This window comes from Psychrobacter sp. 1U2 (assembly GCF_051847575.1).
Map to the genome: position 1 here is coordinate 1 of NZ_JBPYDC010000024.1, position 41,829 is coordinate 41,829.

Below are 41,829 nucleotides of genomic sequence, written 5' to 3' on the forward strand. Positions count from 1 at the left end.
CTGGGCATCACTTAGGGTTAATCTAGTCATAACACTATGATTATCAATTATTCTATATATGTCAACACACCCTAGTATTGGGTGCTACTTTTGGTAAGCTGATAGCGATGTATTGATCGGTAATACGGCGCGCCAAGCTATCGTAGAGCCAGTCGCGAATCTGATCGCCTTGTTGATCGTCAGTGCTGACCGATGCTTCATTATACTGATAGCTACGCTCCACTTGGATAGAGTTGGTCAAAGTTACCGGCTGCCCATTTTGATAAGTGTCATAGGTCACATCAGCGGAGAGTACCAAACGTATTTCCGTCAAAACGCCTACTAGTTCATAGCGCCTAAAGCGTAGGTTATCTACTTTTATTAGCGCAATTTTCTCAGCATCGATGCTATTTGCTTTGCTATTGGCTGCGTTTTCGATCATCGTCATACCATCAACGACGTCTACTCCTAAGGTCTCTAAGCGGCTAGTCAATGGTAGCTTCAATGGGAAGGAGAGGCGATTATCTTCAATCACCACCGCTGTTTTTTCGACTTCAAAATCTAAGGGCGCATCAAACCCGCGCAAATGAAAGCCGCAGCCAGTAAGGTGAGTCGCTGCCGCCACTACCGTCATCATAGGTAGCGCTGCTAGTAAAGAAGTAGCTAGTTTTTTACCAAGGCTTTTGCTTTTAGCAGGCGTACCCGAGCTGATCTTAAGTGTTGACTGCATTTTTCGCTGTTGATACGCCATAACCTTTATCCTTAATCGCTATAAAAAAGCCTAAAACGTCACCGGTAGATAAAAAACAATAAATCAGCCAACAACGACAATGTTAACTAATTTATTAGGGACAACGATCTCTTTTTTGATCTCACCGGTAAGAAACTTAGCGACGCTGTCAATGCCACGTGCCTGAGCTTTTAGCTGTTCAGGATCGCTATTAGGTGCGACGTCCATTTTACCGCGCACTTTACCATTGACCTGTACCACCATAGTGATCAGGTCTTGCACCAAGGCGCTCGCATCCATAGCAGGATAGCTCATCGTCAGCGTATCAACGCCCAATTGCTCAAGCAAATACTCGCCAGCATGCGGCGCATAGACTGACAGCATAATCAGCAAGTCTATCAAAGCTTCGTGCTGCACTTGCAAGTCTTGCTCGCCATTAGCTTTAAAGCTTGTGAGCTCATTGGCAAGCTCCATAAGACTTGATACTGGCGTATTCAATGCCAAACGCTCACCTAAGTCTTTATCTATTTTGCCAACCGTTTCATGAGTCTTACGGCGTAAATTTTTGGCCTCGAGGCTTAGATTATCCGTACTTAGAGGCTGATTGTTTAAAGTGGCGAGCGCTAAGTTTGCCGCGCTTAAGGCTTTGATATGATCATGAGCCAGACGCCAGACTTTTTTGACAAAGTTATAAGGGCCTTTGAGCGCGTCATCAGACCATTCAAGGGTTTGATCGGCGGGGGCCGTGAATAGTGTATATAAACGTACGGTATCCGCGCCGTACTGATCGATAGTGGTTTGCGGGTCGACACCGTTATTCTTCGACTTTGACATTTTTTCGATTTTGCCAATAGTGACAGGCTTACCGTCAGCTTTTAAGATAGCTTTAATCGGTTGACCACGCTCGTTATAGTCGATATCGACATCATCGGCAAAATAATAAGTGGTGCTACCATCGCTATTGATACGATTAAAAGTCCCTGCTAATACCATGCCTTGAGTCATCAAGTTTTTAAAGGGTTCATCACCTGAGACCAAATTCTCATCACGCATCAATTTGTGGAAAAAACGCGCGTAAAGCAGATGCATCACTGCATGCTCAACGCCGCCGACGTATTGATCAACGGGTAGCCACTTATTAGCGGCTGATTTATTGACCATGTGCTGGTTGTCATTTGGACTGGCAAAGCGCGCGTAGTACCAGCTTGATTCGACAAAAGTATCAAAGGTATCCGTTTCGCGCTCCGCTGGATTACCACATTTAGGGCAGCTGGTATTAACAAACTCAGGCATATTTTTGAGTGGGTTACCGCGACCATCAGGCACGACCTCGGTTGGCAGTACTACTGGTAAGTCTTGCTCTTCTACCGGCACCGTACCGCAGTGCTCACAGTTGACCATTGGAATTGGGCAGCCCCAATAACGCTGACGCGAAACGCCCCAATCACGCAGACGGAACTGGATTTTTTTATTGGCAAGACCCTTTGGCTCAAGCTTCTCGAGCATCGCCGCAAAAGACTGCTCAAAGTCCATACCATCAAACTCGCCTGAGTTGACCAAGGTGTTGCGCTCGGTATAGGCCAGATTAACCTCAGAATCTTCGGCTTCGGCCTCAGCAATTGCCGCATCAAAATAACCAGCAGGGACGTTGATGACTTGTTTGATCGGCAAGTCATATTTAGTCGCAAATTCATAATCACGCTCATCGTGGGCCGGTACTGCCATTACTGCGCCTGAGCCATAGCTCATAAGTACATAGTTAGCGACCCAAACCGGCAGCTTTTCACCGGTAAGCGGATGGGTGACTGTGAGGCCAGTATCCATACCGATCTTCTCGGCTTTGGCAAGATCGGCTTCGGCAACTGAGCCTTTTTTGCAGAGCGCATTGAACTGGGCAATGACTTCATCATTTTCAGCAGCATATTTCGCTAACGGATGCTCAGCGGCAACGGCGACATAAGTGACGCCCATCAAGGTATCAGGACGGGTGGTAAACACATCCAAGGTACTATCTTGCCCTTCAAGCTCGTAAGGAAAATGTACTTCCATGCCGGCACTACGCCCGATCCAATTGCGTTGCATCGTCAGTACTTCTGAGGGCCAATGACCCTCTAGCTGATCCAAATCATCGAGCAATTCATCGGCATATTCGGTAATATTGAAGTAGTACATTGGAATATCGCGCTTCTCAACGAGCGCGCCACTGCGCCAGCCTTTACCATCGATGACTTGTTCGTTGGCAAGGACGGTATTATCCACCGGATCCCAGTTCACTGTCGCAAGTTTTTTATAGACTAAACCTTTTTTGTATAGCTGCAAAAATAGCCACTGCTCCCACTGGTAATACTCAGGGCTACAAGTGGCAAACTCGCGCGACCAATCGATCGACAAGCCTAATAGTTTCAGCTGGGCGCGCATATTATCGATATTCTCAAATGTCCACTTGGCAGGCGGGGTTTGATTGGCAATCGCCGCATTTTCTGCGGGCAGCCCAAACCCATCCCAGCCCATAGGCTGCATGACTTCAAAGCCTTTGAGACGATAATAACGGCTCAGCACATCTGAGATGGTATAGTTACGTACGTGGCCCATATGTAGCTTACCGCTAGGATAAGGGAACATCGATAGCATATAACGGCTGGGTTTGTCGCTTGGCTCATTGCTGACTTCAAAGCGCTTATCTGTTGCCCATTTGGTTTGTTGCTGCGTTTCGATCAACTGTGGCTGATAGAGAGTATTATCGGCGGCTGGAGTAGCAGTATTATTAGGATTAGAGTGGTCAGAGGTCACAGCGTGGTTCATAATTGGCTCGAAGTTAGAGATTTTTATTTAAGTTCTGAAAATAAATAATTAGTAAAATTAGATACGCTAGAATAGCGCAAATTGGGAAAAAATGCGATGGGCTAGGGTAATAATAGAGCAGTATTAATGGACTAAGATTTTAATTTTTAAGCGAATACCATATAAGGAATAACGATGAGTATCACTATCTACGGCATAAAATCATGCAGCACGATGAAAAAGGCTTTTATTAAACTGGATGACTTAAACATCGACTACACTTTTCATGACTATAAAAAACAGGGCATCGATAAAGATAGCTTGCAGCGCTGGGTCGATGAATTAAGCATCGACAAGGTGCTGAATAAACGTGGAACGACTTGGCGAAAATTGATCGATGAGCAAAAAGAGGCTGCTGACGCTGACGTTAATAAAGCTATCGATCTATTGGTGGAAAATACCAGTATGATTAAGCGTCCTATCGTTGAAGGCGTTTATAATAAGCAGCCCATTTTGCTTTGCGGTTTTGACGCTGATAAATTTGACAAAGCCTTTGGCTACAGCGCTCACAGCTAATTGCAGACACTATAAAGGTAGGCGCTATAAAGGTAGGCGCTATAAAGGTAGGCGCTATAAATAATGTCTTAGCATAATAAGCTTCAATAAAACCTGACTTCAATAAAAAGACTAGTAAAATCTAAGGTCAGGTTTTATTACCCCTACGATAAACCAAATCACACTAAACAGCCAAATGATGAGGACATAAAGTCTAATTTGCTCTGCAGTCCAGTCTAGTGCAAACCACTCAACAAGAACAAAGGATTTCCAGCCTTCTATCCATTTGGCGCCGCCATAACCTATTATCCACCAACAATACAGACTCTCAATAATAAAAAGCATACACCACAGTGTTAATGACATAGCCACGCTCGCATTTATTACTAAAACTAACTCAAGGCCGAATCGACTTCACGGCTGATGAGCGTACCGACACCTTCATTGGTGAAAATCTCGAGAAGCGTCGCATGCGGTACGCGGCCATCGACGATAACCGCGCTTTTGACCCCGCTGCGCACCGCATCTAGAGCGCACTGGATCTTCGGAATCATACCGCCTGAAATCGTGCCATCTTCTATCATGGCATCTACCTTTTTCGGCGTCAGGCCAGTGACGACTTTACCGTCACGGCCTAATACGCCTTTGATATTGGTGAGTAGCATCAGCTTCTCAGCTTGTAAGAATTCGGCCACTTTACCCGCGACCAAATCAGCATTGATGTTATAAGTATCACCATTGTCATCGACACCAAGCGGCGCGATAACGGGAATGAAGTTGGAGGAGATGAGCATATTAATCACGTCTTTATTGACGCTGACCACATCACCGACATAACCCAAATCTACCGGCGTCTCAACACCCTTATCATCAGTCTTTTGCATGAGCATTTTTTTGGCTTGAATAAGGTTAGCATCTTTACCGGTTAGACCAATCGCGCGGCCACCATGTTTATTAATCAGGCTGACGATCGACTTATTAACGCCGCCGCCAAGCACCATCTCGACGATATCCATCGTGCTTTTATCAGTGACACGCATGCCATCGATGCGCTCTGACTTACGTCCCAGCTCTTTGAGTAAAGTGTCGACTTGCGGGCCGCCGCCGTGTACGACGACTGGATGTAAGCCGACCGTCTTTAGCAGCACAATGTCACGGGCAAAAGAGCTTTCAAGCTCAGGATCGGTCATCGCATTACCCCCGTATTTGACGACGATGAGCTTGTCAACGAAGCGCTGAATATAAGGTAGTGCTGTGGTTAATACTTCGGCAGTGGTTTTGGCATCATTAAAATTAAGGGACATAAAAACTCCTAAAAGGTAGCTCAAGCGATAGTCAGTTTAAAATAAGTCAGCTTAAATTATAAATCAAGCCTCCAAGTAGCACGGTATCGTTTTATAGTGCTCTAGCGATAGCCGTTCATTCCGGCCCGATAGCCGCAACTTGCTGAGCCAAGTGGCTATCAAATAGCTCGCACAAAGCGACGAAACGCGCTTGTACTTCCTGCAGATCCTTAATGCTATCGCCAGCAAAACGTACGGTGAGGCTATGACTGGTGTTCGACTCACGCAGCACGCCAAAACCATTAGCAAAATCTAGGCGTACGCCATCTATCAGTGATATCTGAGTATCCTCCGGTATCAGCTGCTGTGCTTGCTCTATGCTGATATTATAGAGATGACTGATAGGAAGATGGGTCTCAGTATTGGTACTAGAGCTATCGTTAAAACAGCTACAAAGTACTGAGTTTTTAGAAAAATCTATAGGACTTAGCTTAGTGCCATCTACCTTGGTGCTAGCACGATGCGCACTCGCAAAATCTTGTAAATAGCAGCAGTAAGCTATCAGATGCTCTAACACGGAAGTCTCACAAGCTTGTGTCTTAGGCAACGGCAGGTAGTGGTCAGCGGTGCTCACTAAGGTAGGTAGGTTCTGGGTGATATCTGTCAGAGCATAAGGCGGCAATACCGAGCGCAGCGCGCCCCACAAGTCAGTGGTCAGCATGATTTTATCCGTTTGCGCGGCAGTAGGGACAGCGGTAAAAGCTAGCCAGTGTAATAAGCGCAGTCCGGCGTACATCGCGTCATCATAAACGATGAAATAGCCATCATTAAAGATAAAGTGCCCCGATAACTCACCGGCAAAGATAGCCTGCTTCTGATCGGTTTGTAATTGCTGGCGTAATAGGCTACTGCCTGTTCTAGTCATAATCGGCTGAGCGCCTAGAGCGGTGAGTAACTGTGCTAAATGATGAGAGCATTTGACATCGAATAATACGGGCGGCGCAGTCCAAGCGTGATTATTATCACGAGCTTTATCGTCATCAGTGGTATCTTGCCTTAATTGTCGCTCAGTAATCGCTACTTGCGCTAATAAGTACAATAAATGGTCGGGGGTGACGACTTTGCCGCTATTATCGACAATCATTAACCTGTCGCCATCGCCATCGAAAGCTAATCCCATGTCCGCTGAGTTTATAATTACAGTTTGCTGTAACTCTGCGAGGCGATTAGGCTCTGTCGGATCAGGATTGCCAGTAGGAAAACTACCATCAGGCCGATCATTAAGCATAATGACTCGCTGACAAAAGCGCTCAAATAAAGGCTTGGCAATATTGCTGGTCGCGCCGCTGAGACAGTCAATAACTAAGGTCAAATCTAGCTTGTTTTCTAGGTTCAAAGCAGGTTGAGAGACGTTACGCAGTAATAAGCTATCCTTGCTACGCTTGTGATTCGAGACTCGCTTATCAGCTGGGTGAATAGCGCTTATCACTTGCACCATCGCTTCGATATAAGTGTTCGCAATAGTGTCAGCGGGCAAGTCGGTAGTTGATATTTCATCTTGATGATGGCTATCAATCATAGCGTCAAGTTTATGATTAGCGATTTGCTGATAGAGCGCTTGAATCTCTGAGTGACTAGGCGAGGCGTTATGGACTAGCCATTTAATCCCTAAGGTCTCTTTTGCAGAATGACTGGCGGTGACCATGATGCCATGACCATCATATTGCTGCGCCCAAAATGCGGCCATAGGCGTAGTGACTAAGCCTAGATGAATAACCTTTAGGCCGCTGGCTTGTAGAGTATTCGCTACCGTTTGTGCTATGCAGTCGCTACCGTGGCGTACATCATAGCCAATGATTACGGTAGGGCTGGACTGTGTCTGATTTTGAGTGTGGCTGTTGGCGTTATGGCACTGAGTAGTATAAAGCTGAGCAAAAGCTTGCGCCAATGCCTGCACAAAACCTTGCGTAAAATAGCACTGCGTGCCACGAATATCATAAGCACGAAATAAGGCTTTTTGGGCAGCAAAAGGCGATAGGTTTTGCATCTTTTTACTCCCGTAGCCTTATTGTGATACTTATAATTATGTGTAGTAATGCTGCTTATTTATCAACTGCTTATTTATCAACAGTACTGATGATTATTGACGACCTGAATGACCAAAGCCGCCAGCACCGCGCGCACTTTGATCACTGAACTCTGTGACGATATTGAACTCTGGGCGTGCAACGGGTACCACAATATATTGCGCCATCCGCTCACCGGGGCTTAGCACAAAATCCTCATGACTACGATTCCAAACGCTCACCTTCAGCTCGCCTTGGTAATCGGCATCTATCAATCCTACTAAATTACCAAGCACAATACCATGCTTATGTCCCAAACCGGAACGCGGCAAAATCATGCCAGCAAAATTAGGATCGGCAATATAGACTGCCAAGCCGGTACCGACCAAATGAGTCTCGCCTGCTTTTATGGTCAAAGGCTCGTCAATACAAGCGCGCAAATCGATACCGGCTGAGCCGTCAGTCGCTCGCGTAGGTAGCGCAAAGGCTGGGTCATCAATAATTTTTGAATTTAATACTTTCACTTGCACAGTTTGCATAATTTGTCCTAATTCTCGTATCCATTAAAAAGGTTGTTTTTAAGTTTATGTTTGAGTGTTTATAATGATTAGTGGAGTGCTATTAACCGTTAGAGCTTAATGATTAGAACTTAGTCATTAAAAGTCATTAAAGCGAGCCTAGAGAATTAGAATACTAGCTAGTCCCAAGAACGACATAAAACCGACGATATCAGTGACCGTGGTCAAAATAACCGAAGCGGAGAGGGCGGGGTCGATATTCATACGCTTCAGTATTAACGGAATACTGATACCGGAGACGTTGGCAGCGGTCATATTGATAGCGATAGCACAGCCAATCACGGCACTGATTTTGATATCTTCAAACCATAACTGCGCAATAAAGCCCATGATGACGGCCCAAATGATACCGTTTATTGCACCGACCCACAGCTCTTTATTAAGGAGCCAAACGCGGTTGGAGCCCCCGATTTGACCCATCGCCATGCCGCGAATCACCACCGTCAAAGTCTGTGAGCCAGCAATACCGCCCATGCTGGCAACGACTGGCATCAAAATCGCAAGCGCTACTACTTTTGCTAATACCGCTTCGAATTGGCCGATAACCGCCGCGGCCAAAAGCGCGGTACATAAGTTAATCCCAAGCCAAATACTACGGCTTTTTGCGCTATCTAAAATAGGCGCAAACAGTTCGTCATCTTGACTCACGCCCGCAAGATTACGCATGGTACTATCGACATCATCTTGAATGATCTCCATGATGTCTTCGCCGTTTAGTTGACCGACAAGCTCGCCAAACTCGTTAATCACCGGCGCAAAGCGAATATCTTCTGAGCGAAAAATAGCGGCGGCATCGGTAATATCTAAGCGGTCATTAATGGTAATAGCGTTATCAATAAAGTCTACTACTAACGCCTGTTGGTCATGTTTAATCAAATCAACTAAGCTCAACAGTCCTAATAACTGCTGGCTTTGATCAACAACTAACAGCTCTTGGCTTTGATCATCAAGTAAGTCCTGTTCACCGCGTAGCCAAGCTTGTACGTCTGCTAGACTAATATCATCGCGCACCTGAATAATGTCAGGATCCATATAACTGCCCACTTCCCAATCGGCATAAGTATCTAGTTTATTGACTTGAATGCGAACGTCTTCGTCCAAGGTCGCCATAACCGACGTGCGCACGGTATCAGTAACGGTTTCTAAAATCTCGGAGATATCTTGCGCATCGAGATCTTGGGTGAATAGCGATATCTCTTTAGAGGAGATGTTCTCCATCAAGGGCTGACGAGTATCGAACTCGAGCTCGGCTAACACTTCCCCTTTGAGATCTTCTGGTACCTGCGCCCAAATCGGGTACCGATCTTGCAGAGGGAAGGATTCTAGCAAGTTAGCAATTTCGTACTCTGACTGCTTGGCTAAAAATTCAGCAATCTCTACAGACGACTCTTTCGCGACCAAATCTTGCAAATAAAGTAGCTTGTACTCTGCGCTATATTCTAGTGGATTATAGTCTGCCGGCAGGGTCGTTGCGCGTTCAGAGTTGGGCGTAGGGGCAGACATAAAAGTTCCAAAAGTGATAAAAAGTTAAAAAAACTAATAATACTAAATAACCGCTAACGGTTTCCTAGCAGCGCCCGAATATTAGCCAAATATTCGTCAGCGACGGCAGCGGGATCTTTGGTGGCTTTTTTCTTTTTGGCTTTAGCAGGCCAGTCGATATGATCTTCAGGTAGCTCCTCTAAAAATCGCGACTCAGAGGTGACGCGCATCTGACCGCCAGCGCGGCGCTGTGTGGCTAGTGTCAAAGTCAGCTCGCGCCGTGCACGGGTAATCCCCACATACATCAAGCGCCGCTCTTCCTCTACCGTCTCGCTCATTATCGAGTTACGATGCGGCAGCATCTCTTCTTCTAGGCCCATGATATAGACGTAGTTAAACTCGAGGCCTTTGGCTGCATGCAACGTCATCAGGTTCACTTTATTGGTATTCTCTTCTTCTTGCTGCTGCTCGAGCATATCGAGCAAGACTAGTTTGCGAATAATGGTATCGATAGTGCGGTCTTCGTCGTCTTCAGCGCGATTGATCAAGGACTGAATACTGGTATAGAGCATCTCGATATTATCTAGACGGTTTTTTTCTTGTTGCGGGGTTTTCGCCTCCGAGCGCACCACATCGACATAACCGGTCTCGTCAATCATTTGCCGAACGATAGGCACCGGATCAGGATGCTGATCAAGCTCACGGGTATAATGCTCGATAAAGTCGCCAAACTCTTTTAGTGTGCCATAAGCTTTGCTCGGCAAGACATGCGTCAGCCCGCCGTGGGTACAAGAGGCGAGTAGTGAGATACTATGCTCCTGCGCAAATAAACCCAGCTTTTCTAAAGTGGCTGGACCCATACCGCGCTTAGGCGTGTTAATAATGCGCAAAAACGCGCTGTCATCTTCAGGGTTTAAGATAAGACGCAAATAACCCATGATATCTTTGATTTCACTACGCGCAAAAAAGGACTGACCGCCTGAGAGCTTATAAGGAATCTGTAATTGACGTAAGTTAGCTTCTAACATCCGCGCTTGAAAGTTACTGCGATACAGCACCGCGTAATCTTCCCACTCATTGCCAAAGCGTAGTTTATGGGTGGCGATTTCTTTAGCCACGCGCTCGGCTTCATCATCGTCATTGCGGCAGTTAATAATGCGAATCTTCTCGCCTTGACCTTTATCTGACCACAGCTTTTTCTCAAATAAATGCTCATTATTAGTAATGACCGCGTTAGCCGAAGTCAAAATGCGACTGGTTGAGCGATAATTTTGCTCGAGCATGACGATTTTGAGTTTCGGAAAATCTTCTTTGAGTAGCGCCATATTTTCAGGTTTTGCGCCGCGCCAAGCGTAGATAGACTGGTCATCATCGCCCACTACCGTAAAGCGACCTTGCGGCCCAACGAGATATTTAATCATTTCATACTGCGCGGTATTGGTATCTTGATACTCATCGACTAATAAGTAGCGAATACGGTTTTGCCACTTATCACGGAGCTCGCGATTTTCACGCAGTATCTTCGTCGGCAGTACAATCAAATCGTCAAAATCAACGGCGTTATAAGCACGCAAATTACGCTCATAAAGCGCATATAACGTAGCAAAAATCATATCTTCTGGATCATCAAGCGTTTCCATCGCTTGCTCAGGTTCGACCAGATCATTTTTCCAATCGGAGATCATTTTGATGGCTTTACCCACTAGCTCACGACTCTCAGCGCCTGATAAATTATCGCGCATCATCAGCTCCATGAGCAAGCGCTTGCTGTCATCGCTATCCATGATCGAGAAGTTACCTTTTAGCGGGGTATGAATCAGCTCATAACGTAGAAACTGCAGACCAAATTGGTGAAAGGTTGAGACAGTCAGCCCGCGGGTTTTTTCGCTAGGCAGTAGTTTACTGACCCGCGCTTTCATCTCGCGCGCCGCTTTATTGGTAAAGGTCACGGCGGTAATACGCTCGGCGGGCATGTTACATTCTTCGATAAGATAAGCAATCTTACGAGTAATCACTGAGGTTTTACCTGAGCCTGCGCCTGCCAATACCAGTAGCGGCCCTGAGACATAGAGCATGGCTTCTTGTTGTCGAGGATTGAGTTGACTCATAGATTACCTTTTGGACAGAGGTTACGAACGCAAGATAGAAGGGGTTCACTAATTTTAGTAATAAAATTCGGCAGATAGCCAAATGAGTGCTATCAAAATTAGGTGAGCTATTATAAAGCAAAAGCGCTTACTTTTGGGAGGAGGTGATGAAAGAAGCGTTTATATAACAGTCTTTTTATATTCTATTTATTCATAATATCTTGTTATATGAAATGGCTAAAAGTGGTATTTTGAAAGTATTTGCGCGACTGACTGTAACGAAAACCTGAAAAACACTTAAAGAAAAGCGCTAACCGAATAGAGTCAGTTAGCGCTACTTTTGTTTTGTTAGTTTTAATATAGACTTAATATTAAGCGTTATTCAATTGGCGAGCAGCCTCTAACGCAAAATAGGTCAAGATGCCATCAGCACCGGCGCGGCGAAAGCCAATCAAAGATTCTAAGATTACCGCATCAGTCAGCCAGCCGTTTTGAATCGCCGCCATATGCATGGCGTATTCGCCTGAGACTTGATAAGCAAAGGTCGGTACGCCAAAGGTGTTTTTGACTTCACGGATCAGATCAAGATAGGGCTGACCGGGTTTAATCATTACCATATCCGCGCCTTCATTAATATCCATCGCTACTTCGTGCAAAGCCTCAGCGCGGTTCCCAAAATCCATCTGGTATTGTTTTTTGTGGCCGCCTTTTAAGTTACCGGCACTACCGACTGCATCACGAAACGGACCATAGTAGGCAGAAGCGTACTTAGCCGAGTAGGCCATGATAGCGGTATTAACAAAACCTTCCGCTTCAAACGCATCGCGCATTGCTTTGATACGACCATCCATCATATCGCTTGGCGAGATGATATCTGCGCCGGCGCGCGCATGGACTAAAGCCTGTTTGACCAGTACTTCTACCGTCTCGTCGTTGACCACATAACCGCTGTCGTCGAGTAGACCGTCTTGACCATGTGAGGTATAAGGGTCGAGCGCCACATCAGTCATCACTACCATCTCTGGTAGTGCGTCTTTGAGCGCTTTTACTGCACGCGCGCTCAGTCCGTTCTCATCATAGGCTGACTTACCATCAGGGGTTTTTAGTGAGTTATCGATGACGGGAAAGATATCAATAGTTGTCACACCCTCTGCTAGTAATTCCTTTGCATAATTAATCAACAAATCGATTGATAAGCGCTCAACCCCCGGCATACTAGCGACCGCTTCGCGCTGATTACTGCCTTCTAAAACGAAGACTGGGGCAATAAAGTGCTTGGGGTGTAGCTCTACTTCACGAATCATCGCACGCACATTATCGTTATAACGCAAGCGGCGCAGGCGAGTCTCAGGGAATTGACGATTAAAAGTATAAGTCATTAGTTTTCCTTATTTTATTTTGGTTCAGTCTATATTATCAAACATGACATATGGTTAAAGGTAGCACATAACAACAAAAAGCCCTACCAAGATGGTAGAGCCAATTGTAGTAAAATGAATAATTCAGCTGCTTTTATTCAAGACCTTGTGGGGTCGCTTTAGTCTCTAAGGCTCTATAGTCTCAGTGACCGGAACTTGCTCTACAGGCGTCTCTTGAATCAATACCCCAACCGCTGCATCTGCATCATTGTCGTTATCGATATCGACAATCGCAGTCGGCTCAAACTCAGCAGTTGCAGGCGTTTGCGCTTGTTTGATAGCGACTGCTTCTGGTACTGTCGCCACTTGTGCTGAGCTCGCCGCATCGATAGCATAAGCCGCTTGCGACTCAGCATCTTTGGTCAATACAGTACCAATTTGTGCCAAATTAGTATATTGCGGAACTGGAATAGCGACAGGGGTATCGAGATTTGCACCGCCACCAAGCGCTTGATACAGCTCGATTTGACTGATGAGCTTTTGTAGTTCTAAATCTAGAATACCTTGTTGAGTGGAGAACAAGGAGCGCTGAGCATCGAGGACATCTAGATAGTTTGAGATACCGGCTTTAAAACGCGCATCAGCGATTTCATAAGTCTGATCGAAGTTATCTTGCAGACGATACTGCGCCGCAAGCTGCTCGCCTAGAGTTGCGCGAGTAGCGAGAACATCGGACACCTCACGGAACGCTGTTTGAATCGAGCGCTCGTAGCTGGCAAGCGTTTGTTCACGTTCAACTTTTGCCACGTCGTAGTTAGCATCCAAGCGCCCAGCATCAAAGATAGGAACACTAATATTAGGACCAAATGACCAGCCAAACGCATCACTATCGAATAAGTCGCTCAAGCCATCACTACGGACACCAACACTACTAGCCAAGCTTATGGTTGGGAAATAAGCGGCGCGGGCAACAGCGATATTTGCACCAGCTGCCTTTAGATCGTACTCCGCCTGCAAGACGTCAGGACGATAACGTAGCAGCTCACTAGGCAGACCGGCACTAAACACTTCATGATTAGTAATATTGCTAACCGCAGGTGCCGGAATAAGCTCAGTGGGTACTGGCGAGCCTATCAAAAACTGTAGCGCATTTCTTGAGGTCAAAATGCTGCTTTGAGCACGTAGTACCGCAAGCTTGGCATTCTCTAAAGCTGCTGCAGATTGCAGAGAGGGCAGTTTGGGATCGATACCCGCCTCAAAGCGTTTATCCGCGATGAATAAAGATCTCTCACGGCTCTCCACCGTTGCCTCTGCTAATTTGAGCTGTGCCAAGCTATAGCTTAGATTGGCGTAGCTCTGCGCAATATTACTAATTAAACTGATTTGAATAGAGTCTTTGGCAGCTGTCGTTGACAAAAATCTTTGTAACGCCTGATCTTTTAGGCTATCAATACGGCCCCAAAAATCAAGCTCATAACTAGCAAGGCCAAGATTAACGCTATAGCTATCCGTCGTCTGTCTACCACCAGTACTACCAAAAGGCGTGTCAACACGCGGGGAGGATTGACTTTGGCGTGAGTAGTCTGCTTGACCATTGATAGTCGGCAAATCATTAATATCAGTAATACGATACTGCGCTCGCGCTTTTTCGATAGCTAAACGAGCACTCTCAAAATCTTTATTATTGGTAAGGCCTAAGGCAATCAAACCTTTTAGACGCTCATCGCTATAAAAATCTTGCCAGCGTTGACCGGCGATACTAGGCTGTTCAGAGGTGCTGATAGTTTCAGCACCAAAAGCGCCATAAGCCTGCTCAATCGGCAAGTTAGGCTCAGCAAGAACTGGTCTCGTATCTGCTTTAGGGATAGTGTTACAAGCTGCCATACTCAGCGCCAGCACGCTCAATCCAAGCAGGCGCGATGATTTACCAGTAGCTAGCAAATTTTTAAAGCTTATCGCTTTTACAGCTGAGTTAGAGGTTAAGAATTGAGAACTCATTGTGTATTATCTCCAAGGCTTATAGGCTGATAACTCGTAGAAGGAGTTAATGGTTGCTTATCTTCTCTTGGGGCAGGCGGAGTAGGATCATCGTCCCCTCCATTATTACCGCTGCCACCATTTGGATGATTGTTATCATCACCTTTACCATTATGAGCTTCATTGCCTTTGTAAGGGAACATGCTGCGTACCCAAACGTAGAAGATAGGAATGAAGAAGATACCTAAGAAGGTTGCGGTGATAACGCCGCCCACTACACTAGTACCAATAGCGTTCTGACTACCAGAACCGGCACCCGTTGAGATGTATAGCGGTACGACACCGAGGCCAAAGGCTAAAGAGGTCATAATGATCGGGCGTAGACGTTGACGCGCTGCGGTCATTACCGCCTCTTTGAGACTGTAGCCTTCTTCTTGATGCTCTTTAGCAAACTCAATAATCAAGATGGCGTTTTTGGCGGACAAGCCTACCACGGTTAATAGACCAACCTGTAAGTAGATGTCATTGTTAAACCCTCGCAGCCAAGTAAAGATGACAGCACCCAATACCCCAAGCGGAATAACCAGCAGAACAGAGAAAGGAATAGACCAGCTCTCATAAAGAGCAGCTAGACATAAGAAGACCACTAGAATCGATAGTGCATAAAGCATAGGAGCCTGCGCGCCTGATTTTTGTTCTTCTAATGACAGTCCAGTCCATTCATAACCAATACCTTCAGGCAGCTGACTGATCATGTCTTCCATAGCTGTCATTGCTTCACCGGTACTAAGGCCAGGCGCGGCATTACCCTGAATGTTCATCGAAGGTAAGCTGTTATAACGAGTCAAACGCGGAGAGCCTGATTGCCACTCACTGCTTGAGAAGGCATCGAATGAGACCATGTTGCCAGTATCACCGCGCACATACCATTTGCCGATATCGTCAGGGTTGGTACGGCTACTTGGCTCGCCTTGGATAAAGACGCGCTTGATACGACCACGGTCGATAAAGTCATTGATGTAGCTAGAACCCCAAGCGGTAGAGATGACGCTATTGATACTGCCTAAAGACAGACCATAAGCGGCGGCTTGTTCTTGATTGATATTGACTTTAAGCTGCGGCGCATCTTCTTGACCATTAGGACGTACGCCTGCCACATTTTCGTTCTGGCTGGCCATACCTAGCAGCATATTACGGGCTTCGAGCAGGCCGTCATGACCGAGATTACCCACATCTTGTATCATTAAATCAAAACCACTAGCATTACCAAGCTCAGTAATCGCAGGCGGTACGATAGCAAAAACTTGCGCTTCATTTAACTGAGTAAAGAAATACCCCATCGCTCGATCTGCCACCGCTTGTGCGGTGTTCTCTTCGCCAGGGCGCTCGTCCCAATCGGTTAAACGCACGAAGGCAAGCCCCATGTTTTGACCACTACCCGCAAAACTAAAGCCGGCGATGGTAAACACTGAGGCAATATTATCTGTCTCTTGGGTATCGTAATAGTCGCTTACTTTATCGAGGACGTCTTGAGTTTGATCAAGGGTTGAGCCTGCTGGTAGCTGCACTAAGGTAAACATAATACCTTGGTCTTCTTCGGGCAAAAACGAGCCTGGAATACGCAAGAACACCACTGCCATAATACCGATGATAGCGGCATAAGCAATCAGATATAGCCATTTGAAGCGAATGCTTTTACCAACCGTTTTTTCATAAGAGCGGCTGAGTTTGAAAAAGCTACGGTTAAACCAGCCAAAGAAGCCTTTTTGATTTTCCTCATTGCCTTTTTCGTGGCTTTTGCTACGTTTGAGCAAAGTCACACAGAGGGCAGGGGTAAAGATAAGAGCAACTAGCGCTGAGAGCACCATCGCAGTGATCAAAGTAATGGAGAACTGACGGTAAATGACCCCTGTTGAGCCCCCAAAGAAAGCCATCGGTACAAATACTGCAGATAGGATCAGCGCAATACCGATAACGATCTTACTGATCTCGCCCATCGATTGGATAGTGGCATCCTTAATGGAGATATCAGGATCTTCTTCCAAAATACGCTCGACGTTCTCGACGACAACGATCGCATCATCGACCAGTAGACCGATGGAGAGTACCATCGCAAACATAGTCAAGACGTTGATACTAAAGCCTGCGATATAAAGCACAGCAAAAGTACCTAGCAAGACCACAGGCACGGCAAGAGTAGGAATAATGGTTGCGCGCCAGTTCTGCAAGAATAAGAACATTACAATGAACACGAGCGCAATAGCTTCGAGTAGCGTCATTACGACTTGTTCGATAGATAAGCGCACAAACGGCGTGGTATCGTAAGGAACAACAGAGGTTAGACCTGCCGGGAAGTTGGCTTCAAGCTCCGCCATACGCGCGCCTACCGCTTCACGGGTTTCAAGCGCGTTTGCTCCGCCTGCCAAGGATATCCCTAGACCGGCAGCTTCTTGACCGTTATACAATGAGATAACGCTATAGTTTTCACTACCAATCTCCACATCTGCTACGTCACCTAGACGCACTTGCGCGCCTGAGCTATCGGTTTTCAATAGGATATTTCTAAATTCTTCAGGAGTCTGCAGATAGCTTTGTACACTGACGGTCGCATTGATAACCTGCTGATCGGTGTCGGCTGGAGCTTGTCCTAGCTGACCGGCTGAAACTTGCGCGTTCTGCGCTCGTACTGCACTGACCACGTCGGATGGCATCATGTTATAACTACGCAAGCGCGCAGGATCTAACCAAATGCGCATGGCATAAGAGGAACCAAATACTTGGACTTCACCCACGCCTTCCACACGGCTGAGCTGATCGACGACGTTTGAGTTGATGTAATCGGCAATATCAGCGCGATCCATGCTTCCGTCTTCTGAGATAAAGCCTTGCACCATCAAAAAGCTGCTAGAGGATTTATTGACGTTGACACCTTGACGCTGTACGGCCTCAGGCAACGCGCTCATCGCGGCTTGTAGTTTGTTTTGAACTTGTACTTGCGCCGTATCAGAGTCGGTACCGTTCTCAAAGGTTAACGTCACTGACGCACTACCGTTCGAGGAGCTTGATGAGGAGATGTACATCAGCCCATCAAGACCTTTCATGCGCTGTTCAATAATTTGCACCACAGAGTTCTCGACCGTTTGCGCGTTTGCACCAGGATAAGTGGCACTAACAGAAACGGTGGGCGGTGCGATACGCGGATACTGCTCAATCGGCAAATTAATAACCGAGATTACCCCGATGAGCATGACCAAAATAGCCATGACCCATGCAAAAATAGGGCGATCAATAAAAAAACGTGACATAGTATATCCCTAGGTCTTCCTATCTTTGAATGGAATTAATTAGCGGTGGTAGCAGTGTCCTGCTCAGAAGTATCATCAGCTACTGCTTTGGCAGCTTGCTGTGGTGTTTTGGCATTAGGCGCGTTTGCAGGCGCGGGAGCTCCATTAGCATTTTCTAGGGGCTTAACCACGACCTCCTGCTCAGGCTTGACTTTAGAGCCACCTATGACTACTAGCTTATCACCACTACTTAAGCCATCGGTGACCACCCATTGACCATCATAAGTACCGTTAATCGTAACGGGACGGACTTGGATTTTATTGTTTTCATCAACGATATAGACTTGTGTATCGCCTTTAGGCGTACGCATCACAGCGCTCTGCGGTATGAGTGCTGCATTAGGAATGACGCTTTGAGTCAGACGCGCTGAAACATACATACCTGGCAACAGCACATTGTTAGGATTTGGGAATATCGCTCGTAGGGTCACAGCGCCCGTGGATTGATCTACTTTTGCTTCTGATAGCGCCAGCTTGCCACGCACTGGATACACTGAGCCGTCTTCTAGTACCAGCTCGACAGAGTTCATACCGGCTTGCGCTTTGCCTTCAGCGATTTGCTGGCGTAGTTGCAAGAGCTCAGATGAAGACTGACTGATATCGACATAGATAGGATCTAAGCGCGAAATCGTCACTAAAGGCTCCGCTTGACTGGCATTAACTAAAGTTCCTGCGGTGACGCTTGAGCGGTCACTACGACCGGTCAGCGGCGCGCGCACGATAGTACGATTAAGATCTAAGGCACTAGCGTCTAAGCTTGATTGCGCGGTTTTGATCCCCGCTTCAGCGCTTGCAATACCTGCTTGAGTTTGACCAACAGCAGCGCGAGCACTCTCTAACGCCGCTTGCGCCGTACGTACCTGAGTTTGCGCTTGATCATACTGCTGCTTGGAGATAGCGTCAATTTCAACTAGCCCTTTTAAACGCTGAAAGTCATTTACCGCTTGCGCTAGTGACGCCTGACGACTAGCCAACTCTGCTTTAGCATTGGCATTGTTAGCGATTGCGGTTTGACGGTTGGCTTGAGCTTGCGCGACCGCCGCTTGACCACTAGTAATAGAGGTAGTGTAGTTGTCAGTATTAATGCGATAAAGCGGTTGGCCTTCTTTGACGTTGCTGCCTTCACGGAACAGTATTTCTTCAATGACGCCGCTGACTTGGGGACGCACATCAGCCGTCTGATAGGCGGTAGTACGACCAGAGAAAGTCTGGACTTGAGGCACGGTATCGAAGCTGACAGTTTGGACGTTGACGACAGCGGGTGGCATCTGCTGCTGGGCGTTTTCACCCGCAGCGGCGTCTTCGTTTTTGTCACAGCCGACCAGTACTGTAGCCGATAGTACAGATGCTATTACAAGCGCAAGATAAGAATGCTTCATCAAGGTCCTCGGTAGAGTAGTAGAAATTTAGAATAAAAAAACAAATAGGTAGATCGTATCATAACCAGAAAATAGCTTATTTTTCAAAGAGTAATAATAAAAAGAGTAATAATAAACTGCATAGAAGTTTGCAACGAAAAACAAGACTCTATTGATAAGTAGGGCAGTACCGCTAGCTAAGTATATGACGTCAAGTAAATTTAATGCGCTATTATAAACTATAGGGTTTACCCCACAGTCAAGCCAAAAAAACATAATAACGAGTTTTAGCTTTGCGTAATCTCAGTAAGAGTTTGTTATTAGACCTTATAAATAAAAGCCTGCCTACAAAAACGGCTAACATAAGTATGCAACAAGTGAGATGTCAGAGGATTGTTAAGTTTTGTTAAAAAACCTCAACAAGATAGAGTTTCCTAAACTTAAGAGATACCGGCGGACGTTGCCACCAAAGCAAACGTTTTAGCAACCCCTAAATGTGACCACTAATGTTAAGGGGTTGCTTACGCTATTATAGTATTAGCACAAGTAAAAGGATTGCCAATGCTACTAAGCTGATTATAAGTACTGATGCTACAGCCCCAAAACAAAGCTGATTTCACCATATACTATAGTAATCGTGCGCTAGCCAGTTCTGTCAGCTGATACAAGCCTTGACGATAGCGATTATCAGGTAGAGTGCTTAGCGCTTGCTGCGCCAATCTGGTCTCTTCTAAAGCCCGCTGGGTACAATAAGCTAATGAGCCAGAACCACGTACTAATTCGATAAGCTGCTCAGCATTTGGTGTTTTCCCCGTCTGTACGGCGATGCGCAGCTGCTCATAACCTTGTTTATCACTGTCTTTGAGTAGCTCAAGCGCTTTGATAGTCGGTAGTGTTGGCTTACCTTCACTGAGGTCATCACCTAAGTTTTTGCCCATCAGCTCACTATCGCCGCTGTAATCAAGCACGTCATCGATGATCTGAAAGGCATTACCAAAATGCTGACCGAAGTCGGCTAAGGCTTGTAGATGCTGCTCTTGTCCTTGCAAGATAGCCGCGCCTTGAGTTGCCATCATAAATAGGCGCGAGGTTTTACCGTCGATAATATTGAGATAGTCGGTCTCTGTCGCCGCTGGGTTATGCTGATGTTGTAATTGAAGTACTTCACCTTCAGCGATATCACAAGTGCCATCAGAGAAGAGCTGCAATAGCGGTAAGCTTTGAAACCCTACCAATAAGTTAAAGGCGCGGGCGATCAAATAGTCACCCACTAATACTGCAGTGGCATTATCCCAAGTAGCATTAGCGGTTGGCTTGCCGCGGCGCTGACCGGATTCGTCAATGACATCATCGTGTACTAAAGTGGCGGTATGTAGCATCTCGGTAATGGCGGCGAGATGCATCGCTTGTTCGCTTGGCGCATCGTTAAACATACGCGCGCACAACAAGGTAATGAGCGGGCGCATACGCTTGCCACCGGCATTAATGACATGCTGCGAGACACTCATCACCAGCTGAACTTTAGAGTTGAGACTACCAAAGACTTGCTTATCCATAATGTCAAAATCATTGGCAACGATACTTTGAATGTCGGTATAACTAGGCGCTTGAGAGGCAAGGTCTGAAGAAGATAAAGAAGTGCTGGTCATAATAAAGAGTCGTATTTATTGGGTGGGTTTCAAGATTTGCCTATAATAGCACAGCCTATTTGGTTAATTGGTGACTAATATGTGTTATTGCTTTCAATCGCTAGGCAACAGACAACTTACTGCTATCGATAAGATAACGTCATAGCTATGCAATACCTATGTAATAGCTACAAAGCTAGTTCAATAGAAGCGAGGGTGAGTGTTGGATAAAATAAGCTGTATGTTATTGATTCAATGAGTTATAATGCTGAGCTTAACGCTGATAGTGCTATTATCTTGAGGCTAAGTGAGCTATCACTGTAGTCGTTAAGGAGTTATTAAGAGGATAAGACATAATGCGCTGTCCTAAAATAAGATAAGCGGCTTGCTTTTATCGCTAAGAAAACGTAAAATAGCGCCTTTAATTTTTCCCTGTCGTGTTCGTTATTGAAGCGTAGGTATAATATCTACCACGGCACACGGGTTAAACGGAGTCAGACAATGTACGCAGTAATTAAAAGTGGTGGTAAGCAGCACCGTGTAGTAGCCGACGAATTGCTAAGAGTTGAATTGCTTAAAGCAGAGAAAGGCGAAACAATCAAGTTTGAAGACGTTTTAATGGTTGTCGATGGCGATAACGTGAAAGTCGGTCAACCAGTTGTTGATGGCGCGAGCGTAGAAGCGGAAGTGGTTGAACATGGCCGCGGCGAAAAAATCCGTATCATCAAGCACAACCGCCGTAAGCATTATCACAAAGAGCAAGGTCACCGCCAGTGGTACACCTTGTTAAAAATCAAAGCGATTAATGCTTAATTAGCTAATATTGATTATTGATCGCTAATATTGATTATTGATCATAAATATTAATAGTACATAGCGCACTAAAAGCTTAAGAGTTATCACATCAGTGATAAGTCATATTAACAAGGAGAATTATCCATGGCACATAAAAAAGCTGCCGGCTCAACCCGTAACGGTCGTGACTCAAACCCAAAAATGCTTGGTGTGAAAATCTTTGGTGGTCAAACCATCACTGCTGGTAACATCATCGTTCGTCAACGTGGTACAGAATTCCACGCCGGCGAAGGCGTTGGCATGGGCCGCGACCATACTTTATTTGCCCTAAATGATGGTGTGGTAAAGTTCGCAACTAAAGGTAAGTTTAACCGTCGTTATGTGATGGTTGAAAACGCCTAATCATTGCTATCGCCTACGTCTTTTTGAGAAAAAATTCGCTAGTGGTTAAATGATTAAAAACTCCCTATTGCCTATTTGGTAGTAGGGTTTTTTTATGGCTGGACTTTAATAATTAGCCTTTATATCGGTTACAAGCGTGTATGGCAGGCGTAGTAATTATTGCAAATCATGTCTAGGCGTGTAATAAAAAAACTGGCAGACTGTCTTCATTGTTTAATAGCGTGGCTCAAAAAACAGCTGTCCAAAAAACATAAGTATGCAAAATCAATGACAACACAAAAGAGCTGGTGCTAGTAAGATTTATCATTAAAAACTAAATGATGACTCATTTTTATTTTATATATTTAGAGAGGAATATTATGACAACCCCTATTCAGAAGACAAGTGTAAAACAAAAGTTAATGAGTGGCGCATTAGCAGGCGTGCTGATGACCAGTTTGGGGGTGGCTGCGCCTATAGTCGCGCTAACCCAAACGGCAAATGCTGCTCCTGCAGATAGTCTGCAAGCCGCGAAGCGCTTAAATAACTTGTTAACTAATACAAAAAGCATGAGCGCTAATTTTTCACAAACCACAAAAGGCGCGAATAGCGGTACTTTTAAAGGCTCAATGAGCGTTCAGCGTCCAAATAACTTCCGCTGGGAGACAAAATCACCGTCTCAGCAGCTCATCGTCGCTAATGGCAGCACTATGTGGGTTTATGATAAGGATTTAGAGCAAGCGACTAAGCAGACGGTAGATAGCCAAGTGGGTAATACGCCTGCGCTATTATTGTCAGGTGATCCTAGTAAGATTGCGCAAAATTTCAAAATCACTCAGCCTTATGCGAATAAAAATTACTATGTGCTCTATCCAAAAGCGGGTGATGCTAGCTTCAAAAACTTATCTATGAGCTTTAGTGGTGGTAAGCCGGTGATGATGGTACTCAATGATAATTTGGGACAAACCACTTCTATCAAGTTTAGTAATATTAAACTCAACCCTAGTATAAGCAGTGGCCAGTTTAAATTCACACCGCCAAAAGATGTCGATGTCATTAACCAATAAACACTACTTATTATTTGTGAGTTTATAAAAATATTGAGTACATAAAAGATAACTATCATTTAAAAGGAGCAGACCGATGTAAGGTTTGCTCTTTTTTTTATTCATTCGTCTCGTCATACTTGGCAGGTTGCAATTGGGGGAATTTGGTTTACAATAGCGGCGTATTCTCGACGCTTAAGCTAGCTTTGAGCGGCCGTTTTTAAATAAAGATATAACCAGTTTATCCGTACTGTCAGTTGCAATGCTTTGAGATCTAGGGATAGGGAAGTTGGCTAGCAAAACTAGCGCGTTTAAGGAAGAGGGTAAAAATGCTGTAACATGAACGGTGGATGGATTGATATATTTTGTAGCATATAAAATGACCGTGCAATGCAGTGAAAAACTGGCTTTTAAGCGTTGATATGCGTATAGTGTGTAAACCGTTTACGCCAGTTATCACGCCATTATTGAACGTAGGTAATGAGTTATTAAATCAATTAAATGTCGCAATATGATATTGATTTAATAAATTCACTTTTACTTTATACAAAAGGGTTGATGACCAGCTTTTGTCTGAGCCGATGGCTAGATAAATCTAAAATCTGTGTCTTCACCACTTAGCGTCAATAGTCTTGATAATTGGCCATTACCAGCACAGTCAGCCTGTGTTTTCGTCTGCGTTACGGTGCTCGATAGAACTGTTGTTTTGAGGATATAGGCTCATAGCCTTAGTGGTTATCTTGGTTGATTAAAATGCCCTTGTCCTAACAGTTGTTCATCAAGCCCTGACACTCGATTGGGTGAGGAGCAAGTATTATCATGTCTGCCTTTAGTTGGTCAGCAGTTGCCTTTATTTTAGCCGCCATCGGTCTGGTTGTCTTCATGTTGACCGTACCGCGCTTGCTTGGCGGGCGCTCAAAAGGCTTACAAAAAGAAGAAGTATTTGAGGCGGGTGTTGTCGGAGCTGGCAATGCCCGCATTCGTTTGTCTGCCAAATTCTACCTAGTAGCGATATTCTTCGTTATTTTCGATCTAGAAGCCTTGTATCTATACGCTTATTCAGTCTCAGTACGTGAGACGGGCTGGCTGGGCTTTGCTGCCGCTGCGATATTCATCGGTGTGCTCATCGTCGGTCTTATCTATGAGTTAAGCTTAGGGGCTATGAATTGGTCACCTGCAGATAAGCTACGCAAAAAAGCACGCTTACACGCCGCGCCTGCAGGATTCAATCTAGCAGACATTACCAAGTTCAACGGTGTTGAAGAATTGATGGTCGATCCAACCGGTAAAGTGCCAGCGCAGTCATCAGGTCAGATTAATGTCTCAAATAGTATTGAGGCTAATCGTCGTCACCTGCAAAATATTGATCATATTAATACCACCGGTAATATCACTTCTGTGGATTTTGCCGCAGATAAAGAATCCTCATAACGGTTTATGCGTGTTATTAATATGCAAGCAAGTTATCCCGCTTAAGATAACTTGGGCAACACCCGCTATTTTTTAGCAGTCATAGCATTATAAGCTTAAGAGTCAAATAACCTTATAATCGCTTAGCTGCTCTTCATAAAAGGTTTTATGGTATGAAATATACACTAACCAAAGCCAATCCTGATGCAGATTCCTATCCTGCTCAAACTCGTGAAACGGTCAATGATCCGTTAGAGGATGAGGTTCATAAAAATGTTTTTATGGGCCGCCTAGAGGAACTCGTGCATTCGACCGCCAACTGGGGCCGTAAAAACTCACTTTGGCCTTTTAACTTTGGTACTTCTTGTTGTTATGTCGAATATGCCACCACTTTGACCGCGGTACATGATTTGTCCCGCTTCGGTGCTGAGGTGATTCGTGCCTCTCCCCGTCAGGCCGATGTCATGATCGTCGCTGGTACTTGCTTTATAAAGATGGCACCGGTGATTCAGCGCCTGTATGAACAAATGCTTGAACCGAAATGGGTGATCTCAATGGGTGCTTGCGCTAATTCAGGTGGCATGTACGATATCTACTCTGTGGTGCAGGGCGTCGATAAAATCATTCCAGTCGATGTATATGTACCAGGCTGTCCGCCGCGTCCAGAGGCGCTGATTCAAGGTCTCATGCTATTGCAAGAGTCCATCGCCAAAGAGCGCCGCCCGCTAGGCGTTCATGTCAACGATCAGGGAATTTATCAGCCACAACTAACAGCTGAGCGTGATCGTAAGCAGGCGGATAGAATTGCGGTGAAGAATTTGCGTAGTCCAGATAGTATTTAGCTCGTTTATTATACTTAGCACAGTTAAGCTTAGTGCAGTTGTGCTTGGCATAGTTTGGTTTTGATCAATCAGTTCCGCTCAAACGTTATGATTAATGAAGGAAGATATCATTCATGGTCACGGTAGTCGAAAACAAAAATCCTAAGATAAAACCGGTACCAGCCGTCATCAGAGAGCTGGAGCATAAGTATGCAGGCAAGTTTGTGGTGCAGCATACCGTCGATGAGATTCCAACGGTTTGGGTCGCTCGCAGCGATGTGCTAGACATTTTATTATTCTTGCGTAAGCTGCCAAAGCCCTACGTGATGCTCTTTGATCTATCGGCAATGGACGAGCGCCTACGCCAGCATCGCGGTGATTTGCCAGAGAGCGACTTTACGGTGTTTTATCACTTGATGTCGCTTGAGCGCAACAGCGATGTGCGTATCAAAGTCGCACTCAGTGAAGACGACTTGACTCTCCCTAGCGCGACCAAAATCTGGCCCAATGCCAACTGGTATGAGCGCGAAGTTTGGGATATGTTTGGTATTGTCTTTAGCGGTCATCCACATTTGACTCGTATTTTACTGCCAAAATATTGGGAAGGTCATCCACTACGTAAAGAGTATCATGCGCGCGCGACAGAGTTTACGCCGTATTTTTTAAACACGGCGAAGCAGCAGTATGAGCAAGAAAACTTGCGTTTCGTTCCAGAAGAGTGGGGCATGAAGCGCTCAGGCCGCGATGAGGACTTTATGTTCTTGAACATCGGCCCTAACCATCCTTCTGCGCATGGTGCGTTCCGGTTGGTACTACAGCTCGATGGCGAAGAGGTGATCGATTGTATTCCAGACATCGGCTACCATCACCGCGGCGCTGAGAAGATGGCTGAGCGTCAGACTTGGCACTCTTATATTCCCTATACCGACCGCATCGATTATCTTGGCGGAGTGATGAATGAGCTGCCGTACATTATGTCGGTTGAAAAGCTCGCTGGAATTACCATCCCTGATCGCGCGCAGACTATCCGGGTGATGATGAGCGAGTTTTTCCGGATTACTAATAACTTACTCTATGTTGGTACCTTCATTCAGGATGCCGGTGGGATGACGCCGGTGTTTTATATGTTTACCGATCGCCAAAAAGCTTATGACGTTATCGAAGCGGTAACAGGCTATCGTATGCATCCGGCCTGGTTCCGCATTGGTGGTACTGCGCATGATCTACCGCGTGGTTGGCAGCGACTGGTACGCGAGTTTTTAGAGTGGATGCCTAAGCGTTTGGACGAATATGTCAAAGCGGCGCTACAGAACAGTGTGCTCAAAGGCCGTACGCAAGGCGTGGCTCAGTATGATGCCAAGCAAGCTCTTGCTTGGGGCGTGACTGGAGCCGGTCTGCGTGCGACTGGGGTCGATTTTGATCTACGTAAAGCACGACCTTATATGGGTTATGAGAACTTTGATTTTGAGATACCCATTGGCTATAACGGTGATGCTTATGATCGTTGTATGATCAAAATTGAGGAGATGCGCCAATCTATGCGTATCATCCGTCAGTGTATGGATCATATGCCGCAAGGGCCGTATAAGGCAGACCATCCGCTAGCCGTACCCCCGCCAAAAGATCGTACCTTAAATGATATCGAGACCTTGATTAATCACTTCTTGTCCGTCTCTTGGGGTCCAGTCATGCCAGCGGGTGAGTGCGCGACTATCGTTGAGGCCACTAAAGGTCTAAATAGCTATTATATTACTTCGGATCGCTCGACGATGAGCTACCGTACACGTATTCGTACGCCGACATTTGCACACTTACAGCAGATGCCATCGGTGATTAATGGCTCGCTAGTCTCAGACGCTATCATGTACTTAGCCTCTATCGATATCGTCATGGCGGATTGTGATCGCTAATCATGTTAAATGATAAGTTTAAGCCGTTAAAAGACTAGTAAAGACAGAGAAATAGTAAAGTAAAGTAAAAACAAGCAACATTGATATTATCGCCAACAGGCACACCAAACCGCTGCAATAGTATGATATGAGCCTTAGGGCGCAGCGTGATGAGTGAGGATAGAATAGAAGATTATGAAGATTGTTTCTGATAAAACGCCGAAGGTAGATGTCGCCAGCATTTTGACGACAAACGAGATTGCCGCTATTCATGATTTTATGCATCATTATCCACAAGCGCGCTCCGCGTCTTTGGATGCGCTTAAAATTGTGCAAAAACGCAATGGCTGGGTAGATGATGCGCAGGTCAACGCTATCGCTAATATTTTAGAGATTCCGGTGACTGATATCGAGGGCGTCGCCACTTTTTATAATCGTATTTATCGGCAGCCGGTCGGCCGTCATGTGATTCTTATTTGCGATTCGGTATCTTGTTATCTAACAGGCTATGAGGCGCTATCCACCGCTTTTAGAGCCGAGCTAGGTATTGAGTATGGTCAAACTACTGCTGATGGTCGCTTTACTATTTTACCGATTTGTTGTCTAGGTAACTGTGATAAAGGTCCAGCGGTATTGATCGATGAAGATACCTATGGCCCAGTACAACCTGATGAAGTCGCGCAATTATTGGAGCTATACGCATGAGATTATCAGTTGCAGAGCAAATTGCCCAGCGTCACCAAGGTAAAGCCCCAAGCCAGTTAAATGAGCAGCGCATTCCTGTTTATGGTGATAAAGCCACAGCAACCAGCGAAACCAAACCTTTGACGTGGCGGCTTGCACACCATGACGCCGTGTTGGATCTGGCCACTTATGAGTCCCTGCGCGGTTTTGAAGCGCTAAAGATGGCGCTGAATCAATCCGCTGGCGATACACTGAGTACTATCAAAGAAGCGGTAGTAAAAGGTCGCGGCGGTGCTGGTTTCCCCGCTGGTATCAAGTGGTCGCTAATGGCGCCGAATGATGGCGGGCCGCGCTACTTAGTCTGTAACGCTGATGAGATGGAGCCTGGCACCTTCAAAGATAGACTGCTTATGGAGCGTCTACCGTTCCAGCTTATCGAAGGTATGCTTATCTCGGCTTATGCCATTGAAGCGACAGCGGGTTATATCTTTATTCGCGGCGAGTATATATTAGCAGCCGAGCGTCTAAATGCGGCGCTCGATGAGATGCGCGCTAATAACCTACTCGGTGATAATATTCTAGGCTCAGACTTTAGCTTTGATTTGCATGTGCATACAGGCGCTGGCCGTTATATCTGCGGTGAAGAGACGGCGCTACTGAACTCTTTAGAAGGTCGCCGCGCTAATCCTCGTACTAAGCCGCCTTTTCCACAAGTTGCTGGCGCTTGGGGCAGACCAACTATCGTCAATAACGTTGAGACCTTACATAACGTCTCGGCTATTATTCTGCACGGTAGTAAATGGTATCAAGACCTATCGAAGATCAAAGGCGTGGTTGAGACTCCGGGTACAAAACTATTTGGCTGCTCAGGTCTGGTCAATGACCCAGGACTTTGGGAGCTGCCATTTGGTTATACCGCGCGCGAGATTATTGATGATTTTGCAGGGGGTATGCAGGAGGGGCGTACGCTTAAAGCTTGGTTACCAGGCGGCGCTTCCACTGATTTTTTAACTGCTGAGCATTTAGATACTATTGTCGATTTTGATACCATTCAAAAAGCCGGTAGCCGTATGGGCACAGGTCTACTTATGGTCGTCGATGAAGCGCAAGATATGGTACCGCTGCTGCGCAACCTTGAGATTTTCTTTCAGCGCGAATCTTGTGGCTTTTGTACGCCGTGCCGTGACGGTCTACCTTGGGGCGTCAAGCTACTTACTGCTATCAACGATGGCGAAGGGCAAGTCGGTGATGTGGAAAAGCTTGAAGGTTTGACTCGCGATCTTTGGATTGGTAAGACTTTCTGCGCTCACGCTCCTGGTGCTATGGAACCGCTGATGAGTGCGATCAAATATTTCCGTCCTGAGTTCGATAGTAAGATTGCTCAGGCGGTAGGCGAAGATGTGATTGAGGCTGCAGGTAACTCACAGCCAGTAGCAAAATAAGGAGAACGGCATGGCAGTCATACATATTGATGGAACCACTGTCGAAGTTGATGGCGCGGATAACTTATTGCAAGCGTGCCTATCACTTGGCATTGATGTGCCGTATTTTTGTTATCATCCGGCATTAGGCTCAGTGGGCTCTTGTCGTCAGTGCGCCGTCAAGCAGTATCAAAGTAAAGAGGACCTAGAGGCAGGCAAAGGTAAGCTGGTGATGTCCTGTATGGTCGCGCCAGGCGATGATATGTATATCTCGGTGACGGATGATGAGGCAAAAGCCTTTCGCAAGTCGATGGTTGAGCTACTAATGACCAACCATCCGCATGATTGCCCGACTTGTGAAGAAGGCGGGCATTGCCACTTACAAGATATGACGTATATGTCCGGTCATAATACGCGCCGTTATCGCTTCACTAAGCGCACTCACCATAATCAAGAGCTTGGCCCTTTCATTGGTCACGAGATGAACCGCTGCATCGCTTGCTATCGCTGCGTACGTTTTTATAAAGACTATGCCGGCGGCGAAGATTTAGGGGTGTTCTCTTCTAATAATCGAGTCTATTTCGGCCGTGAAAAAGACGGGCAGTTTGAAAGTGAGTTTTCGGGTAACTTAACCGAAGTCTGCCCAACTGGCGTGTTCACAGATAAGACGCACTCTGAGCGTTACAACCGTAAGTGGGATATGCAGTACGCACCAAGTATCTGTCATGGCTGCTCAGCCGGTTGCAACATCTCACCTGGCGAGCGTTATGGTGAGCTGCGCCGGATTGAGAACCGTTATAACGGCGAGGTCAATCGTTATTTCTTATGTGATAGAGGCCGTTTTGGCTATGGTTACGTCAACCGCGCAGATCGCCCAACCCAAGCGCTTGAGCGTATCAATGATAAGCACGTCAAAATCAATATCGATTATGCATTAGATGAAACGATTAAACGCCTCCAAGATAAAAAAATCGTTGGTATTGGCTCGCCGCGCGCGAGCTTAGAGACCAACTTTGCGCTAAAAAATCTAGTCGGTTTTGACAATTTCTCAACCGGCCTTAATCATCATCAGCAGTCGCTCGTCAATAAGTGTATCGAAGTGCTGAGCACCGAAGGCATCTATAATCCAAGTATGACTGATATCGAAAGTCATGACGCGGTGCTGATATTAGGGGAAGATATCACGCAAACTTCCTCACGAGTGGCGTTGTCCGTGCGGCAAGCGGCCAAAAACAAAGGTTTGAAAATGGCGGCGGCGGCTAAGACGCAAGCTTGGCTTGCCGAGCCGGTACAGCGTATTGCCCAAGGAGCGCTCAGCCCTGTTTATGTGGTCGATGTCACCCAAACGAAGCTCGACGACATCAGTAAGGCAAGCGTAGTGGCAACTCCGGAAGATATCACTCGCTTAGGGTTTAAGATTGCAGATGAGATTGCTGGTTTAGCGGACGACTTAACTCAAATAGTTAATCCGGATGAACCACAAAGCCAAGCTTCAGCCGACAGCGACAACAATGATGGCGATAATAGCGATGGCATGCAAGCGTTAGCCAAGCAGATCGCATATGACTTAATACAAGCCGATAAGCCCTTGGTTATTGCGGGTACCAGCTTAGCTTCTAACGCTATGATTGAAGCGGCCGCGCAAATTACGCAAGTATTGACTAAAAAACGCACTAGTATAAAAGCGACTGAGCAAGAACAAGTAGAAGCTCACAATGCTAAAGTCAAAGCGGCAGAGCAACAAGCGCAGACCGCTCAGCCTGAAGAGGACAAAGAGCTAGCCGCTAAGCCTGCCAAACCAGAAACCGGTACAGACAAACAAGAACAAGAAGATATCAATCGTGAGCCTGCTGATGAGCTGGAGTTAAAAGAGGCGAATATCAACTATAGCGCCCAAGCCGGTATTTACTTGACCGTGCCAGATGCCAATAGTATTGGCGTGTGTTTGCTCGGTGGGCAGTCGGTAGAAGAGCTACTAGCGACTGACTTTGATGTGGTCGTCGTGGCTGAAAACCAATTGAGCGATGCTATTGCGCCAAGCAAGTTAACCCAGCTATTAACCGATAAAACCGTTATCGCGCTCGACCATCAGCTGCTAGATTGGCACAAAGATGTCGATATCGTGCTGCCGGCTGCCAGCTTCGCAGAAGCCGATGGCACGCTAGTGTCTAGTGAGGGCCGCGCGCAGCGTTTCTTCCAAGTCTATGATAATAATTATTACCACCCAATGAGTAGTATCAAAGAAGGCTGGCGCTGGTTACATGCAGTGCATAATAGCCTACTCGGTAAGCCTGTCGATTGGACGCAGCTTGATGATGTGATCAACGCCTTGATAGCGACCCATCCCAAGCTTGCCGCTATCAAAGATGCCGCTCCTGATGCTGATTACCGTATTAGCGGTCTAAAAATAGCGCGTCAGCCGCGCCGCTATTCGGGCCGTACCGCTATGCGTGCGCCAATCTCAGTACATGAGCCGATGCAGCCTAAAGACTTAGATACTGGTTTGACCTTTTCGATGGAAGGCTATAGCGGTAAGCAGTCTGCTAGCTCTATGATTCCTTTTGCCAATGCGGCAGGCTGGAACTCACCGCAAGCTTGGAATAAATACCAAGACAAAGTCGGTGGTAGCCTAAAAGGCGGCGATCCTGGCGTACGTCTTTTCGATCAAGGGGAGCGCTTAGTGGAGCGTCAGTATGTGGCGCCAGAAGCGGCCGCCTCTAACCGTACGGATATTGAGCAAGGCCAAGCAAAACTAGTGCCTATCTATAACATATTTGCCAGCTCGATAATGGCAGCGCGTAGTCCGGTTGTTGCAGAGCAGCTACCTATCGCGACTTGGCGTATAGGGGCTGAGGATGCGAGCGCCTGGGGCATTAGCGCTGGTGATTATTTAGCTATCGATATCGAGCAGCAGCAGATGACGCTGCCGGTGCAAGTGGTTGATTATTTAGCAGAAGGCTGTATCGGCTATCCGGTTGGGCAAGTGAGCATTATTCATCCCTCAATGCCGGCTTCAGTACGCAAGGTTGAAGGGCCGGTTGCTGGCGTTAAAATAAACGGTGACATGGCTGATGATATGGTCACTACTGCTGACGATGTCAGTACTAGCGGTACACAGGAGATATAATATGCAAATTACTCGTATCATTCCTGAGGTGCCAAGCTTTCTGGCAAGTAGCTTAACCGTTGAGACTTGGTGCATTCTGTTCTTAGTCTTACAAGCCTTAGTTATTTTTTTAGTGGTGGTTATCGTCGCGGCGGTCATGATTGTTTATGAGCGCCGGATGCTAGCATTGTGGCAGGATCGCTATGGTCCAAATCGCGTCGGGCCTTTTGGCTCGCTACAATTAGTCGCGGATATGCTGAAGATTTTTTTTAAAGAAGATTGGACGCCAAAATTTACTGATAAGTTTATTTTCACCTTAGCGCCAGCGGTAGCGATGTTCACCGCCTTGGCCTCTTTTGCTATTATTCCTGTGTCGCCGACGCTTGGCGTGGCGGATTGGGATATTGGTATTCTGTTCTTCTTTGCGATGGCAGGGTTAGCTGTTTACGCGGTTATGTTTGGCGGTTGGGCCTCAGCCAATAAGTTTTCTTTACTAGGTGGCCTGCGCTCGGCGGCGCAAACGATCAGCTATGAAGTGTTTTTGGGCTTGTCGCTTATGGGCGTTGTCGCTTTGACTGGCTCTTTTAATTTGCGCGAGATTGTCGAATCACAAATTGATGGCTGGTACATCTTTCCGCAATTTTTAGGCTTTTTAACCTTTGTAGTAGCTGGGGTAGCAGTCACGCACAGACATCCCTTTGATCAGCCGGAAGCGGAGCAAGAGCTTGCTGAAGGTTATCATGTTGAATACTCAGGTATGAAGTTCGGAATGTTCTTTATTGGCGAATACGTCAACGTAGTGCTGATCTCAGCATTGATGACTTGTTTGTTCTTTGGGGGCTGGTTACCACCCTTTAATATCGATATTCCGTTTATTCCGCCGGCTTTTTGGTTCATGATTAAGACGCTATTCTTTATGACTATGTTTGTCTTAGCACGGGGCTCATTGATGCGTCCTCGCTATGATCAGGTGATGAACTTTGGCTGGAAAGTCTGTCTACCAGTTACATTGATCAATCTATTGATTACCGCTTTGGTGATTTTGATTTTTTCGCCAACGCTGTAGCTGTGTGCTGTCTTATAGGTGACTCAGAGAAATGCTGATAAGGATAATAATCCCATGTTAAACGCCATAAAAAAGACGGTCATCGGTATCTTTACCATTGTCCGTAGTATGTGGATGGTCAATAGCCATGCCATAAGGCCACGCGATACTATACTTTATCCAGAAGTACCGGTACCGGTACCGCCCAGATTTCGGGGGCGTATTATATTGACGCGTGACCCTGATGGCGATGAGCGCTGTGTGGCTTGTAATTTATGTGCGGTTGCTTGTCCAGTAGCTTGTATCTCGCTACAAAAAGCGGAACGCGAAGATGGACGCTGGTATCCAGAGTTTTTCCGTATTAACTTCTCGCGCTGTATATTTTGTGGCATGTGCGAAGAAGCTTGTCCGACGACAGCGATTCAGATGACGCCAGATTTTGAGATTGGCGAGTATGTGCGTCAGGACTTAGTCTATGAAAAAGAGCATTTATTGATCTCAGGACCAGGAAAATATCCTGATTATAATTACTACCGAGTGACAGGTATGGCAGTAGACGATAAACCAAAAGGCGCGGCGCAAAACGAGTCAGCACCTATCGATGTAAGGAGTTTACTACCATGATGGAGTTTATGAATCATCCGGATTTGGTAGGGTTTTATGCTCTAGGCGCAGTGGCTATCTTTGCCAGTCTACGAGTGGTGACTCATGCCAATCCAGTACATGCTATCTTGGCGATGATCGTCACTTTGCTAGCGTTATCAGGTATTTTCTTTGTCTTAGGGGCACCTTTCGCTGGTGCTCTTGAGATTGTGGTCTATGCCGGCGCCATTATGGTGCTATTCGTTTTTGTCATTATGATGCTCAATTTGGGCATGGCCGATGAGGCGCGCGAAGAGCGTTGGCTCGATGCTAAGACTTGGGCGATACCAACTGGACTCACGCTTATTATCGCCGTAGTGCTATACGGCATGATCGGTCTCAATCATGACGAGACCGCCGTTATTGGCGGGATCACTGTCCCAGCGAAGGCAGTCGGTACAGTACTATTTACCAAGTATATTATGCTCGTTGAAGTGGCAGCCTTATTGTTGCTCGCAGCCTTGGTTGCCGCTTATCACTTAGGTAAAGAGTCTAATGACGATGAGATTGTCGGTAATGATAGCTTAGCTTATCGCCCTTCGGTAGGTAGCATCAAAGAATATGATGAAGATAAACCTGAGAATAATACTGATGCGACCGAAATGGCTAAGCCTTATGTTTATGATACGGTTGATCCTAATGATTATGTGGCAGCACCGCGTAGCAAGCGTAAGGAGCTAGACTGATGGTACAAGCAGTAAGTGTGGCCGAGGAGGTATCAAGCGTCCCCTTTGCGCATGAGGTAGTCGGGTTTGCAGAGCCGGCTATGGCGATGCAAAATACGCTGGGTCTGATACCGATGAGCCATGGACTAATATTGGCCGGTATTCTATTCACTATCGGTCTTTGCGGTGTCATGGTGCGACGCAATTTTTTATTTATGCTGATGGGACTTGAGATTATGATGAATGCCGCGGCATTGGCATTTGTGGTCGCAGGCAGCCGCTGGGTCGATCCAGATGGACAAGTCATGTTTATCTTTATTTTGACCTTAGCCGCAGCTGAAGTCTCTATCGGGCTTGCGATACTATTACAGTTTTATCATAAGCGTGGGCATCTCGATGTCGATAGCGCCAATGAGATGAAAGGATGATGCCATGAATTTATTACCATTAACCTTTATATTTCCGCTCATTGGCTTTTTAATCCTAGCCTTTATGCGTGACAAATTATCTGAGCAGGCTGCTGGTTTTGTCGGTGTCGGCAGCATGGCGTTATCGGCGCTTTGTACCTTAGTCGCAAGCTTTAGCTTTTTAACGAGCTATCCTGCTGGCACAGTGCTGCAAATACCATTGTGGACTTGGTTTCAAGTCGGTGATTTTGCACCTGGTTTCAGCTTAAGCTTCGATGGCTTAGCGCTGACTATGACAGGCATTATCACTGGTGTGGGCTTTTTGATTCACCTGTTCGCTGCTTGGTATATGAAAGGTGATACGGGTTTTGCCCGCTTCTTTAGTTATATGAACCTGTTTGTCGCTAGTATGTTATTGCTAGTGCTCGCCGATAATTTATTACTGTTATATCTCGGCTGGGAAGGCGTCGGTATCTGCTCGTACCTTTTGATTGGCTATTACTATCATGATCGCGCTAATGGTCAGGCAGCAATAAAAGCCTTTACCGTGACTCGTATCGGTGATGTGTTCTTGGCTTTTGGTCTATTCTTGCTATTCCGCGAGTTTGGCACGCTCAATATCCAAGAGATTATCACCCGGGCGCCGCAAGTGTTCGATATTAATAATCCAACCATGATCCTGACGACCATGATGCTCGTTGGCGGCGCTATGGGTAAGTCAGCCCAGCTACCGCTACATACATGGCTCGCTGATGCGATGGCAGGCCCGACACCAGTGTCAGCTTTGATTCACGCCGCGACTATGGTAACGGCCGGTGTCTACTTGATTGCCCGTATGCATCCACTGTTTGAGCTGACCCCAGGGATTTTACTGTACTGGGTCGGCGGCGTTGGCGCCTTGACGCTTGTGGTCGCAGGTTTCTGTGCTTTAGCGCAAACCGATATCAAGCGTATTCTAGCTTATTCAACCATGAGTCAAATCGGCTATATGTTCTTAGCGCTCGGCGTAGGCGCATGGCAAGGCGCTATCTTCCATTTGATGACGCATGCTTTCTTTAAAGCCTTATTATTCTTGTCGTCAGGTGCAGTGATCTTAGCGGTACATCATGAGCAAAACATCTTTAAGATGGGCGGCCTGCGCCGCAAGATACCCTTAGTATTTTGGTGCTACTTGGTAGGCGGCGGTGCGTTAGCGGCTATTCCTTGGGTGACGGTCGGTTTTTACTCTAAAGAAGCGATTCTTTGGGAGACTTATGCCACCGGTCATCAAGTGTTATTTTATATGGGCGTATTCGGTGCTTTCTTAACCGCGCTTTATACTTTCCGGATGATTTGGATTGTGTTCTTTGGGGAAGAGAAGACGCACGCGCATAAGCTAAAAGGCGTCTCCTACTGGTTGCCATTGACAATACTGTTAGTGCTATCTACCGCGGTTGGTGCCTTAATTACGCCGCCGCTACAAGGGGTGTTACCAGAGAGCTTTGGGCACATGTTAGAGCTGAGCGGGGAGGCACATGGTAAGCACACGGCTGAATATATCGCTATGGGCGCGATGCTTGCAGGCTTAATCATAGCGGTGCTGTTATATGTCGTTGATAAAGGCCGGATGCTCACTAAGTTTAAACGCTCAAGTTTAGGCGGGGCACTTTATTATTGGTGCTATCACGGTTTAGGCTTTGATGCGCTGTTCGATATCGTATTTGTAAAACCCTTTTTATTCATCGGCCGCTTGTTCAAAGCCGATCCTGTCGATAAAAGCTGGATGGTATTGCCTATGCTGGCTTCAGTCGGTAATAAGGTGTTCTCCCGGACGCAGACAGGGTCTCTTCGAGGCTACGCGGCAAGCTTTGGCTTGGGTGTGGCGGTATTGCTGGTGCTGGTAATGATGACGGTGGTGTAAGATGATAGAGTTACAACAAACGTGGATGCTACCGGCATTAATTGCGATTCCGTTTATAGCGGGGTTGTTATGTTGGTTGGTTGAGCGCTTCAATAAGCGCCTGCCGCGCTGGATTGCTTTAATCGGCATGATACTGACTTTTGTTTTGTCTTTAGTGCTATGGCATTACGGTGATTTCAGTGGTATGAGTAAACAGGTGATCGCGCCGCAGTCGGCCGTACCTTGGGTCGCTGAATTCAGTGTGCCTTGGATACCCGCTATGGGCATTAGTTTCCATCTAGCGATGGATGGCATGTCACTATTGATGGTGGCTTTGACTGGGTTTTTGGGTGTGGCAGCGGTGGCTTGTTCATGGAATGAGATTCAACGCCGAGTTGGGTTTTTTCATCTCAACTTGCTATGGAGCCTAGGCGGCGTCATCGGGGTGTTTTTAGCCATCGATTTATTCTTATTCTTCTTCTTTTGGGAGATGATGCTAGTACCTATCTACTTCTTGATCGCTATCTGGGGTCACGATGTGGTCGGTGGTAAAACTAAGGAATACGCAGCAACAAAATTCTTTATCTATACCCAGGCCTCAGGGCTTATCATGCTGATTGGTATTTTGTTGCTAGTCATCTTCAATCGCGCGCAAACGGGCACTGTTAGCTTTAACTATAATGATTTACTCGGCACCTCTCTTGGCGGCTGGGAATATCCGATTATGCTGTGCTTCTTTATCGGTTTTGCAGTGAAATTGCCGATTCTGCCTTTTCATGGTTGGCTACCTGACGCGCATGCGCAGGCACCGACGGCCGGTTCTGTCGATTTGGCAGGGGTACTGATTAAGACCGCGGCCTATGGTTTAATACGCTTTGTATTGCCATTATTTCCCGCCGCCTCTCAAGAGTTTGCGCCTATTGCGATGACGCTCGGTGCTATCGGTATCTTCTACGGGGCGTGGCTCGCCTTTATGCAGACGGATATGAAGCGTCTACTCGCTTATACCAGTATCTCGCATATGGGCTTTATTGTTTTAGCGATTTACGCAGGTACTTTGCTCAGCTTACAGGGCTTGATGGTACAGATGCTCGCACATGGATTAAGCTCAGCAGCGCTATTCATTATGGCCGGTCAGCTATACGAGCGTTTGCATACTCGCGACATCACTTTGATGGGCGGTATGTGGGGTCAGTTCCGCTATTACGCACCGATGCTGATGTTCTTTTGCGCCGCGTTACTCGGCATCCCAGGCACGGGTAACTTCATTGGCGAGTTTATGATTTTGTTCGGCACCTTTGCCCAGTATCCAGTGTTTGTGGTATTAGCAACCTTTAGCTTAGTGCTAGCGGGTCTGTATTCATTGCTCTTGGTTTACCGTACTTTATTTGGCGTAAATAACACTAAAGAAGTGGCGCTAAAACACACTAAGACGCATGGTCTACCCCAGCGTCCATTAAAGGACTTAGGTAAGCGCGAGGTCACCTTGCTGCTGACTTTAGCCGCCGGTTTAGTCTGGCTCGGACTGTATCCACAGCCGGTTTTGGATACTTCTAGTGAAGCGATGCAGTGGATCAATAATGCCTATATTTATAGCGAAGTCACTCAAGTAGACGCATCGAACCTGCTTGATGCAATGGAGGCACGTTAAGTCATGACTGATATTACGATGAATGATTTGATGGGGCTGATGCCTTACGCACCGATTCTTATAATAGTGATTACCGTGATCTTGACGATGATCGCGATCACTATTAAGCGCTCACATTTTATTACCGGTACGATTACCGTAGTAGGTCTCAACGTAGCTCTGTTTACTTTGCTGGGTCAAATGACTGGCATGGTAAGCTCCGGCTCGCTGATGCCGCTCGCGGAGCAGATGTTTGTCATTGATAATTTTGCCCAGTTCAATATGGTGGTCATTCTTATCTGTGCGCTTGCTTGCTGTACATTGTCCTATGCTTATCTTGCCAACCTACAGGATAATAAAGAAGAGCTGTATTTGCTGATTCTTATCTCTACGGTAGGGGCACTACTGATGGTCTGTGCTCAGCATATGGCCGCGTTCTTTATTAGCTTAGAGCTGTTGTCGGTGCCTTTGTATGGCTTGCTCGCTTATACTTTTTCGCGCAACCAATCCCTAGAATCGGGGCTTAAGTATCTTGTGCTATCAGCGACAGCTTCAGCGACCTTGCTGATGGGTATGGCCTTTATTTATGCACAAATTGGCGCTTTAGGGTTTAAGCAAATTAGCGTTGTGCTTGTTAATGCCTATGATTCACCTTTGGTGATTTTAGGGGCGGCGCTGATGATGTTCGGTATCGCTTTTAAACTATCTGCAGCACCGTTTCATATGTGGACGCCTGATGTCTATGAAGGGGCACCAGCGCCTATCGCCACTTATCTTGCTTCAGTATCGAAAGTGGCGATGATGGCATTAGCCGTGCGTTTCTTACTCGATACCGCGCTACTGGCGCTACCTTCAGTACAGATGCTTCTCATGGTGATGGCGACTTTATCTATCTTAATAGGTAACATGCTCGCCATTCGCCAGAGTAACCTTAAGCGCTTATTGGGGTATTCCTCCATTGCGCACATGGGCTATGTACTGATTGTTATCGTCAGTATTGGCGCGGCTGCCGATAGTATTTCGAGTATGTATATGGCGGTTTATGCCTTTACTTCGATCGGTGCATTCGGGGTGGTAACACTGATGTCTAGCCCGTATCGGCTCTCGGGTGAAGCAGATAAGCTGATGTATTACCAAGGTCTATTCTGGCGCCGTCCGGTACTGACCGCGGTTATGACCATTATGATGCTATCGCTGGCGGGTATTCCGCTGACGGCAGGCTTTATTACTAAGCTGTTCGCTATCTTAGCGGCGGTACAAGGGGCGCAGTGGTTCTTAGCAGCGATGATTATCTTAGGTAGCGCGATTGGACTGTTTTATTACTTACGCGTGATGTTGACTTTGTTCAAACGTCCAAAAGCTTATGTTGAGTTTGATGTCGTCGGCCATTGGGGCGTACGTATGGGTGGTCTGATGGTAATTGCGGTGACTATTCTTATTATCGGCTTTGGTATCTTACCGAATAATATGATTGAATGGGCGGCGCTTGCGCGTATTTGGTAACATGAAGCGAGAAGTCATTTAATTAATAAATAAAGGTTAGCGCAGGCTAGCCTTTTTTATGGATATTTAAAAATTAAAACTTAAAGATAAAAATGGTGAGCTTGAATATAAGGCTCAGCGCCATAATGTATAAGAATGACAACGGCTTTAACAGAAATTTAATGAATAGCTGTCTATATAGTTAAGCCTAAATTAAAAGAATACAGCGGTAGTAGCCGTGCTACTGGTATAAATTTTCCTTGCGTGCTGTATTCACAGAGGCTGCGCAAAATTCATTCCAGTAGCACATCATAAGTCCTGAGAAATTGATAACTATAAATCGATAACAATATTAATCCATAACGATAAGTGATTCTTTATTATGAGCGATAATATTCAAAAAGTAACCGTACTAAGTAAGACCACTTGGACGCCTAATTTATTTAGCTTTACGGTAACGCGTCCGGACAGCTTTAAGTTTACCGCCGGCCAGTTCGTGCGTTTAGGGGTTAATCCTAGTAAGCTTAAATATCATCAGCAGCAATCTAGTGAAGGCGCTGATGAGGCACTTAATGAAGATATCTTTCGCGCTTATTCTATCGTCTCATCGCCTTTCGATGAGGTGTTGGAGTTTTTCTCTATTGTCATCGAAGATGGGGCTTTTACCTCCGAGCTGCAGCATTTGCAAGTCGGCGATGAGCTGTTACTCAATACCATGCCTTTTGGGTTTTTGACCTTAGCACGGTATCAAAAGCCGCTGCCAAAAGACTTATGGTTACTGGCAACGGGTACGGGTCTTGCGCCATTTCTATCGATGCTGCAGGATCTACAAACGTGGGAAGATTATGAGCATATTGTGCTCGCCTATAGCGCTCGCAGTGAAGAGGAGCTGGCGTACGTCGAGATGATCAACCGTTTGCAGTCCGATTTTGGTGAGCTTGTGGATCATCCTGCTAAGCTGATATTTGTGCCGATTGTCACCCGTGAGCCGATGGCAGGCGCGTTGACTGAGCGCCTGCCCAAGCTGTTAGTAGAGGGTAGCCTACAAGAGCGAGCTGGTATCCCGCTTGATATTGACACCGCCCATGTGATGCTCTGCGGTAACCCTGAGATGGTCGAAGACACCAAAGAAACCTTAAAGTCCTTAGGTATGGTGATGAATCGCCGCGGTGAAGGTAATATTGCCGTAGAGAACTACTGGTAAGCCAATATCATAGCTAAGATAGTAACTAAAAAACCCCATTCTGAACCGACCCCCATAAGTTGGACACAACTTATGGGGTATTTTTATGCATTACGACCTAGACTTTAAGCTGCAAG

General features: G+C 46.3%; 30 protein-coding genes. 18 read left to right on the forward strand and 12 right to left on the reverse strand.

Going from position 1 to position 41,829, the window contains the following annotated elements; genetic code table 11:
- Positions 1–61 precede the first annotated feature (61 nt).
- Positions 62–616, reverse strand: coding sequence for an LPS-assembly lipoprotein LptE (locus ACS8FD_RS10850; RefSeq protein ID WP_439275890.1), 555 nt, complete (start codon positions 614–616; stop codon positions 62–64).
- Between the two features lie 177 nt (positions 617–793).
- Positions 794–3,511, reverse strand: a complete 2,718-nt coding sequence (gene leuS / locus ACS8FD_RS10855) for a leucine--tRNA ligase (protein ID WP_439275863.1) — start codon at positions 3,509–3,511, stop codon at positions 794–796.
- 174 nt (positions 3,512–3,685) lie between these two features.
- Here leuS and ACS8FD_RS10860 point away from each other — a divergent pair, with 174 nt between their 5' ends.
- The gene (locus ACS8FD_RS10860; RefSeq protein ID WP_439275864.1) at positions 3,686–4,066 is read left to right on the forward strand and encodes a Spx/MgsR family RNA polymerase-binding regulatory protein; all 381 of its coding nucleotides are present in this window, start codon (positions 3,686–3,688) and stop codon (positions 4,064–4,066) included.
- A 371-nt stretch (positions 4,067–4,437) separates the two neighbouring features.
- On the opposite strand, the gene argB is transcribed toward ACS8FD_RS10860, so the two are convergent.
- The 10 genes from argB to ACS8FD_RS10910 all read right to left on the reverse strand — a co-directional run bounded on the left by argB (position 4,438) and on the right by ACS8FD_RS10910 (position 21,227).
- Entirely contained in the window at positions 4,438–5,349 is a 912-nt protein-coding gene (argB, locus tag ACS8FD_RS10865) for an acetylglutamate kinase (RefSeq protein WP_439275865.1), read from the reverse strand.
- 115 nt (positions 5,350–5,464) lie between these two features.
- Positions 5,465–7,375, reverse strand: a complete 1,911-nt coding sequence (locus ACS8FD_RS10870; protein ID WP_439275866.1) for a phosphohexomutase domain-containing protein — start codon at positions 7,373–7,375, stop codon at positions 5,465–5,467.
- Between the two features lie 93 nt (positions 7,376–7,468).
- Positions 7,469–7,933 carry a dUTP diphosphatase gene (gene dut / locus ACS8FD_RS10875; protein WP_439275867.1) on the reverse strand — a complete coding sequence of 155 codons (465 nt, stop codon included), beginning with the start codon at positions 7,931–7,933 and terminating at the stop codon, positions 7,469–7,471.
- 138 nt (positions 7,934–8,071) lie between these two features.
- A complete protein-coding gene (locus tag ACS8FD_RS10880; RefSeq protein WP_439275868.1) occupies positions 8,072–9,475 on the reverse strand; it encodes a magnesium transporter in 1,404 nt (467 codons plus the stop codon).
- 53 nt (positions 9,476–9,528) lie between these two features.
- The gene (locus tag ACS8FD_RS10885) at positions 9,529–11,562 is read right to left on the reverse strand and encodes a UvrD-helicase domain-containing protein (RefSeq protein WP_439275869.1); all 2,034 of its coding nucleotides are present in this window, start codon (positions 11,560–11,562) and stop codon (positions 9,529–9,531) included.
- Between the two features lie 350 nt (positions 11,563–11,912).
- A complete protein-coding gene (gene hemB, locus ACS8FD_RS10890) occupies positions 11,913–12,920 on the reverse strand; it encodes a porphobilinogen synthase (RefSeq protein ID WP_439275870.1) in 1,008 nt (335 codons plus the stop codon).
- Between the two features lie 165 nt (positions 12,921–13,085).
- Positions 13,086–14,897 carry an efflux transporter outer membrane subunit gene (locus ACS8FD_RS10895; protein WP_439275871.1) on the reverse strand — a complete coding sequence of 604 codons (1,812 nt, stop codon included), beginning with the start codon at positions 14,895–14,897 and terminating at the stop codon, positions 13,086–13,088.
- Complete coding sequence (locus tag ACS8FD_RS10900) at positions 14,894–18,181, reverse strand: efflux RND transporter permease subunit (protein ID WP_439275872.1); 3,288 nt, start codon at positions 18,179–18,181, stop codon at positions 14,894–14,896. The genes ACS8FD_RS10895 and ACS8FD_RS10900 overlap by 4 nt, the downstream gene beginning before the upstream one ends.
- A 35-nt stretch (positions 18,182–18,216) precedes the next feature.
- A complete protein-coding gene (locus tag ACS8FD_RS10905; RefSeq protein ID WP_439275873.1) occupies positions 18,217–19,599 on the reverse strand; it encodes an efflux RND transporter periplasmic adaptor subunit in 1,383 nt (460 codons plus the stop codon).
- A gap of 605 nt (positions 19,600–20,204) precedes the next feature.
- On the reverse strand, positions 20,205–21,227 hold the full coding sequence (locus ACS8FD_RS10910; protein WP_439275874.1) for a polyprenyl synthetase family protein: 1,023 nt from the start codon (positions 21,225–21,227) through the stop codon (positions 20,205–20,207).
- 480 nt (positions 21,228–21,707) lie between these two features.
- On the opposite strand from ACS8FD_RS10910, the gene rplU reads away from it, so the two are divergent.
- The 17 genes from rplU (at position 21,708) to ACS8FD_RS10995 (ending at position 41,713) form a co-directional block, all read left to right on the forward strand.
- A complete protein-coding gene (gene rplU / locus ACS8FD_RS10915) occupies positions 21,708–22,019 on the forward strand; it encodes a 50S ribosomal protein L21 (RefSeq protein WP_439275875.1) in 312 nt (103 codons plus the stop codon).
- A 126-nt stretch (positions 22,020–22,145) separates the two neighbouring features.
- On the forward strand, positions 22,146–22,403 hold the full coding sequence (gene rpmA, locus ACS8FD_RS10920) for a 50S ribosomal protein L27 (protein WP_439243748.1): 258 nt from the start codon (positions 22,146–22,148) through the stop codon (positions 22,401–22,403).
- Between the two features lie 359 nt (positions 22,404–22,762).
- Positions 22,763–23,449: an outer membrane lipoprotein chaperone LolA gene (lolA, locus tag ACS8FD_RS10925; RefSeq protein WP_439275876.1), complete on the forward strand. Its 687-nt coding sequence runs from the start codon at positions 22,763–22,765 to the stop codon at positions 23,447–23,449.
- A gap of 798 nt (positions 23,450–24,247) precedes the next feature.
- The gene (gene ndhC / locus ACS8FD_RS10930; RefSeq protein WP_439275877.1) at positions 24,248–24,859 is read left to right on the forward strand and encodes an NADH-quinone oxidoreductase subunit A; all 612 of its coding nucleotides are present in this window, start codon (positions 24,248–24,250) and stop codon (positions 24,857–24,859) included.
- Positions 24,860–25,011: 152 nt separating this feature from the next.
- Positions 25,012–25,680: a NuoB/complex I 20 kDa subunit family protein gene (locus ACS8FD_RS10935; RefSeq protein WP_439275878.1), complete on the forward strand. Its 669-nt coding sequence runs from the start codon at positions 25,012–25,014 to the stop codon at positions 25,678–25,680.
- Positions 25,681–25,793: 113 nt separating this feature from the next.
- Complete coding sequence (gene nuoC, locus ACS8FD_RS10940; protein ID WP_439275879.1) at positions 25,794–27,569, forward strand: NADH-quinone oxidoreductase subunit C/D; 1,776 nt, start codon at positions 25,794–25,796, stop codon at positions 27,567–27,569.
- A gap of 174 nt (positions 27,570–27,743) precedes the next feature.
- Positions 27,744–28,253: an NADH-quinone oxidoreductase subunit NuoE gene (gene nuoE / locus ACS8FD_RS10945; protein WP_439275880.1), complete on the forward strand. Its 510-nt coding sequence runs from the start codon at positions 27,744–27,746 to the stop codon at positions 28,251–28,253.
- Positions 28,250–29,674, forward strand: a complete 1,425-nt coding sequence (nuoF, locus tag ACS8FD_RS10950; RefSeq protein ID WP_439275881.1) for an NADH-quinone oxidoreductase subunit NuoF — start codon at positions 28,250–28,252, stop codon at positions 29,672–29,674. The genes nuoE and nuoF overlap by 4 nt, the downstream gene beginning before the upstream one ends.
- 10 nt (positions 29,675–29,684) lie before the next feature.
- A complete protein-coding gene (gene nuoG / locus ACS8FD_RS10955; RefSeq protein WP_439275882.1) occupies positions 29,685–32,780 on the forward strand; it encodes an NADH-quinone oxidoreductase subunit NuoG in 3,096 nt (1,031 codons plus the stop codon).
- Position 32,781: 1 nt separating this feature from the next.
- Positions 32,782–33,825 (forward strand): NADH-quinone oxidoreductase subunit NuoH, encoded by a 1,044-nt coding sequence (nuoH, locus tag ACS8FD_RS10960; RefSeq protein ID WP_439275883.1) that lies wholly within the window; start codon positions 32,782–32,784, stop codon positions 33,823–33,825.
- 54 nt (positions 33,826–33,879) lie between these two features.
- Positions 33,880–34,428 (forward strand): NADH-quinone oxidoreductase subunit NuoI, encoded by a 549-nt coding sequence (gene nuoI, locus ACS8FD_RS10965; protein ID WP_439275884.1) that lies wholly within the window; start codon positions 33,880–33,882, stop codon positions 34,426–34,428.
- Entirely contained in the window at positions 34,425–35,132 is a 708-nt protein-coding gene (gene nuoJ, locus ACS8FD_RS10970; RefSeq protein ID WP_439275885.1) for an NADH-quinone oxidoreductase subunit J, read from the forward strand. The genes nuoI and nuoJ overlap by 4 nt, the downstream gene beginning before the upstream one ends.
- Positions 35,133–35,230: 98 nt before the next feature.
- The gene (nuoK, locus tag ACS8FD_RS10975; protein ID WP_439243832.1) at positions 35,231–35,539 is read left to right on the forward strand and encodes an NADH-quinone oxidoreductase subunit NuoK; all 309 of its coding nucleotides are present in this window, start codon (positions 35,231–35,233) and stop codon (positions 35,537–35,539) included.
- 4 nt (positions 35,540–35,543) lie between these two features.
- On the forward strand, positions 35,544–37,418 hold the full coding sequence (gene nuoL, locus ACS8FD_RS10980; protein ID WP_439275886.1) for an NADH-quinone oxidoreductase subunit L: 1,875 nt from the start codon (positions 35,544–35,546) through the stop codon (positions 37,416–37,418).
- Between the two features lies 1 nt (position 37,419).
- The gene (gene nuoM / locus ACS8FD_RS10985; protein ID WP_439275887.1) at positions 37,420–39,048 is read left to right on the forward strand and encodes an NADH-quinone oxidoreductase subunit M; all 1,629 of its coding nucleotides are present in this window, start codon (positions 37,420–37,422) and stop codon (positions 39,046–39,048) included.
- Between the two features lie 3 nt (positions 39,049–39,051).
- Positions 39,052–40,530, forward strand: coding sequence for an NADH-quinone oxidoreductase subunit N (locus tag ACS8FD_RS10990; RefSeq protein ID WP_439275888.1), 1,479 nt, complete (start codon positions 39,052–39,054; stop codon positions 40,528–40,530).
- Positions 40,531–40,891: 361 nt separating this feature from the next.
- Positions 40,892–41,713: a ferredoxin--NADP reductase gene (locus tag ACS8FD_RS10995; RefSeq protein WP_439275889.1), complete on the forward strand. Its 822-nt coding sequence runs from the start codon at positions 40,892–40,894 to the stop codon at positions 41,711–41,713.
- The last annotated feature ends 116 nt before the right edge of the window (positions 41,714–41,829 follow it).

Bases quoted from the DNA above. Each gene is read 5' to 3' on its own strand.
- ACS8FD_RS10850 (WP_439275890.1), bottom strand. From the start codon at position 616: ATGATGACGGTAGTGGCGGCAGCGACTCACCTTACTGGCTGCGGCTTT.
- leuS (WP_439275863.1), bottom strand. From the start codon at position 3,511: ATGAACCACGCTGTGACCTCTGACCACTCTAATCCTAATAATACTGCT.
- ACS8FD_RS10860 (WP_439275864.1), top strand. From the start codon at position 3,686: ATGAGTATCACTATCTACGGCATAAAATCATGCAGCACGATGAAAAAG.
- argB (WP_439275865.1), bottom strand. From the start codon at position 5,349: ATGTCCCTTAATTTTAATGATGCCAAAACCACTGCCGAAGTATTAACC.
- ACS8FD_RS10870 (WP_439275866.1), bottom strand. From the start codon at position 7,375: ATGCAAAACCTATCGCCTTTTGCTGCCCAAAAAGCCTTATTTCGTGCT.
- dut (WP_439275867.1), bottom strand. From the start codon at position 7,933: ATGCAAACTGTGCAAGTGAAAGTATTAAATTCAAAAATTATTGATGAC.
- ACS8FD_RS10880 (WP_439275868.1), bottom strand. From the start codon at position 9,475: ATGTCTGCCCCTACGCCCAACTCTGAACGCGCAACGACCCTGCCGGCA.
- ACS8FD_RS10885 (WP_439275869.1), bottom strand. From the start codon at position 11,562: ATGAGTCAACTCAATCCTCGACAACAAGAAGCCATGCTCTATGTCTCA.
- hemB (WP_439275870.1), bottom strand. From the start codon at position 12,920: ATGACTTATACTTTTAATCGTCAATTCCCTGAGACTCGCCTGCGCCGC.
- ACS8FD_RS10895 (WP_439275871.1), bottom strand. From the start codon at position 14,897: ATGAGTTCTCAATTCTTAACCTCTAACTCAGCTGTAAAAGCGATAAGC.
- ACS8FD_RS10900 (WP_439275872.1), bottom strand. From the start codon at position 18,181: ATGTCACGTTTTTTTATTGATCGCCCTATTTTTGCATGGGTCATGGCT.
- ACS8FD_RS10905 (WP_439275873.1), bottom strand. From the start codon at position 19,599: ATGAAGCATTCTTATCTTGCGCTTGTAATAGCATCTGTACTATCGGCT.
- ACS8FD_RS10910 (WP_439275874.1), bottom strand. From the start codon at position 21,227: ATGACCAGCACTTCTTTATCTTCTTCAGACCTTGCCTCTCAAGCGCCT.
- rplU (WP_439275875.1), top strand. From the start codon at position 21,708: ATGTACGCAGTAATTAAAAGTGGTGGTAAGCAGCACCGTGTAGTAGCC.
- rpmA (WP_439243748.1), top strand. From the start codon at position 22,146: ATGGCACATAAAAAAGCTGCCGGCTCAACCCGTAACGGTCGTGACTCA.
- lolA (WP_439275876.1), top strand. From the start codon at position 22,763: ATGACAACCCCTATTCAGAAGACAAGTGTAAAACAAAAGTTAATGAGT.
- ndhC (WP_439275877.1), top strand. From the start codon at position 24,248: ATGTCTGCCTTTAGTTGGTCAGCAGTTGCCTTTATTTTAGCCGCCATC.
- ACS8FD_RS10935 (WP_439275878.1), top strand. From the start codon at position 25,012: ATGAAATATACACTAACCAAAGCCAATCCTGATGCAGATTCCTATCCT.
- nuoC (WP_439275879.1), top strand. From the start codon at position 25,794: ATGGTCACGGTAGTCGAAAACAAAAATCCTAAGATAAAACCGGTACCA.
- nuoE (WP_439275880.1), top strand. From the start codon at position 27,744: ATGAAGATTGTTTCTGATAAAACGCCGAAGGTAGATGTCGCCAGCATT.
- nuoF (WP_439275881.1), top strand. From the start codon at position 28,250: ATGAGATTATCAGTTGCAGAGCAAATTGCCCAGCGTCACCAAGGTAAA.
- nuoG (WP_439275882.1), top strand. From the start codon at position 29,685: ATGGCAGTCATACATATTGATGGAACCACTGTCGAAGTTGATGGCGCG.
- nuoH (WP_439275883.1), top strand. From the start codon at position 32,782: ATGCAAATTACTCGTATCATTCCTGAGGTGCCAAGCTTTCTGGCAAGT.
- nuoI (WP_439275884.1), top strand. From the start codon at position 33,880: ATGTTAAACGCCATAAAAAAGACGGTCATCGGTATCTTTACCATTGTC.
- nuoJ (WP_439275885.1), top strand. From the start codon at position 34,425: ATGATGGAGTTTATGAATCATCCGGATTTGGTAGGGTTTTATGCTCTA.
- nuoL (WP_439275886.1), top strand. From the start codon at position 35,544: ATGAATTTATTACCATTAACCTTTATATTTCCGCTCATTGGCTTTTTA.
- nuoM (WP_439275887.1), top strand. From the start codon at position 37,420: ATGATAGAGTTACAACAAACGTGGATGCTACCGGCATTAATTGCGATT.
- ACS8FD_RS10990 (WP_439275888.1), top strand. From the start codon at position 39,052: ATGACTGATATTACGATGAATGATTTGATGGGGCTGATGCCTTACGCA.
- ACS8FD_RS10995 (WP_439275889.1), top strand. From the start codon at position 40,892: ATGAGCGATAATATTCAAAAAGTAACCGTACTAAGTAAGACCACTTGG.